This window comes from Streptomyces sp. JLBT605 (assembly GCF_058215555.1).
Window position 1 is genome coordinate 732,971 of record NZ_CM177087.1, and the last position, 54,289, is coordinate 787,259.

At 73.5% G+C, this 54,289-nt stretch carries 56 protein-coding genes (2 of these 56 cut by a window edge); 29 read left to right on the forward strand and 27 right to left on the reverse strand.

The window, feature by feature from the left end; genetic code table 11:
• Window positions 1–256: the 3' portion of a glycosyltransferase gene (locus tag AC4BDD_RS03415; protein ID WP_490689469.1), read on the forward strand. It extends 914 nt beyond the left edge of the window; the window shows 256 of its 1,170 coding nt (coding positions 915–1,170); its start codon lies beyond the left edge, outside the window; it ends in the stop codon at window positions 254–256.
• 93 nt (window positions 257–349) lie between these two features.
• On the opposite strand, the gene AC4BDD_RS03420 is transcribed toward AC4BDD_RS03415, so the two are convergent.
• On the reverse strand, window positions 350–1,687 hold the full coding sequence (locus AC4BDD_RS03420; protein WP_490689470.1) for a TerD family protein: 1,338 nt from the start codon (window positions 1,685–1,687) through the stop codon (window positions 350–352).
• 259 nt (window positions 1,688–1,946) lie between these two features.
• On the opposite strand from AC4BDD_RS03420, the gene AC4BDD_RS03425 reads away from it, so the two are divergent.
• Entirely contained in the window at window positions 1,947–2,444 is a 498-nt protein-coding gene (locus tag AC4BDD_RS03425; protein WP_490689471.1) for a DUF6643 family protein, read from the forward strand.
• 197 nt (window positions 2,445–2,641) lie between these two features.
• Window positions 2,642–3,469 carry an MOSC domain-containing protein gene (locus tag AC4BDD_RS03430; protein ID WP_490689472.1) on the forward strand — a complete coding sequence of 276 codons (828 nt, stop codon included), beginning with the start codon at window positions 2,642–2,644 and terminating at the stop codon, window positions 3,467–3,469.
• 68 nt (window positions 3,470–3,537) lie between these two features.
• On the opposite strand, the gene AC4BDD_RS03435 is transcribed toward AC4BDD_RS03430, so the two are convergent.
• Window positions 3,538–4,146 carry a TlpA family protein disulfide reductase gene (locus AC4BDD_RS03435; protein ID WP_490689473.1) on the reverse strand — a complete coding sequence of 203 codons (609 nt, stop codon included), beginning with the start codon at window positions 4,144–4,146 and terminating at the stop codon, window positions 3,538–3,540.
• Between the two features lie 157 nt (window positions 4,147–4,303).
• Window positions 4,304–4,753 carry a cyclic nucleotide-binding domain-containing protein gene (locus AC4BDD_RS03440; RefSeq protein ID WP_490689474.1) on the reverse strand — a complete coding sequence of 150 codons (450 nt, stop codon included), beginning with the start codon at window positions 4,751–4,753 and terminating at the stop codon, window positions 4,304–4,306.
• Between the two features lie 138 nt (window positions 4,754–4,891).
• Between AC4BDD_RS03440 and AC4BDD_RS03445 the strand changes: the two genes are divergently transcribed.
• A complete protein-coding gene (locus tag AC4BDD_RS03445) occupies window positions 4,892–7,270 on the forward strand; it encodes a phosphoketolase family protein (RefSeq protein WP_490689475.1) in 2,379 nt (792 codons plus the stop codon).
• 462 nt (window positions 7,271–7,732) lie between these two features.
• Window positions 7,733–8,155, forward strand: coding sequence for an ATP-binding protein (locus AC4BDD_RS03450; protein WP_490691639.1), 423 nt, complete (start codon window positions 7,733–7,735; stop codon window positions 8,153–8,155).
• Window positions 8,156–8,180: 25 nt separating this feature from the next.
• On the opposite strand, the gene AC4BDD_RS03455 is transcribed toward AC4BDD_RS03450, so the two are convergent.
• A complete protein-coding gene (locus tag AC4BDD_RS03455; RefSeq protein ID WP_490689476.1) occupies window positions 8,181–8,363 on the reverse strand; it encodes a DUF6126 family protein in 183 nt (60 codons plus the stop codon).
• Window positions 8,364–8,577: 214 nt separating this feature from the next.
• Here AC4BDD_RS03455 and AC4BDD_RS03460 point away from each other — a divergent pair, with 214 nt between their 5' ends.
• Both AC4BDD_RS03460 and AC4BDD_RS03465 read left to right on the forward strand, forming a co-directional pair.
• The gene (locus AC4BDD_RS03460; RefSeq protein WP_490689477.1) at window positions 8,578–9,222 is read left to right on the forward strand and encodes an Rv1733c family protein; all 645 of its coding nucleotides are present in this window, start codon (window positions 8,578–8,580) and stop codon (window positions 9,220–9,222) included.
• 112 nt (window positions 9,223–9,334) lie between these two features.
• The gene (locus AC4BDD_RS03465; protein ID WP_490689478.1) at window positions 9,335–11,764 is read left to right on the forward strand and encodes a right-handed parallel beta-helix repeat-containing protein; all 2,430 of its coding nucleotides are present in this window, start codon (window positions 9,335–9,337) and stop codon (window positions 11,762–11,764) included.
• Here AC4BDD_RS03465 and AC4BDD_RS03470 read toward each other — a convergent pair.
• Entirely contained in the window at window positions 11,734–13,974 is a 2,241-nt protein-coding gene (locus AC4BDD_RS03470; RefSeq protein ID WP_490691640.1) for a hypothetical protein, read from the reverse strand. The genes AC4BDD_RS03465 and AC4BDD_RS03470 overlap by 31 nt on opposite strands.
• Before the next feature lie 503 nt (window positions 13,975–14,477).
• Here AC4BDD_RS03470 and AC4BDD_RS03475 point away from each other — a divergent pair.
• Both AC4BDD_RS03475 and AC4BDD_RS03480 read left to right on the forward strand, forming a co-directional pair.
• A complete protein-coding gene (locus AC4BDD_RS03475) occupies window positions 14,478–15,323 on the forward strand; it encodes a DeoR/GlpR family DNA-binding transcription regulator (protein WP_490689479.1) in 846 nt (281 codons plus the stop codon).
• A gap of 70 nt (window positions 15,324–15,393) precedes the next feature.
• On the forward strand, window positions 15,394–15,876 hold the full coding sequence (locus AC4BDD_RS03480; RefSeq protein ID WP_490689480.1) for an SRPBCC family protein: 483 nt from the start codon (window positions 15,394–15,396) through the stop codon (window positions 15,874–15,876).
• Window positions 15,877–15,927: 51 nt separating this feature from the next.
• Here AC4BDD_RS03480 and cds1 read toward each other — a convergent pair whose 3' ends face one another.
• Entirely contained in the window at window positions 15,928–17,058 is a 1,131-nt protein-coding gene (cds1, locus tag AC4BDD_RS03485) for an L-cysteine desulfhydrase Cds1 (RefSeq protein ID WP_490689481.1), read from the reverse strand.
• 186 nt (window positions 17,059–17,244) lie between these two features.
• Here cds1 and AC4BDD_RS03490 point away from each other — a divergent pair, with 186 nt between their 5' ends.
• Together AC4BDD_RS03490 and AC4BDD_RS03495 are read left to right on the forward strand one after the other, a co-directional pair.
• Window positions 17,245–17,580, forward strand: a complete 336-nt coding sequence (locus AC4BDD_RS03490) for a hypothetical protein (RefSeq protein WP_490689482.1) — start codon at window positions 17,245–17,247, stop codon at window positions 17,578–17,580.
• A gap of 189 nt (window positions 17,581–17,769) precedes the next feature.
• Complete coding sequence (locus AC4BDD_RS03495; RefSeq protein WP_490689483.1) at window positions 17,770–18,327, forward strand: ATP-binding protein; 558 nt, start codon at window positions 17,770–17,772, stop codon at window positions 18,325–18,327.
• Window positions 18,328–18,859: 532 nt separating this feature from the next.
• Here AC4BDD_RS03495 and AC4BDD_RS03500 read toward each other — a convergent pair.
• On the reverse strand, window positions 18,860–19,156 hold the full coding sequence (locus AC4BDD_RS03500) for an SHOCT domain-containing protein (RefSeq protein ID WP_490689484.1): 297 nt from the start codon (window positions 19,154–19,156) through the stop codon (window positions 18,860–18,862).
• A 186-nt stretch (window positions 19,157–19,342) separates the two neighbouring features.
• On the opposite strand from AC4BDD_RS03500, the gene AC4BDD_RS03505 reads away from it, so the two are divergent.
• The 4 genes from AC4BDD_RS03505 (at window position 19,343) to AC4BDD_RS03520 (ending at window position 21,959) form a co-directional block, all read left to right on the forward strand.
• Window positions 19,343–19,930, forward strand: coding sequence for a TetR/AcrR family transcriptional regulator (locus AC4BDD_RS03505; RefSeq protein WP_490689485.1), 588 nt, complete (start codon window positions 19,343–19,345; stop codon window positions 19,928–19,930).
• A 69-nt stretch (window positions 19,931–19,999) separates the two neighbouring features.
• Complete coding sequence (locus AC4BDD_RS03510; RefSeq protein WP_490689486.1) at window positions 20,000–20,398, forward strand: (R)-mandelonitrile lyase; 399 nt, start codon at window positions 20,000–20,002, stop codon at window positions 20,396–20,398.
• Between the two features lie 56 nt (window positions 20,399–20,454).
• A complete protein-coding gene (locus tag AC4BDD_RS03515; RefSeq protein WP_490689487.1) occupies window positions 20,455–21,039 on the forward strand; it encodes a DUF4865 family protein in 585 nt (194 codons plus the stop codon).
• The gene (locus AC4BDD_RS03520; protein WP_490689488.1) at window positions 21,036–21,959 is read left to right on the forward strand and encodes a phosphotriesterase family protein; all 924 of its coding nucleotides are present in this window, start codon (window positions 21,036–21,038) and stop codon (window positions 21,957–21,959) included. The genes AC4BDD_RS03515 and AC4BDD_RS03520 overlap by 4 nt, the downstream gene beginning before the upstream one ends.
• Before the next feature lie 93 nt (window positions 21,960–22,052).
• Here AC4BDD_RS03520 and AC4BDD_RS03525 read toward each other — a convergent pair whose 3' ends face one another.
• Complete coding sequence (locus AC4BDD_RS03525; protein ID WP_490689489.1) at window positions 22,053–23,309, reverse strand: ROK family protein; 1,257 nt, start codon at window positions 23,307–23,309, stop codon at window positions 22,053–22,055.
• Between the two features lie 176 nt (window positions 23,310–23,485).
• On the opposite strand from AC4BDD_RS03525, the gene AC4BDD_RS03530 reads away from it, so the two are divergent.
• Window positions 23,486–23,743 (forward strand): DUF6332 family protein, encoded by a 258-nt coding sequence (locus tag AC4BDD_RS03530; protein ID WP_490689490.1) that lies wholly within the window; start codon window positions 23,486–23,488, stop codon window positions 23,741–23,743.
• Complete coding sequence (locus tag AC4BDD_RS03535; protein ID WP_490689491.1) at window positions 23,740–24,687, forward strand: DUF2797 domain-containing protein; 948 nt, start codon at window positions 23,740–23,742, stop codon at window positions 24,685–24,687. Before AC4BDD_RS03530 ends, AC4BDD_RS03535 begins: the two co-directional genes overlap by 4 nt.
• Window positions 24,688–24,841: 154 nt before the next feature.
• Here AC4BDD_RS03535 and AC4BDD_RS03540 read toward each other — a convergent pair whose 3' ends face one another.
• From AC4BDD_RS03540 to AC4BDD_RS03550, 3 genes are all read right to left on the reverse strand, one after another.
• Complete coding sequence (locus AC4BDD_RS03540) at window positions 24,842–25,504, reverse strand: response regulator (protein ID WP_490691641.1); 663 nt, start codon at window positions 25,502–25,504, stop codon at window positions 24,842–24,844.
• A gap of 56 nt (window positions 25,505–25,560) precedes the next feature.
• Window positions 25,561–26,880 carry a sensor histidine kinase gene (locus AC4BDD_RS03545; protein ID WP_490689492.1) on the reverse strand — a complete coding sequence of 440 codons (1,320 nt, stop codon included), beginning with the start codon at window positions 26,878–26,880 and terminating at the stop codon, window positions 25,561–25,563.
• A gap of 151 nt (window positions 26,881–27,031) precedes the next feature.
• A complete protein-coding gene (locus tag AC4BDD_RS03550) occupies window positions 27,032–28,261 on the reverse strand; it encodes a geranylgeranyl reductase family protein (protein WP_490689493.1) in 1,230 nt (409 codons plus the stop codon).
• A gap of 154 nt (window positions 28,262–28,415) precedes the next feature.
• Here AC4BDD_RS03550 and AC4BDD_RS03555 point away from each other — a divergent pair, with 154 nt between their 5' ends.
• Complete coding sequence (locus AC4BDD_RS03555; protein WP_490689494.1) at window positions 28,416–29,774, forward strand: dipeptidase; 1,359 nt, start codon at window positions 28,416–28,418, stop codon at window positions 29,772–29,774.
• 347 nt (window positions 29,775–30,121) lie between these two features.
• On the opposite strand, the gene AC4BDD_RS03560 is transcribed toward AC4BDD_RS03555, so the two are convergent.
• Both AC4BDD_RS03560 and AC4BDD_RS03565 read right to left on the reverse strand, forming a co-directional pair.
• Window positions 30,122–31,156 carry an NUDIX hydrolase gene (locus tag AC4BDD_RS03560; protein WP_490689495.1) on the reverse strand — a complete coding sequence of 345 codons (1,035 nt, stop codon included), beginning with the start codon at window positions 31,154–31,156 and terminating at the stop codon, window positions 30,122–30,124.
• A gap of 139 nt (window positions 31,157–31,295) precedes the next feature.
• Window positions 31,296–32,252, reverse strand: a complete 957-nt coding sequence (locus tag AC4BDD_RS03565) for an ROK family protein (RefSeq protein ID WP_490689496.1) — start codon at window positions 32,250–32,252, stop codon at window positions 31,296–31,298.
• 151 nt (window positions 32,253–32,403) lie between these two features.
• Here AC4BDD_RS03565 and AC4BDD_RS03570 point away from each other — a divergent pair, with 151 nt between their 5' ends.
• Window positions 32,404–33,450, forward strand: a complete 1,047-nt coding sequence (locus tag AC4BDD_RS03570; protein WP_490689497.1) for a LacI family DNA-binding transcriptional regulator — start codon at window positions 32,404–32,406, stop codon at window positions 33,448–33,450.
• A 38-nt stretch (window positions 33,451–33,488) separates the two neighbouring features.
• Here the strand turns inward: AC4BDD_RS03570 and AC4BDD_RS03575 are convergent, their stop codons facing one another.
• From AC4BDD_RS03575 to AC4BDD_RS03595, 5 genes are all read right to left on the reverse strand, one after another.
• On the reverse strand, window positions 33,489–34,787 hold the full coding sequence (locus AC4BDD_RS03575) for a DUF6986 family protein (RefSeq protein WP_490689498.1): 1,299 nt from the start codon (window positions 34,785–34,787) through the stop codon (window positions 33,489–33,491).
• Window positions 34,788–34,941: 154 nt separating this feature from the next.
• Complete coding sequence (locus tag AC4BDD_RS03580; RefSeq protein WP_490689499.1) at window positions 34,942–35,904, reverse strand: electron transfer flavoprotein subunit alpha/FixB family protein; 963 nt, start codon at window positions 35,902–35,904, stop codon at window positions 34,942–34,944.
• 49 nt (window positions 35,905–35,953) lie between these two features.
• Window positions 35,954–36,739, reverse strand: a complete 786-nt coding sequence (locus AC4BDD_RS03585; RefSeq protein WP_490689500.1) for an electron transfer flavoprotein subunit beta/FixA family protein — start codon at window positions 36,737–36,739, stop codon at window positions 35,954–35,956.
• 188 nt (window positions 36,740–36,927) lie between these two features.
• Window positions 36,928–37,434 carry a flavin reductase family protein gene (locus tag AC4BDD_RS03590; RefSeq protein WP_490689501.1) on the reverse strand — a complete coding sequence of 169 codons (507 nt, stop codon included), beginning with the start codon at window positions 37,432–37,434 and terminating at the stop codon, window positions 36,928–36,930.
• A gap of 255 nt (window positions 37,435–37,689) precedes the next feature.
• The gene (locus AC4BDD_RS03595) at window positions 37,690–38,031 is read right to left on the reverse strand and encodes a TlpA family protein disulfide reductase (protein ID WP_490689502.1); all 342 of its coding nucleotides are present in this window, start codon (window positions 38,029–38,031) and stop codon (window positions 37,690–37,692) included.
• 239 nt (window positions 38,032–38,270) lie between these two features.
• Here AC4BDD_RS03595 and AC4BDD_RS03600 point away from each other — a divergent pair, with 239 nt between their 5' ends.
• Window positions 38,271–39,002, forward strand: coding sequence for a lysophospholipid acyltransferase family protein (locus tag AC4BDD_RS03600; RefSeq protein ID WP_490689503.1), 732 nt, complete (start codon window positions 38,271–38,273; stop codon window positions 39,000–39,002).
• A gap of 11 nt (window positions 39,003–39,013) precedes the next feature.
• Here the strand turns inward: AC4BDD_RS03600 and AC4BDD_RS03605 are convergent, their stop codons facing one another.
• The 4 genes from AC4BDD_RS03605 to AC4BDD_RS03620 form a co-directional block, all read right to left on the reverse strand.
• Window positions 39,014–39,613, reverse strand: coding sequence for a transglutaminase-like domain-containing protein (locus tag AC4BDD_RS03605; protein ID WP_490689504.1), 600 nt, complete (start codon window positions 39,611–39,613; stop codon window positions 39,014–39,016).
• Window positions 39,614–39,682: 69 nt separating this feature from the next.
• Entirely contained in the window at window positions 39,683–40,774 is a 1,092-nt protein-coding gene (locus tag AC4BDD_RS03610) for a threonine aldolase family protein (protein ID WP_490689505.1), read from the reverse strand.
• Window positions 40,753–41,538: an SDR family NAD(P)-dependent oxidoreductase gene (locus tag AC4BDD_RS03615; protein ID WP_490689506.1), complete on the reverse strand. Its 786-nt coding sequence runs from the start codon at window positions 41,536–41,538 to the stop codon at window positions 40,753–40,755. The genes AC4BDD_RS03610 and AC4BDD_RS03615 overlap by 22 nt, the downstream gene beginning before the upstream one ends.
• A 26-nt stretch (window positions 41,539–41,564) precedes the next feature.
• Entirely contained in the window at window positions 41,565–42,962 is a 1,398-nt protein-coding gene (locus AC4BDD_RS03620; RefSeq protein WP_490689507.1) for a DUF6421 family protein, read from the reverse strand.
• 228 nt (window positions 42,963–43,190) lie between these two features.
• On the opposite strand from AC4BDD_RS03620, the gene AC4BDD_RS03625 reads away from it, so the two are divergent.
• Entirely contained in the window at window positions 43,191–43,874 is a 684-nt protein-coding gene (locus tag AC4BDD_RS03625) for a glycerophosphodiester phosphodiesterase (protein WP_490689508.1), read from the forward strand.
• A 120-nt stretch (window positions 43,875–43,994) separates the two neighbouring features.
• Here AC4BDD_RS03625 and AC4BDD_RS03630 read toward each other — a convergent pair whose 3' ends face one another.
• Complete coding sequence (locus AC4BDD_RS03630) at window positions 43,995–44,582, reverse strand: GNAT family N-acetyltransferase (RefSeq protein WP_490689509.1); 588 nt, start codon at window positions 44,580–44,582, stop codon at window positions 43,995–43,997.
• A gap of 198 nt (window positions 44,583–44,780) precedes the next feature.
• Here AC4BDD_RS03630 and AC4BDD_RS03635 point away from each other — a divergent pair, with 198 nt between their 5' ends.
• The 5 genes from AC4BDD_RS03635 (at window position 44,781) to AC4BDD_RS03655 (ending at window position 48,636) form a co-directional block, all read left to right on the forward strand.
• A complete protein-coding gene (locus AC4BDD_RS03635) occupies window positions 44,781–45,173 on the forward strand; it encodes a VOC family protein (protein ID WP_490689510.1) in 393 nt (130 codons plus the stop codon).
• A gap of 151 nt (window positions 45,174–45,324) precedes the next feature.
• Window positions 45,325–45,771, forward strand: a complete 447-nt coding sequence (locus tag AC4BDD_RS03640; RefSeq protein WP_490689511.1) for a VOC family protein — start codon at window positions 45,325–45,327, stop codon at window positions 45,769–45,771.
• Between the two features lie 176 nt (window positions 45,772–45,947).
• Entirely contained in the window at window positions 45,948–46,568 is a 621-nt protein-coding gene (locus AC4BDD_RS03645; protein WP_490689512.1) for a DUF5134 domain-containing protein, read from the forward strand.
• A gap of 274 nt (window positions 46,569–46,842) precedes the next feature.
• Complete coding sequence (locus AC4BDD_RS03650) at window positions 46,843–47,778, forward strand: M56 family metallopeptidase (protein ID WP_490689513.1); 936 nt, start codon at window positions 46,843–46,845, stop codon at window positions 47,776–47,778.
• Between the two features lie 180 nt (window positions 47,779–47,958).
• The gene (locus tag AC4BDD_RS03655; RefSeq protein WP_490689514.1) at window positions 47,959–48,636 is read left to right on the forward strand and encodes a phosphatase PAP2 family protein; all 678 of its coding nucleotides are present in this window, start codon (window positions 47,959–47,961) and stop codon (window positions 48,634–48,636) included.
• 58 nt (window positions 48,637–48,694) lie between these two features.
• Here AC4BDD_RS03655 and AC4BDD_RS03660 read toward each other — a convergent pair whose 3' ends face one another.
• On the reverse strand, window positions 48,695–49,279 hold the full coding sequence (locus AC4BDD_RS03660; protein ID WP_490689515.1) for a hemerythrin domain-containing protein: 585 nt from the start codon (window positions 49,277–49,279) through the stop codon (window positions 48,695–48,697).
• Between the two features lie 285 nt (window positions 49,280–49,564).
• Here AC4BDD_RS03660 and AC4BDD_RS03665 point away from each other — a divergent pair, with 285 nt between their 5' ends.
• A complete protein-coding gene (locus tag AC4BDD_RS03665) occupies window positions 49,565–49,792 on the forward strand; it encodes a hypothetical protein (protein ID WP_490689516.1) in 228 nt (75 codons plus the stop codon).
• 59 nt (window positions 49,793–49,851) lie between these two features.
• On the opposite strand, the gene AC4BDD_RS03670 is transcribed toward AC4BDD_RS03665, so the two are convergent.
• Window positions 49,852–50,394, reverse strand: a complete 543-nt coding sequence (locus AC4BDD_RS03670; protein WP_490689517.1) for a DUF2231 domain-containing protein — start codon at window positions 50,392–50,394, stop codon at window positions 49,852–49,854.
• A 373-nt stretch (window positions 50,395–50,767) separates the two neighbouring features.
• Window positions 50,768–51,019 carry an SCO4226 family nickel-binding protein gene (locus tag AC4BDD_RS03675; RefSeq protein WP_490689518.1) on the reverse strand — a complete coding sequence of 84 codons (252 nt, stop codon included), beginning with the start codon at window positions 51,017–51,019 and terminating at the stop codon, window positions 50,768–50,770.
• 326 nt (window positions 51,020–51,345) lie between these two features.
• Between AC4BDD_RS03675 and AC4BDD_RS03680 the strand changes: the two genes are divergently transcribed.
• Entirely contained in the window at window positions 51,346–51,978 is a 633-nt protein-coding gene (locus tag AC4BDD_RS03680) for a TetR/AcrR family transcriptional regulator (protein WP_490689519.1), read from the forward strand.
• 80 nt (window positions 51,979–52,058) lie between these two features.
• On the opposite strand, the gene AC4BDD_RS03685 is transcribed toward AC4BDD_RS03680, so the two are convergent.
• Window positions 52,059–53,540, reverse strand: coding sequence for an LVIVD repeat-containing protein (locus AC4BDD_RS03685; RefSeq protein ID WP_490689520.1), 1,482 nt, complete (start codon window positions 53,538–53,540; stop codon window positions 52,059–52,061).
• Between the two features lie 150 nt (window positions 53,541–53,690).
• Between AC4BDD_RS03685 and AC4BDD_RS03690 the strand changes: the two genes are divergently transcribed.
• A protein-coding gene (locus AC4BDD_RS03690) for a DUF305 domain-containing protein (protein ID WP_490689521.1) crosses the window boundary here: on the forward strand, window positions 53,691–54,289 show its 5' portion. The gene runs 112 nt beyond the window's last position; the window shows 599 of its 711 coding nt (coding positions 1–599); it begins with the start codon at window positions 53,691–53,693; the stop codon falls past the right edge of the window.

Sequence of the window (54,289 nt, forward strand, 5' to 3'; positions counted from 1 at the left end):
CGCCGCCGCCTGCACCGGCGCGATCACCGGGTGCGGGGAGCTGCTGGTGGTGGGCGGGGCGACCTGGGCGGTGATGGCGGGCACCTACGTCCCGATGCTGCGCTACTACCGGCAGACCCTGTGGCTGGCGCCGCTGCTGCCGCTGACCGCCGCGCTGTACCTGCTGATGACGGTCGACTCGGCGGTCCAGCACTACCGGGGCCGGGGCGCGGCCTGGAAGGGCCGCACCTACCGGCGTCCGACCGCCTCCCCCTGACCGGAGGCGGTCGGCCCGCGGAGGCTGTGCCGCAGCCGCCTCGCCGGGGCCGGGCGCGCCCGCCCCGGGCGAGGCCGGGCGCCCCGGCGTCGGCTACTTACGGCCCGGCGTCCAGTTCATGCCCCAGCCGTAGGCGTGGTCCAGGGTGCGCTGCGGGCTGACACCGCGCTGCGGCACCAGGTAGCGGGCCTCGCGCTGGACGATCAGGTCGCCACCGTTGTTCGTGATCAGGGCGAGCGCGCAGACCGGCGACGGCACGGTGCACTCGTCCAGCGAGAAGTCGACCGGTGCGCCGCTCTGCGGAGTGAGGGTGACCGTGGCGTTGAGGTTGGCGAAGCTGCGTGCGCCCTCGTAGATCGCGACGAACACCAGGATGCGGCGGAAGGCGTCCTTCTGGTCGAGGTTGATGGTGAGGTTCTCGCCCGTGGACCGGGCGCCGGTCCGGTCGTCCGCGTCCAGCTGGATGAACGGCGGCTGGTGGAGCGAGCCGAAGGCGTTGCCCAGGGCCTGCACCACGCCCTTGCGCCCGTCGGCCAGCTCGAAGAACGCGCCGAGGTCCAGGTCGAGGTCGCCGTGGAGGGCCAGCGCCTTGCCGAGCTTGTGGCTCCAGCCCTGGAACTGCTTGCGCACCTCCCAGTTGAGGTTGACCCGCATGACACCGGAGGTGCCGCCCTGCTTGGTGAGCGAGACGGTGGGCGCCTCCTTGGTCAGCGTCACCTTCGTCAGCCGCACCGGGGCGGCGGCGCCGGGTGCGGCCGGCGGGGGCGGCAGCGGGGCGGCGGCGCCGAACGGCGGCGGCGCGGTGGGCGCCGTCGGGGGTGCCATCGGGGGTGCCATCGGCGCGGGGGCGGGCGGGGCGGGCATCGCCGGGGCGGGCGGGGCGGCGGGCGCGGCCGCGGGGGCCTGCGGCTCGTCGACCGTGATCCCGAAGTCGGTGGCGAGACCGGCGAGGCCGCTGCCGTAGCCCTGTCCGACGGCCCGGAACTTCCAGGCTCCCTGCCGCCGGTACAGCTCGCCGAGGACGAACGCGGTCTCCACCGTCGCGTCCTCGCTGTCGAAGCGGGCGAGCTCGGTGCCGGCCGCCGCGTCCAGGACGCGGATGTGCAGGCCGGGGACCTGGCCGAAGTTGCCGCCGTCGGCCGAGGCGGCGAGCACCACCGTCTCGATCGCGGGCTCCACCCGTTCGAGATCGACGAAGAGCGTGTCGGTCACCGCGCCACCGGCGGGGTGCTTGCCGTCGTAGCGGACCGCTCCGGAGGAGTGCGTCGCCTGGTTGTAGAAGATGAAATCATCGTCGGAGCGGACTTTTCCGGCCATCAGCAGCAGCGCCGAGGCGTCCACATCCGGTACGCCCGGGCCGGTGCGCCAGCCGAGCTCGATCCGCACCGCCGAAGCCGGTACCTGAACATTGGCGCCCTTGCGCATCGCCATCCCTTCCCCCTGCCTTTCTCTTCCGTTCGCCCGCGTCCTGGCACGCGGAGGCTCCGGTCCAGGTCGGACCGGTCGCGGGCCCACTCAGTCAACCGCCGGTAACCCGCCGAGAACGTGCTCTTTACACGATCTCAACGCGCCTTGGCGACCGATTTTCCCAGGTTCGCTCGCATTGGCGATCGCCGGCCACCGAGAACCCATGAAACAACCCGCTTATCGGACTCCCCAACCGGCACATCGTGGGCTTAACTTATGGGCTATGACCTCCCCCCGCAGTACCTACGGCGGCGGCTACTACTCCTCGCCGTCCTTCCCGGACACTCCCATCTACGACAGCCTCGTCGCGGAGCGGGGGACACCGCAGATCGCGCCCATCCGGGTGCCCTCGCCCTACGACGCCAGCGGCCACTTCCCGGCCGCACTGCCCGCGGCGCTGCCGGCGCTGCCCGCGGCGCCGTCCCACCACACTCCGCCGCACGGCTATCCGACGCAGGGCGGAATGCCGCAGCCCACCGGTCTGCAGCATCCGCCCGCGCCGTACATCCCGCCGCAGGCGACGGCTCCGCGCGGTTACCCCGGCGGCCAGCCTCCCATGCAGCAGCAGCCGCGTCCGGCCGTCGGCGGCCCGACGGGGTACGAGGCGATGCGTCCGGCGATGCCCCGGCCCGCCGCGCCCCGCCCCGCCGCACCGCGACCGGCTCCCGGACAGTACGAGGACCCGTACGGGCGGCAGCAGTACCCGCAGCAGGGCTACTGACCGACGTCCCGCCGCGATGAGTTCGCCGGGGCCTCGTCCCCGGCTCGTTCATCCCGGCGCGTTCGTCGCCGCGTCGTGCGTCACCGAGTCGCTCGTCGCCGCGCCGGGCGCCACCGAGTCGTTCGTCACCCGGTGGCGCGTTCCCGACCGCGGGAGATGATCGTCCGGATGTTCGATCGCCGTGGCAGGATGTCCGTATGCCCGGTCCAGCTGTGGTCTCCGTCCATGTGTATCCCGTGAAGTCGATGGCCGGGCTGTCGCCCGCCGCGGCGGCGGTCGAGCCCTGGGGGCTGGCCGGGGACCGCAGGTGGATGGTGGTCGAGCCGGACGGACGGGCCGTCACCCAGCGGCAGCAGCCGCGGCTGGCGCTGGCCGGCGCCGAGCCGCTGCCGGACGGCGGCATCCGGCTGAACGCGCCCGGGCAGGAGCCGCTGACCGTCGCCGTGCCCGAGCGGGGGCGGGAGGCCGGGCCGGTCACGCTGTTCGGGAAGACCGTCGTCACGGTGCCCGCGGGGGGAGCCGCAGACGACTGGCTGAGTACGTATCTGGGCACCGCGGTGCGCCTGGTCCACCTGGACGACCCGGCGCGCCGCCGGCTCATCGACCAGGAGTACGCCGGGCCCGGCGAGACCGTCAGCCTGGCCGACGGCTTTCCGCTGCTGATCACCTCGGTCGCCTCGCTGTCCATGCTCAACTCGCTGATCGCGCGGGGCGACCACGCGGACGAGGGCCCGCTGCCGATGAACCGCTTCCGCCCCAACCTGGTGGTCGAGGGCAGCGCGCCCTGGGCCGAGGACGACTGGAAGCGGATCCGGATCGGCGAGGTGTCCTTCCGGGTGGCCAAGCCCTGCGGACGCTGTGTGGTGACCACGACCGACCAGCGGACCCTCGAGCGCGGCAAGGAGCCACTGCGGACGCTGGCCCGCCATCACCGGATGGGCGACAGCCTCGTCTTCGGCCAGAATCTGATCCCCGAGCAGCGCGGCACGGTACGCGCCGGGGACCGGCTGGAGGTGCTCGACTGACCGGCTGACGGCCGGTCGGCACGCCCGGCTGCGGGGCCAGGACGTCTCCGGTGGGTCTCCGCGGATCCCTAGGCGCGCTCCGCGATCAGCGGCTTCAGGGTCTCGCGCAGCTTGGCCTCGGTCAACGGCGTCAGCGCGCGGGCCGCGATGCGCCCCTTGCGGTCGATGAAGACCGTGGCGGGGATGGACTGCGGGTTGATGCTCCCCTTGGGGAAGCGGAGCGCGATCCTGCCCATCTGGTCGTGCAGGCTGGGGTACGGGACGCCGTACTCCTTCTCGAACTTCTCCGCGGCCTCCCGGCTGGCGTCCCGGCTGATGCCGACGAAGCGCACGCCCGCGCTCCGGGTGTCCTTCGCGACCTTGACGAGGTTGGCGGTCTCGGCGCGGCACGGTCCGCACTGGGACCCCCAGAGGTTGACCACCACGACCTTGCCCTTGTAGTCGGCGAAGTCGAGTCGGCCGCCGTCGAGGGTCTCCCCCGACAGGTCCGGGGCCGCGCGCCGCTCGCCCGCGGGCACCGTGCCGATCGCCCCGGAGCCGCGGAACCGGCCGCCCGCGTCGCCGCCGTCCGAGCCTGCCCCGCAGCCGCTCAAGCCCAGCAGAGCGGCGAGCGCGGCTCCGGCGGCGGTGGCGCGTACGGGCAGGGGGGCTCGGCGAGCACGACGGAGATCATCCATGTGCCCAGCTTCGCACGGGGGTTCGCCCGGCCGGAGGGGACCCCCGCCCACCCCACACCCGGCTCCCAGGCCCGCGTTCCGTGCCGGACGGCGGCCTCGTCCCCGGCGGGCGACCGGTGGCACCCCCGTCCCTGGGGGGCGACCTCCCCGGCGGCGGTCAGTGCGGCCCGCTGCCGCCGTAGGGCCCGTACATGTCCAGCAGCCGGGTGCGCGCGCTCTGCAGGCGCTGGCCCATCGCCTGGGCGCAGGCCAGCACCAGTTGGTAGCCCAGCGGGGTGTCCTCCTGGCACAGCCGCCGCACGGTGGCCGCGTCGAACTCGTGCGCCCGGACCGGGCTGAGCGCCTCCGCGCCCAGATGCCAGCCGACCGGCGGGAAGAGCCAGGACCAGCCGAGCAGTTCCCCGGGGCCGAGGGTCTCGATCACCGCCGCCCGCCGTCCGGGCACCTTCATATCGAGGGTCACCGACCCGGTGCGTACGATCCAGAACCGGTCGGCCCTGCCGCCTTCCTCGAAGATCCGGGTCCCGGAGGCGAAGGACACGTCGTGCGCGAGGGCCATCAGCCGCTCGCGATGCTCGCTCGACAGCCCGCTGAGAAGTCCGCTCATGACCTCACTGTGCCGCCTGACCGCCCGCCGCGCCCTTCGGCGGCGGCTGTGGCATGGTCGGACGCGGGGGCCGGCGCGGTCCTGCGCGGGCTCCCGGCCGATACGGGAGCACGGAGACGGGCGCATGGAGACAGGAGTATGGAGACGGGATCCACCCTCACCGACACCGCGGCGGAGCACCTCGACGCCCATTGGCGCGCGCTGAACTACCTGGCGGCCGGCCAGATCTATCTGCGCGGCAACGCACTGCTCACCGAGCCACTGCGGCCCGAGCACATCAAGCCGCGGCTGCTGGGCCACTGGGGCACCTGTCCCGGGCTGAACCTGGTCTACACACACCTCAATCGGGTGATCTCCGAGCGTGATCTGGACACGGTCTGCGTCTGGGGGCCGGGGCACGGCGGCCCGGCGGTGCTCGCCGGCGCCTGGCTGGAGGGGACGTTCGGCGAGCTGAACCCGGATCTCGGCCGGGACCTGGCGGGCATGAACCGCCTCTTCCGGCAGTTCTCCACACCGGGCGGGGTGCCCAGCCATGCCGCGCCGCAGGTGCCCGGCTCCTTCCACGAGGGCGGCGAGCTCGGCTACTCCCTCGCCCACGCCTACGGTGCGGCGCTGGACAACCCGGGGCTGCTGGTGGCGTGCGTGATCGGCGACGGCGAGGCGGAGACCGGGCCGCTGGCCGCTTCCTGGCACGCCGACAAGTTCCTGGATCCGGTCCACGACGGCGCGGTGCTGCCGATCCTGCACCTCAACGGATACAAGATCGCCAACCCTTCGGTGGCGGCCCGGCTGCCGGAGGACGAACTCGACTCCCTGCTGCGCGGTTTCGGCCACGAGCCGCTGTACGTCACCGGCACCCTGGACAGCGACCCGGCCCAGGTACACCGCGACATGGCCGCCATGCTGGACCTCGCGCTGGACCGGATCGCCGCCGCGCAGCGCGCGGCCCGGGAGGAGGGCGACCGGCGGCGGCCGCGCTGGCCGGTGATCGTCCTCCGTACGCCCAAGGGCTGGACCGGGCCGGGCGAGGTGGACGGCGCGCCGGTGGCGGGCACCTGGCGCTCCCACCAGGTGCCGCTGGCCGAGGTCCGGGAGAACGCCGACCACCTGAGCCAGCTGGACCGTTGGCTGCGCTCGTACCTGCCGCAGGAACTCTTCGACGAGCAGGGGCATCCGCGTGCGCCGGTGCTGGAGTGCGTGCCGGCCGGGGACCGCAGGCTGGGTTCCAACCCGCACGCCAACGGCGGCCGGCTGCTGCGCGAGCTGCCGCTGCCGGACCTGGGCCGCTTCGCGGTGCGGGTCGACGGGCCGGGAGCCGCGAGCCATGAGCCGACGCGGGTGCTGGGCGGGCTGCTGCGCCAGGTGATGGCGGACACCGCCGACCGCCGCGACTTCCGGGTGGTGGGCCCGGACGAGACCGCGTCCAACCGGCTCCAGGACCTGTACCAGGTGACGGAGAAGGTCTGGCAGGCCGAGCTGCGGGACACCGACGAGCACCTGGGGCCGCACGGGCGGGTGATGGAGGTGCTGTCGGAGCATCTGTGCCAGGGGTGGCTGGAGGGGTATGTGCTCACCGGGCGGCACGGGCTGTTCTCCTCGTACGAGGCGTTCGCGCACATCGTCGGCAGCATGGCCGCCCAGCATGTGAAGTGGCTCAGCACGGCCCGCACCATCCCGTGGCGGGCGCCGGTGGCCGGCTTCAACTACCTGCTGACCTCGCATGTCTGGCGCCAGGACCACAACGGCTTCTCGCACCAGGATCCCGGCTTCATCGACCAGATCCTCAACAAGAGCGCGGACGTGGTGCGGGTGTACCTGCCGCCGGACACCAACACCCTGCTGTGCGTCGCCGACCATGTGCTGCGCACCCGCGACGTACTCAATGTGGTGGTCGCCGGCAAGCAGCCGGCCTTCGACTGGCTCGGTCTGGAGGAGGCCCGCGGTCACTGTGCGCGCGGCGCCGGGATCTGGCCGTGGGCGGGGACCGAGCGGCCGGGAGCGGGCCCGCAGGTGGTGCTCGCCTGCGCCGGGGACGTGCCGACCCAGGAGACGCTGGCGGCGGCCTCGCTGCTCCGCCGCCACCTGCCGGAGCTGGCCGTACGGGTGGTGAACGTGGTCGACATGGCGCGGCTGCTGCCGCGCGAGGAGCATCCGCACGGGATGACCGAGAAGGAGTTCGACGCGCTGTTCACCCGCGACCGCCCGGTGATCTTCGCCTACCACGGCTATCCCTGGCTGATCCATCGGCTGACCTACCGGCGGGCGGCGCATCCGAACCTGCATGTGCGCGGCTACAAGGAGATGGGCACCACGACCACCCCCTTCGACATGGTGGTGAGCAATGACCTCGACCGGTACCGGCTGGTGATGGACGTCATCGACCGGGTGCCGGGGCTGGCGACGCGGGCCGCCGCGGTCCGCCAGGCCATGGCGGACGTGCGGTACCGGCACCACGACTGGATCCGGGAGCACGGCACGGATCTGCCGGAGGTGACGGAGTGGCGGTGGGCGGGCTGAGCCCAGAGCGCCGGCCGCGGCTGGGCTGGGCTGGGCTGGGCTGGGCTGGGCTGGGCTGGGCTGCGAAATGGTCGCGCTCTCATCCCGTTGTTCGACGGCGAAACGAAAGAATTCCATCGCCAAAATTCTCAGTCTGCTTACCCGCCGAGATCTCATTCGGCCATCAAGCGCATCCAATGGGACAAGTTCTGTCGCAAGCGCGGTCTGTGCGCCAACGGCTCGTAACCTCTGCTCTCTGACTCGGACCATCAGGGGCACCGTCGGCGGGGGCGAAGCACAGCCGGGTCGGGACGCGGCGGTGATGCACACCGCGGCCGACCAGGCGTGCGATCGGACGTTCCCCGACCCCGGCGACGAACGGATCGATCTCACGTGCGACGACGCTTTCCCATCCCTGACGCTCCGTCGACCCGGTCGGCGCGGTTCGCCGCGCCCCACCCCCACCGGGGGCCGGGCGCCGCGGTGGCCGGCGCCGGCCGCTCCGCCCCGGAGGAGAACGTCAAGCGGCTGCTGAAGCGCCGGTTCACCGCCCGGGAGCTGCCGGAGCTGCGGGTCCAGATCGAGCAGTGCGCCGCCTGGGCCGGGCTGCCGGAAGCCCGCCGCGGCGACTTCGTGCTGGCGGTCGACGAGATCGCCACCAACGCCGTCGAGCACGCGGGGGGCCGGGGCTCGCTGCTGCTCCGCCGCGTCGGCGACGAGCTGGAGTGCCGGATCAGCGACTCCGGCCCGGGCTTCTCCGAGGATGTGATCCCGCGGCTGCTGCCGGGGCTCGACGGGGCGACCAGCGGGCGCGGCCTGTGGCTGACCCAGCTGGTCACCGACCGGCTCGCGGTCAGCTCCGGGGCCCCCGGCGCGGTGGTGACGCTGGCCATGCGGCTGTCCTGAACCCCGCGCCCGGGTGCGCGGACCCCTACTTGGGCGCGTGCTCACCGAGGTAGAACAGCAGCCAGAGGAAGGCCGCGAAGAGATGCCCGGCGACGATGTAGATGAACACCCGGAACGCGACGGCGCGCTCCTTGTACTCCTCGGTGCCCGCGCCGCCGTGCGCGGCCGCGGCGGCGGCACGCGTCTGCTCGTCCGGGCCCTGTGTCATACCGGTGAGTGTACGCCCGCCGGGTGTCCCCTCCGGGCGCCCCCGGCGGCCTCGGCGGCACACGGCGGCGCACCGGGCACATGACCGAAGACCGCCGGCGGTCCCGCCTCCTTAGCGGGCGGCGAAAGCCGTGATATTGCTCTCTGTTCACCGGACCCGCGGATATACCGATTCCTACGCGGTATTCACGAACGGACAAGGGGGGTGCGGGACTGTGCGAGCAGCTCGGGGAGTGTGGCAGTGGCGGCGCAATCCGCTCCGCCGCGGTACCGACCTGGCCGAGGCATGGGCGGCGCTGGTCGCGGCCCTGCTCATCGTGTGCGCCGCGCCGCTGGTCGGCTGGGCGACCGGCGCCGCCACCCATGAGGCGCTGCTCGCTACCGTGCGCGCGCAGACGGAGCAGCGCCGCCCGGTCCTGGCGACCGTGGTCCGGGTGGACGCCCAGCCGCCCTTCGACACCGATCCCGAGACCTCCTCCGCCGGCGACGCCTACCGCCCGGTGGTCGCCGCGTGGCGCGGGCCGGACGGCAGCAGGCACACCGGCACCATCCGCGCCACCCGGCCCGTCTCCCCCAAGGACTCCGACAGGCTCCGTCCAGGGGGGACCCCCAGCCCCGGTGATCGCTTCCGGATCTGGACCGACCGGCTGGGCAAGCCGGTCCCCCGCCCGCTGGACCCGGCCACGGCCTCGGCGCACGCGGTGCTCGCCGGGGTGGCCGGCGGCATGGCGGCGGCCGGGCTGGTGGAGGCGGTCCGGCGGCTGATCGTATGGCGGCTGATGCACCGGCGGTACGCCCAGTGGGACACCGCGTGGGAACGTGCCGGGCAGGACTGGGGCAGAGCGGGCGCGGACAGCTGACCCGCCAACTCCCCCTCCTCCGCGCACGCTACGGTGGGGCCTTCACGCACGCGGCTCAGCGGCACGGTCGCCCGCGGTCGGCACACGTACGAGGTGGGGGCACAACAGCACCATGGCACAGGGCTCGGTGGTCCAGGTGACGCACAGCGGAACGTCGCGCTGGCGGCGGCGAACAGGTGAGTACGCCTCCCTCGCCGCGGCCCTGGAGGCCGCCGGGGAGGGCGACACCCTCTCCATCGCGCCCGGTACCTACCGGGAGAACCTCGTCATCGACCGGGCCGTGACCCTGCGCGGCCCCGAGGGCTCGCGCGGCGCGGTGCGGATCGCCCCGGCCGACGGGGTGGCGCTGGTCATCCGGGCCTCCGCGACCGTGCGCGACCTGCACATCGAGGCCCAGGACGCGACCTCGCCCGCGCTGCTGGTCGAGGACGGGACGCCGGAGATCAGCGATGTGCGGGTGGCGACCCGCTCGGCGGCGGGCGTGGAGGTCCGCGGCGGGGCCCGCCCGACGGTGCGCCGCTGCTCGGTGGACAATCCGGCCGGGGTCGGCTTCAGCGTGCTGGACGGCGCGGGCGGCGTCTTCGAGGAGTGCGAGGTGGTGGCCGCGGGCCAGGCCGGTATCGCGGTGCGCGGCGGCGCCCATCCGCGGCTGGACCGCTGCCGGATCCACCACACCTCGGGTACGGGGCTGGCGATCACCGGCGAGGGCAGCGCGGTGGAGGCCGTGGGCTGCGAGGTGTACGAGGTCAGGGGCGCGGGCGTGCAGGTCTCGGCGCGCGCCACCGGGCACCTCACCGACTGCCGGGTGCACCGCACCTCGGCCGACGGCGTCAACCTGGACACCGACGCGGTACTCACCCTCGCCGACTGCGACATCCATGACGTCCCGGAGAACGCGGTCGACCTGCGGTCGCGTTCGGTGCTGACGCTGACCCGCTCCACGGTGCGCCGGTTCGGCCGCAACGGCCTGTCGGTCTGGGACCCCGGCACCCGGGTGGACGCCAACCAGTGCGAGATCCATGACAGTACCGGCGACTATCCGGCGGTCTGGGTGAGCGACGGGGCCACCGCGGTGCTCGACGCCTGCCGGGTGCACGACGTGCCGGACGCCCTGTTCGTGCTGGACCGCGGCTCCCGGGCGGATGTGGTGGACAGCGACATCTCGCAGGTGCGGAACACGGCCGTGTCGGTGAGCGACGGCGCCACCGCCCAGCTGGACGACTGCAGGATCCGGGAGGCGTCGACCGGCGCCTGGTTCCGCGACCACGGCAGCGGCGGCACCCTGGCGGGGTGCACCATCGACTCCATCGCGACCGGAGTGATCGTCACCAAGGGCGCGGACCCCACGGTGGAGCGCACCACGGTCAGCGCGCCCACCGAGGCCGGCTTCTACGTCTCGGCCGAGGGCCGGGGCACCTTCCACGGCTGCCGGGTGACGGGCAGCAGCGGCTACGGCTTCCACATCATCGACGGCTGCCGGACGACGCTGACCCGCTGCCGCACCGAGCGCTGCGCGCGCGGCGGCTATGAGTTCGCCGAGCCGGGGCCGGTGAGCGAGGACTGCACCAGCGACGAGAGCGCGACGACGGCGCCCGAGCCGACGGCGCCGCGCGCCGCGGTGCAGGCCGCGGCCGGGTCGACCGGGCTGCTGAGCGGACCTCCGGCGCCGCGGGTGGCGCTGGACACCCCGGCGTCCGCGGCCGCCCCCGCCGCGGCGCCCGCTCCGCCGGCCCGGGAGGCCAAGGAGGTGCTGGGCGCGCTGGACGCGCTGGTCGGCCTGGACAGCGTCAAGCGGGAGGTGCGCGCCCTCACCGACATGATCGAGGTGGGCCGCCGGCGGCAGCGGGCGGGGCTGAAGGCCGCCTCGGTCCGCCGCCATCTGGTCTTCACCGGCTCGCCCGGCACTGGCAAGACCACCGTGGCCCGCCTCTACGGGGAGATCCTGCACTCGCTGGGGGTGCTGGAGCGCGGCCACCTGGTGGAGGTCTCCCGGGTGGACCTGGTGGGCGAGCACATCGGCTCCACCGCGATCCGCACCCAGGAGGCGTTCGACCGGGCGCGCGGCGGGGTGCTGTTCATCGACGAGGCGTACGCGCTCTCGCCGGAGGACGCCGGGCGGGACTTCGGCCGCGAGGCCATCGACACCCTGGTGAAGCTGATGGAGGACCACCGCGACGCGGTCGTCGTCATCGTCGCCGGATACACCGCGGAGATGGAGCGGTTCCTGTCGGTCAACCCGGGTGTGGCCTCGCGCTTCTCCCGCACCATCACCTTCGGCGACTACACGCCCGAGGAGCTGCTGCGGATCGTGGAGCAGCAGGCCGAGGAGCAGGAGTACCGGATCGGCCAGGGCGCGGTGGAAGCGCTGCTGAAGTACTTCACCGCGATACCCAGGGGCGCCGCCTTCGGCAACGGCCGCACCGCGCGCCAGACGTTCGAGGCCATGGTGGAGCGGCACGCCGGTCGGGTCGCCCAGCTGGCCGACCCGACCACCGAGGAGCTGACGCTGCTCTATCCGGAGGACCTGCCGCCGCTGCCCTGAGCGGGCACCGCGCAGCCGCCGCTGCCGGGCAGCCTGTCCAGCAGCGCGGCGCGCTCCCGGGTGAAGACCGGGTCGGCCTGGTAGTCGGAGTGGCCCAGGATGGGCGCGGGAAGGGGGTGTTCGGGGGTACGCCCGTAGGCCAGCGGGTCCTTCAGGGCGCCGCAGTCCACCTCGGGCCCGGCACCGTCCGGCAGCCGGATGGGTCCGCCGATCGGGTCGGTGTACCGCCACAGATTGCGCCAGCAGCGCACCTCGCGGTGGAGGGCGCGCAGCGGGCGGGGGCCGAAGTAGGCCGGGAACCACCGTCCGTACAGCCGCTCCAGCGGTGAGCCGTAGGTGAGCAGGGCGACCTGACGGCGGGTGCGGCGGTCCAGCTGCCAGACGGCGGCGGCCGCCAGCACGCTGCCTTGTGAGTGCCCGGAGATGACCAGCCGGCCGCCGGTCCGCTCGGTCCAGGTCTGCATCCGCCAGGTGAGGTCGGGGACGGCGCGCTCGGCGTAGCAGGGCGGCGCGAAGGGGTGGGCCGCGCGGGGCCAGAAGGTGCCGACGTCCCACAGGATGCCGATGGTGCGGCGGGCGGACGGGCTGCGGTAGGCGCGCCGGGCCCAGGTGACGAACGTCAGGAACGCCAGGCCCATCAGCCAGGAGCCGAGCGCCTGGGCGGTCTGCACCGTGGCGTCGAGCAGCTTGTTGGTCCCGTCGGCGGCCCGGCCGGGCACCTCGTGGGTGGTCCACGCCCCGGCCACCGCGCCCGCCCCCAGGAGCAGGGAGAACAGCGCCAGCGGGCCGATGATGCCCGGCAGGTCGTCGGTGATGCCGGCGCGGGCGATGGTGCCGGCGATGCGCCGGGTGCGCACCCCGTCGGGGCGCTCGCCGGGGTAGCCGTCGGGGACGGTGGAGATGAGCCGGGCGCGCACCCGCCACACCCGCCAGGCCATGACGGCGGCCAGGATGAGCAGCGCGATCAGCAGCAGGGGGACGGCCGCGGCCTCCCAGGACAGCAGGACCGGGGGCCCGGCCAGCGGCCCCTGGCCCATGCCCGGGGTGGCCGAGCCGTCCATCCAGTCGGCGACCCGCTGTGCGACGCCGCCGGAGAGCAGGGCCCCCAGCGCGCAGGCGAACATCGCGACGGCCGCGCCGCCGAGCCCGTACAGCGGGGTGCGCGGGGTGGGGGAGGCGCGGTGCAGCAGCAGGGCGCACACCGCGATGCCGGTCACCAGGGCGCCCTGGCCCAGGGCGAGGACGCCGAAGGTCTGGTCGCCCGCCAGCCGCCCCCGGGAGGTCCAGTCGGGCCGGTCCCAGCCCGCGTACAGCACGGAGAGGGCGAGCACGCCGAGTGCGGCGGCGGGCAGCGCGGTGATGGTGACGCGGTCCAGGCGGTCGTCCAGCCGGGTCTCGCTGCGCCCTCGGCGGCAGACCACCTGGATCACGATCAGTCCGCCCGCCACCAGCAGCCCGGTCAGCAGCCACCCGGACACCTCCAGCGCGGTACTGCCGCCCGCCGCGCGGTCGTGGCGGGCGGTGGCCCCGGTGACGGCGGCCGCGACGGTGAGGAAGCCGGCGGCGGTGTGGGCGGCGCGCAGCCGGGCGACCAGCCTGCGGCCGTACCAGAAACCGGGCAGCCGCAGCGCGGGGCGGTCACCGGCCTCCGGGTCGCTCCCGCCGGCCCGGGTGGGCGCCTGGGACTCGTACGCGCTCCAGGTGCGGTTGGACAGGTACCACAGCAGGCCGGTGAGGGCGGTGGGGAAGATCGCGGCGACCGCGAGCCGGCGGCCCGGCTGGCTCCACCAGCCGCCGTCCCCCGCCGACATGAAGGCCAGCCAGGAGCGGTGGTCGGCGCAGGCGGCGGCGCCTGCGCACTGCCAGGCGATCAGGTCCAGCGCCACCTCGCAGGCACCGGCGATCAGCAGCACGGTGAGGCTGAGGGCCACCAGCCGCACCAGCACACCGTAGACGCGCACGGTCCTGGTGCGGCGGCGGGCGCGCGGCCGCATCCAGTGGGCGAGATTGGCGATCATGAAGGGCAGCAGGAGCAGCCACAGGGCGCGGGCGCCGTTGCCCGAGGTGAGGTTGGACCAGCAGTACGCCTCGCGGACCGGCTGCTTCTGGTAGTCGTCCGGCCGGTCCTCGGCGTCCGCGTCCTCGATCCGCCGGTAGACCCCCGCGGTGTCGTCCCCGGTGACCCGGACGGTACGCGGGTCCGCCAGCATCCGTTCGGGGGTGGAGCCGCCGACCCCGTGCACCAGCAGCTCCAGCTCCAGCGGTTCCCGGTGGTGCGCCGGCTCGATGCTCCCCGCCGGCTGTTCCTGCGCCGGTGCCTTCCTCCCCGGCGCTCTCCTCCCCGATGCCGGCTGCCCCGCCGGCAGCACCTTCCGCGGTGCCCCCTCGTCCGGCGTGGCGCGCTCATGCGTGGTCGATGCCACCGTGTCCCCCCGATCCCCGGTGCAGTGCTCGCTCCTCCAGGATTCCCGTCGGGGCGCGGCGCGTCCCTCGCGACAGGCAGGCGAGGCGAAATCGTGATGCGGCGCCGACCGGGCCGCCTGTCACCGTCCCGTGGGAAGATGGGCACACCCCCCGCGGACGGCTGATCGATCCGGAACGAACAGCCCACGGCTGGAGTACTCCCCCGGGCTCCGTCCGGGGCCACCCCCACCTGGGGGCACCCCCGGGACGGAGTCCGGGGAGTGAGCCCTGGGGAGAACAAGGGAGAAGAGTGAGCGACAACCAGAACCTTCTCGCGGAGCAGCGGCGCGCCCTGATCCTCGATGAGGTGAGGCGGCGCGGCGGGGTGCGGGTCAATGAACTCACCCGCAAACTCAATGTCTCCGATATGACGGTCCGTCGCGATCTGGACGCCCTGGCCCGGCTGGGGGTGGTGGAGAAGGTGCACGGCGGCGCGGTGCCGGTGGCCGAGGCGAGCACCTACGAACCGGGGTTCGAGGCGAAGTCGACGCTGGAGCTGAGCGCGAAGGAGGACATCGCGCGGGCCGCGGCGCGGATGGCGGTGCCGGGCAGCGCGATCGCGCTGGCGGGCGGGACGACCGCGTTCGCGCTGGCCCAGCAGCTGGTGGATGTGCCGGATCTGACCGTGGTGACCAATTCGGTGCGGGTCGCCGATGTGTTCTACACGGCGCAGCGGACGGCGGCCGGCGGCAGTCCTGGCCTGCGTCCGGGGGCGGCCACGGTGGTGCTGACCGGTGGGGTGCGCACGCCGTCGGACACCCTGGTGGGTCCGGTCGCGGATGCCGCGATCCGCTTCCTCCACTTCGATGTGCTCTTCCTCGGGGTGCATGGCATATCGGTGGAGGCGGGGCTGTCCACGCCGAATCTGGCGGAGGCGGAGACCAATCGCCAGTTCGTGCGGTCGGCGCGGCGGGTCGTGGTGGTGGCGGATCACACCAAGTGGGGCACGGTGGGCTTGAGTTCGTTCGCCTCGCTGGACCAGGTGGACGCCCTGGTGACGGATGCCGGGCTGCCGGAGCGGGCGCGCGCCGAGATCGCCGAGCATCTGCCGGAGCTGATCGTCGCGGGGGAAGGGCCGGAGGCCGCGGACATCTGACGGCCCGCCGGCTGCTGACGGCCCGCCGGCTGCCGCAGACATCCCACCGGCCGCTGGCTAGGGTGTGTCCATGACACACCACTTACGTCCCGTCGGTCTCGATTTCCTGGACGCCGCCCCGCTGCGGCTGGAGTTCACCACCCGGGTGGCGGCATCGCCGGAGGCGGTCTTCGGGGTGCTCCGGGATGTCGGGAGCTGGCCGCGGTGGTTCGCCGCGGTCAGCCGGGCGCGGCCGCTGGACGGCGGCGAGCGGCGCGAGATCCGGCTGCGCGGCGGGGTGCGCTTCACCGAGACCATCGTGGCGGCCGTGCCGGCGACGGCCTATGCCTACCGGGTGGACACCACCAACGCGCCGGGGCCGCGCGCCCTGCTGGAGGAGTGGCGGCTGGCCCCGGCCGGCACCGGCACCCGGGTGCGGTACACCTTCGCGCTGGACGCGCCCGCCTGGGCGCGGGCGGCGGCGCGGCTGGGCCGGCCGGGCATCGGGCGCGCCTTCCGCCAGGCGATGCGCGCCCTGGACCGCGAGGCGGCCGCCGCCGGCCGGAACCCTTGAGGGCGCCGCCTGACGCACACCCTCGGCGCGGCGGCCGCCGCGCCGAACGGCTCAGTCAGGCCAGCGGCCGGTGGCGAGGAAGACGTCGATCGCGGCGGTGTACGGCGCGATGTCCAGCCCCTGCTCCGCCAGCCAGGCGTCGGAGTAGTACTTGTCGAGGTAGCGGTCGCCCGGGTCGCACAGCAGGGTGACCACACTGCCGGTGCGGGACTCGGCGACCATCTCGGCGACGATCCGCAGCGCGCTCCACAGCCCGGTGCCGGTCGAGCCGCCCGCCTTGCGGCCGATGGCCTGCTCCAGGGCGCGCACCGCGGCGACGCTCGCCGCGTCCGGCACCTTCATCATCCGGTCGATCGCGCCGGGCAGGAAGCTGGGCTCCATCCGCGGTCGGCCGATGCCCTCGATGCGCGAGCCGCGGTCGCTGGAGGCGTCCGGGTCGTGGTGCACCCAGCCGTCGAAGAAGCAGGAGTTCTCCGGGTCGGCGACGCAGACCCGGGTGTCGTAGCTCATGTAGTGGACGTAGCGGGCGATGGTCGCGGAGGTGCCGCCGGTGCCCGCGGTGGCCACCACCCAGGCCGGTTCCGGATACCGCTCCAGACGGAGCTGCTGGTAGATCGACTCGGCGATGTTGTTGTTGCCGCGCCAGTCGGTGGCCCGCTCGGCGTAGGTGAACTGGTCCATGTAGTGGCCCCCGGTCTGCGCGGCGAGCCTGGCCGACTCCTCGTACATGGTCCGCGGGTCGTCGACGAAGTGGCAGCGGCCGCCGTGGAATTCGATCAGGCGGCACTTCTCCCGGCTGGTCGTGCGCGGCATCACCGCGATGAACGGCACCCCGATGAGTTTGGCGAAATACGCCTCGGAGACGGCGGTCGAGCCGCTGGACGCCTCGATGACGGGCTTGCCGGGGCGGATCCAGCCGTTGCACAGGCCGTACAGGAACAGCGAGCGGGCCAGCCGGTGCTTGAGGCTGCCGGTGGGGTGGGTCGACTCGTCCTTCAGGTAAAGGTCGATCCCCCACTCCTCGGGCAGCGGGAAGCGGAGCAGATGGGTGTCGGCGGACCGGTTGGCGTCGGCCTGCACCTTGCGGACGGCTTCTTTCAGCCAGTCCCGGTAGGCGGTGTCGCTCCGGTCCACGTCGATGGTTCCGGTTACCGCCCGCTGAGTGGTGTCCGTGCCGTTCATGGTGCTGTTCCTTGCGCTGGTGCCCGCGACCCGGCTGGATGCCCGTGCCGCCGCCCGACTGGAGCAGCCGGACGTTTCGATCATATGTGGGCACTGGTGTCCAGCCCGTCTCCCGGGCAGACTGCGCAGCAGGGACACTGTGATAGCGGGGCGGAAGCCAGCTGAGTCACCGGGGAGGCGGTCGATATGGCCGATACCGAGTTCAATGCCCGTGGAGTGCGGATCGAGCGCTTTCTGCGCTCCGTCACCCACGCCGGGCAGGTGCTGATCAAGGACGGGCGGCTGGAGCTGCTGACCAGTAACGGGCGGGAGATCGACAGTGCCCCGGTGCAGTCGGTGCGGGCCACCAAGCCCTGGTTCGCCGACGAGGACCAGGCGCGGGCGACGGTCAACGGCACGCGCTACCGGCTCACTCTGGCGCAGCAGGACGCCGCGGCCACTCCGACGGCACCGTCCGGCGGTACGGCCAGCCGTTTCCTGGACGCGATACGGAGTGCGCGGGGGCGGAGTTCGAAGGACTGAGTGCACCCGAGTTGCGCATGCGGGCGGGTGGGTCGACCCTGGACGAGTATCAGTATCACTGAGGGTTAATCGGCGGTGACGCTGAGAACCGGCCCCTCCGGTCGTGGGCGGCAGCCACCACTGCCGGCCACGTTCGCCGCCCGCACCTGAATCAGGCTAGCCCTAACTCTTCTTCAGGGAGTCGCAGCCGTGATCAGTCGTCCAAGCAGGCATTGCACGGTGGAGCTGCAGGCTCTGCCCTCGCGGATCGGCCAGGTCCGCAGAATCGTATCGGCGCAGTTGCGCTACTGGCATCTCGATCCGCTCATCGAAGCGGCGGCGCTCGGCGTCACCGAGCTGCTGACCAACGTCCACCGGCACGCCGAGCCGGACAAGCAGTGCACGGTGGAGATCCAGCTCCTGCTGGACCGGCTGACGGTGTCGGTCCGGGACCGCGACGCGCGCCTGCCCCGCCTGTGCGAGGCGGACCCGGTCAGCACCCACGGCCGGGGGCTGACCCTGGTCGCGGCGGTCAGCGAGAGCTGGGGCATGCACGCGAGGGACGACGGCAGCGGGAAGGTCGTGTGGTTCACCCTCGCCGTGCCGCAGCCGGTCGCCGGCGGCGCGTCGCCGCTCGCGGCGCACGGCACGGCCCGGGCCGTCCCGACGGAGCGGTACAGCGCGCCGCCCGACCGCAAGGACCGCTCGCGTCCCCCCGCCGGGGCGTCGCGCGAGCGCGCCACCGCCCGCACCGCCGTGTCCGGCTGAATCGCCGCGCCCGGCCGAGACGGACGGGTCCGGCTGACCGGGGAGGGCACGCCGGACCACGCGGCACGCGGCACGCGGCACGCGGCACGCGGCACGCGGCACGCGGCACGCGGCACGCGGCACGCGGCACGCGGCACGCGGCACGCGGCACGCGGCACGCGGCACGCGGCACGCGGCACGCGGCACGCGGCACGCGGCACGCGGCACGCGGCACGCGGCACGCGGCACGCGGCACGCGGCACGCGGCACGCGGCACGCGGCACGCGGTGGGAACGCGCCCGAGCGGGCCGGGGTAACGCCGAAGGCCACGACCCGCTCCAGCGTGTCGCCCCCGCGCGCCCGGCCTGACGCCGCCGTCCACCTGGCGCGCCGTCACCGCCCGCCGCCCGCCGTGGGCGTGTCGTCCGCGGAGACGGCCAGGGCGGTGAAGCGGCCGGCCGGCGAGTCGACGCTCACCCCGTCCACGGCCGCACCCGGGTGTCCCCGGAACCGCGGATCGTCACGGCGTCCACCATTCGGGCTGCGGGGGCGGTCATGAGGTGCCCTCCGTGCGGATGCGGCCGAACTGCTCGTCAAGGACGGACAGTCGGCGCCAGTACTCGTCCTCGTCGATCTCGCCGGCGGCGAAGCGGCGGCCCAGCACCGCGATCGGCGACTGTGCGTCATGGGCCGATCCGCCGGACCGCTGCCAGGGTGGGCGCCCGCGCCACACGGTGCGCCGCAGCAGGAAGATCCCGCCGGCCACGACCACGGCCCAGATGAGCGGGAAGACCAGGACCCACGGGCCGGGGCCGTCGCCGTGGGCGAGAGCCTGCGCCAGGGTGTTCATCTCGGTTCAACTCCTCGGGTGCGAAGTGCTGCCTTCCCTTCGAGCGTGGCGGGGGCCACCTGAGAAGTCGTCGTACGCCCAGCGACACCTGGCGTACCGCCCGGGGAGTACGCCGCGCGGGATGCGGTGCTCCCGCCGTCGCCACCGCCCGGATTCCAAGATCGCTGGCATTCTGTACCTACTAGTATGTACAGTGCGCTCATGAGCACCCCTGAACGCTTGATCGAAAGCACCCAGGACCTGCTGTGGGAGCGGGGCTACGTCGGCACCAGCCCCAAGGCGATCCAGCAGCGCGCGGGCGCCGGGCAGGGCAGCATGTACCACCACTTCAGCGGCAAGCCCGATCTGGCACTGGCGGCCATCCGGCGGACCGCCGAGCAGATGCGCGCCGCCGCCGAGGCGGCCCTGGCCGGCCCCGGCACCGCGCCCGACCGGATCCGCGCCTATCTGCTGCGGGAGCGCGATGTGCTGCGCGGCTGTCCGATCGGGCGGCTGACCATGGACCCGGACGTCATCACCGATCCGGACCTGCGTCAGCCGGTCGAGGAGACGCTGGACTGGCTGCGCGGCCGGCTCGCCGGGATCGTCGCCGAGGGCCAGCGGCACGGTGAGCTGGACACGGCGCTCGACCCGGCCGAGATCGCGTCCACGGTCGTGGCGACCGTGCAGGGCGGCTACGTACTCGCCCGCGCGGCCGGGACGACGGATCCCTTCGACACCGCCGTGCGCGGGCTGATCAGCCTGCTCACCGCCCGCACCGGCACCGGCCGCTGACCCACCACCGACCCCTGGGCCGCGCGCCCGCGCCGGCGCGCCGCGGCCTGCAAGGAGGAGAGCGCAACCATGCGGATCACCAGGAACCGCCCCGACACCCTGCCCGGCCCCGCGGAGTGCTTCACCGGCGAGGTCTGGCTGGACGAGATCGCGACGCCCCCGGCCCCTTCCCGGCTGCGGATGTTCAGCGTCCACTTCGCTCCCGGCGCCCGCACCGCCTGGCACCGCCATCCGCACGGCCAGGTGCTGCACGTGACCGAGGGCGCCGGGCTGGTGCAGCGCGAGGGCGGCCCGGTCGAGGAGATCCGGGCCGGGGACACCGTGTGGATCGAGCCCGGCTCGCTGCACTGGCACGGCGCCGCACCGCGCACCTTCATGACCCATCTGGCGGTGGTCGAGGCCGCCGCGGACGGCACCACCGTCGAGTGGGCCGCGCAGGTCGACGACGCGACCTGCCCGGCCGCCTGACGGCCCGTCATCCAACGACCGAACACGTCCCAGCCCCCGCAGACAGGAGTGGCCAGATGCAGGCCCTGCAGTACCGGATCACACTGCCCGCCGACTACGACATGAGGATCATCCGGCACCGGGTGGAGTCCCGCGGCCATCTGCTGGACGACTTCCCCGGGCTCGGGCTCAAGGCGTACGCCATCCGCGAGCGCGGCGTGGACGGCTCGCCGGTCAACGCTTACGCGCCCTTCTACCTCTGGGCCGACCCCCAGGCCGTGAACCGCTTCCTGTGGGGCGCCGGGTTCCGGGGCGTCGTGGAGGACTTCGGCCGGCCCACCGTCGAGCACTGGCAGGGTCTGGCCTTCGAGCCGGGCCCGGCCCTGGGCCGCACCCCGCGCGCGGCGGTCCGCCGGACCGAGACGATACCGGCGGGGACCGACCCGGCCACGGCCGTCGAGCGGGCGCTGGAGGAGACCCGGGAGCGGGCCGGCACCGCCGGGGTGCACTGCACGGCGCTGGCGATCGACCCCCGGCACTGGGAGCTGATCCACTTCACCCTCTGGGAGGACGCCGCCCCCGAGGGCTCCGGAGACCGCTTCCGGGTGCTCCACCTGTCCGCGCCGCACCTCGCCGACCTTCCCGTCGGGCGGCACTGGTGACCCCGGACCGAGTCTCCGCCGTCCGGACGGTGCTCGGTGACATCGCGCCGGAGGAACTGGGCTTCTGCGACGCCCACGACCACCTCTTCCTGCGCAGCCCGCTGCTGCCCGGCCAGGAGCTGGACGACCCGGCCGCGGCCGAGGCCGAGCTGCGCGCCTTCCGGGCGGCGGGCGGCCGGTCGGTGATCCAGTGGACGCCGTACGGCATGGGGCGGGAGGCCGGGCGTCTTCCCGAGCTGGCCAGGGTCACCGGCGTCCATGTCGTCGCCGCCACCGGGCTGCACCAGGCGGTGCACTACGCGCCCAAGGTGCTCGACCGGATCCGGGACCGGCTGGCCGATGTGTTCACCCGGGAGCTGACCGAGGGCATCGGCGGCACCGGGCCCCGAGCCGGAATGATCAAGGTGGCCGGGGGCTTCCACGGCCTGGACGCGCACGCCCGGCAGACCATGACGGCGGCCGCGCTGGCCCACCACCGCACGGGTGCCCCGATCGGGGTGCACCTGGAGCTGGGCACCGGCGCCCTGGACGTCCTGGACCTGCTCTGCGGGGAGCTGGAGGTGCCGCCGGAGCGGGTGATCCTGGGCCACCTCAACCGGGCGCCCGACCTCGTGACGCACCGGCTGCTGGCCGAGGCGGGCGCGTACCTGGCGTTCGACGGCCCGTCCCGCGCCCACCACGCGACCGACTGGCGGCTGCCCGACGCGCTCGCGGCACTGGCGGACGCCGGGTTCGCCGACCGGCTGCTGCTGGGGGGCGACACCACGACCGCCGGGGCCCGCGCGGACTCCGGCGGCGGTCCCGGCATGCCGTATCTGCTGCGACGGCTGCGCCCCCGGCTGGCCCTGACACTGGGCGAGGAGTTGGTGGACCGGATGCTGACCGCCAATCCGGCCCGCGCCTTCGCGGTCGCGTGGTGAGCGCCTGCCGCCCGGCGGCGGGCGGCAGGCGGTAGCCGGCAGTTGGCGTGTGGCGGGTGGCAGGGCGCCCGGTGGCCGGGCCGGGCGCGGGCGTCAGGCCGTGGTCAGGGCCGCGAGCGGATCGTCGAGCACCGGCTGCCATGCCAGCTCGGCGGCGCCGACCAGGCTGTTGTGGTCCAGGGTGCAGGGCAGGATCGGCACTCCCCCGCTGCGGCCCCACAGGCTGCGCTCGGCGACCACCGCGCGCAGCCGCTCCGGGTCGGACTCCAGCAGTTCGCGGTGGAACCCGCCGAGGATGATGCGGTCCGGATTGAGGATGTTGACCAGCCCAGCGAGGCCGAGTCCGAGCCGGTCGGTCAGCAGATGCGCCGCGGCGCGCACCGGTGGCTCCGCGCTGTGGCCGCGGAGCAGGTCCTTGGCCTGCTGGAGGAGCGAGCCCTCGGGGCCGGGCGGGTGGCCGGCCGCGGTGAGGAACGCCAGCGGATCGGCCTCGATGTCCAGGCAGCCGCGGCTGCCGCAGTGGCAGGCCGCGCCCTCGGGGTTGACCGTCAGATGGCCGACCTCCAGGGCGAGTCCGGCGCTGCCGGTGTGCAGCCGCCCGTCGAGGACCAGCGCGCCGCCGACGCCGCGGTGGCCGGTCGCCACGCAGAGCAGGTGCTGGGCGCCGCGACCGGCGCCGTGGCGGTGCTCGGCGAGCGCGGCGAGGTTGACGTCGTTTCCGGCGAATCCGGCGTGCGGGATCCCGGCCCGCTCCAGGCTGCGGGTGAACAGCTCGCGCACCGGGGCTCCGGCCGGCCAGGCGAGGTGCAGCGGGTTGAGCGCGGTGCCCTCCGGCTCGGCCACCGCGGACGGCACGGCCAGGCCCGCGCCCACGCAAGCCCGGCCGGTCTCGCGCAGCAGCCCGGTGCCCGCCTCCACGACCGCGTCCAGGATGCGCGCGGGATCGGCGGGAACGGTCATGCAGCCGGGGGCGGTGGCCACGATCCGGCCGCCCAGTCCGACCAGGGCCGCGCGGAAGCCGTCCGCGTGCACCTGTGCGGCGAGCACCACGGGACCGCGCGGCGCGATGGCGAGCCGGTGCGAGGGGCGGCCCTGCCCGCCCGCGGCCGCAGTCGGCCGCGCGTCGACCTCGATGAGGCCCAGCGCCTCCAGCTCGGCGGCCACGGCACCGGCGGTCGCCCGGGTGACGCCGAGCTCAGCGGTGAGCACGGCGCGGGTGGGTGCGCGGCCGGTGTGTACGAGCTCCAGCGCCGGGCCCAGGGCGCCTCTGCCCCGTTCCAGCTTTGTCCGTGTCTGGGTCACAGTCCCATTCTCACTTTGTATCCTCGCTGAACAAAACCCGCCACCCATGATCCGCGATCTTCGCCTCGGGACGGCGGAAGCGCCACCGGGTTCCGCCGGGGGAATCCGGGCGCCGGGAGGCCCGGAGTACCGTGGTGGCACGCGTGCGAACGGGGATACGCGTGCCGGGAGTCGGCGTCGCCGGACCGGCCGGGGGACCACCGAGTGGGTAAGGACCGGGCAGGATGGCAGCAGCACGGGACCAGGCCGCGCGCGACGCGATGACCGTGGAGATCACCTTCGCCGTCGTCACCGGAGCGCTGCTGGCGGCGGCCGTCTTCGTCACCGTCGCGAGTCCGGCGCTCTTCGGTGACCTCGGCCCGGCCGCCACCGCGACCTGGCTGAAAGCGGGTGCCACCGCCGCGGCGGCCGGCTTCGCCATCCGGGTGGTGCGGGTGCTCCGCCGGTTCGCCCACGCCCAGGCGGCGCGACCGGGCGCATGACGGGACGCGGAGGCGGGGGCACGGCAGGGCCCGTGAGCGGGGGCGCGGCCGGTTGGCGGTGTGCGGGCGGGCGCTGGGGCCGCTCGGGGCCGGGGCTGGTCTGGCACCACCCGGTGCACGGCGAGCGGGTCTCCCCGCTGAGCCCGGACCGCGAGCTGGCCTTCACCACCGGGGCGCGGCGCGGCTGTACGGGCGTGCGCCGGGGCAAGCGGCATACGCCGTGCCCCGTCGGCGCCGAGGTCTCGGCGTCCGCGATCTCCGCGCAGTGTCCCGAGTGCGCCCGGCTGGACCGCTCGCACTCGGTGGCCGCCGACACCCTGGCTGACGATCCGCGCCCCTATGACGTCTATCTCGCCTGGTTCGCCCCCGGGCTGATCAAGGTCGGCATCACCGCGACCGAGCGGCAGGGCGCCCGCCTGCTGGAACAGGCCGCGCTCTCCTCCGCGTTGCTGGGGCGCGGGCCGCTGATGGCCGCGCGCCGGGCGGAGGCCGTGCTCGGCGCCGCGCTCGGTGTGCCGGACCGCTTTCCGTACGCCGCGAAGCGGGCCGCGCGCGAGGAACTCCCCTCCCCCGAGGCGCGCGCCGATGAGCTGGCAGCGCTCCACGCGCGGGCGCGGACGCTGCCCGGACTGCCGGAATCGCTGACCCCGCTGCCCTGGGCCCCGGTGCACCACGACTCGGCCTACCGGCTGGACCGGCTCCGGCGGGCCGGCCCGGTGCGGGGCCTGCTGCGGCTCACCGCCGGGTGCACGGTGGCGGGTTCGATCGTCTCGGTGGCCGGTCCCGATCTGTATCTGGCCACGGCCGACGGCCGGGTCCTGCTGCTGGATCTGCGGCAGCTGGCGGGCTGGCCGCTGTCGGCGGCGGCGCCGGAGGCCGTGACCACCGCGCCGGTCAGCCGGCCGCACGCCGCGGCGGAAGCGGAGCCGGAAGCGCTGTTCTGAGCGGTACCGGGCGTTCGGCCATCAGGGGCCTGCCGCGCCGGGCAGAGCCGATTCCGGCCGACCTGAGCCCGTCCCGGACGTTCTGGGCCGTTCCGGCCGGCCTGAGCCGTTCCGGCCCGCCTGAGCCGTTCCGGCCGGCCTGGCCGTACGCGGGTCAGCCGAGCCAGCCGGGGCGGACCAGGCCCGACTCGTAGGCCAGCACGACGAGTTGGGCGCGGTCGCGGGCACCGAGCTTGACCATGGTGCGGCTGACGTGCGTCTTGGCGGTGAGCGGGCTGACGACCAGCCGCCGGGCGATCTCCTCGTTGGACAACCCGATGCCGACCAGCGCCATCACCTCCCGCTCCCGCTCGGTCAGCGCGGCCAGCCGGGCATCGTCCGCGGGCTCCTTGGAGCGGGCGGCGAACTCGGCGATCAGGCGGCGGGTGACGCCCGGTGAGAGGAGCGCGTCGCCGGCCACCACGGCCCGTACCGCGCGCAGCAGTTCCTCCGGCTCGGTGTCCTTGACCAGGAATCCGGAGGCGCCGGAGCGGATCGCCTCGAAAACGTATTCGTCGAGCTCGAAGGTGGTGAGCATGACGACCCGGACCTCTGCGAGCCCCGGGTCCCCGGTGATGCGGCGGGTGGCGGCCAGCCCGTCGAGCCGCGGCATCCGGATGTCCATGAGCACCACGTCGGGGTGGAGCGCGGCCACCTGATCGAGCGCCTGCTGCCCGTCGGCGGCCTCGGCGACCACCTCGATGTCGGGCTGGGCGTCGAGCAGCGCACGGAAACCGGCCCGGACCAGGACCTGGTCGTCGGCGAGCAGTACGCGGATCGCGCCTTCTTCCGCGCCGGTTCGCAAGGTCTGGTCTGTCGCCGAGGTCTTGTCGGTCACGGGTTCTCCTCCGGTGTCTGCCCGTCCCTTTCCCCTGGGGGCTCCCCCGGAGGCTCCCCCGGGGGCTTCCCCGGGTCAGCGGTGGCGTGCGGGATCCGGGCGCGGACCCGGAATCCGCCGTCGGGGCGGGGGCCGGCCTCCACCGTCCCGCCGAGCGCCGCCGCCCGCTCCCGCATGCCGATCAGGCCGTTGCCGCCGGCGGTGGTGGTGTCGCCGGTCGCCGGGCCGTCGTCGTCGACGGTCACCTCGAACTCGCGCTCCGCGTGGCGCAGCCGCACCCGCGCGGTGCGCGAGCCGGAATGGCGCACGATGTTCGTCAGCGCCTCCTGGACGATGCGGAAGGCGGCCAGATCGACGCCCGGGGGCAGGGCGGTGGGGGTGCCCTCCCGGGTGACCTCCACGGTCAGCCCGGCGCCCGACGCCTGCTCGGTCAGCTCGGCCAGCCGGTCGAGGCCGGGCGCGGGCGTGCGCGGCGCGTCCCCCGGTGCGCGCAGCGCGCTGAGCACCTGGCGCACTTCGCCGAGCGCCTCCTTGCTGGCGGATCTGATGGTGGTGAGCGCGGTACGGGCCTGCTCCGGATCCTGGTCGAGCAGTGCCAGACCCACGCCCGCCTGGATGTTGATGACCGAGATGCTGTGGGCGAGGACGTCGTGCAGCTCGCGGGCGATGCGCAGCCGTTCCGCGTCGGCCCGCCGCTGCTCGGCCGCGGCTTGTTCGGCCCGCTCCCGGGCCCACTGCTCGCGGCGGGCCCGGACCAGCTCGCCGCCGGCCACGACCGCGATCACCCAGGCGGCGACCACGAGTTCCTCCGCCCAGGGGGCGGCCTGGTCCCCGCCCGGCGGCAGCCACCGGTACAGCCAGTGTGCGAGCAGCAGATGCCCGGCCCACATCGTGCCGATGGCGGCCCACGCGGCGTACCGCCGCCCGGCGACCACGGCCGCGAAGCAGCCGACCACCACGCTGATCAGGATCGGCCCGTAGGGGTAGCCCGCGCCGAGGTAGAGCAGGGTGCCGGCGACGGTGGCGAAGGCGGTGAAGACCGGGTGACGGTGGCGCAGCACGAGCAGCGCGGGGATGAGGACGAGCAGCAGCACCCCGAACGGGTCCAGGTCCACCCGGTCCGGCTGGTTCTCGTCGGCGAAGCGGGTGCCGGCCACGGTGAGGGCCACCAGGGCGAGGGTGGTCCGCCAGGGCAGCCGGGCCCGTCCGGCCGGCGCCTTGGCGCCGAGCCACGGCGGCGCCCACGGACGCGGACCGAGTGCCAGTCGCCACCGCCCCGGTCCGTCGTCCCGCCGCCACGTCGGTCCCTCGCTCATACCGGCCACGCTAGCCCCGGGCGGGGACGGCGGCGTCCGCCCGGCGCGGGCGGAGGCCGTACTCCCCCGGGAGTAGACCCGGCACATCCACCACGGCGTGACCCCGCGACGGGCCGTTCGGCGAGCGCGGTCGCCGACCCGCCGGACGCCCCTAGCCGCGGTCCATCGCCGTCAGCGCGCGGCGCGCGGTCGGGTGGGTGCGCACGATCTCGGCCAGGCTGGTCGTGCCCCGGGTGATCTTCGTGAACGCGCGCCAGGCCGGCCGGAAGCCGGTGAGCGCCGCGTGGAACATCCCCGGGCGGCGCGCGAAGGCGCCGTACATGCGGCGCCCGACGCCCATCTCCACACCGAGCCCGGCCTTGATCGCGAAGGCGTAGTTCAGCGCCTGGCGGCGGGCGTCGACGGCGTCGTGCGCCTCCGCGATCCGCACCGCCCACTCGCCCGCGAGCCGCCCCGAGCGCAGCGCGAAGGAGATCCCCTCCCGCGTCCACGGCTCCAGCAGTCCCGCGGCGTCCCCGCACACCAGCACCCGGCCCCGGGAGAGCGGCGAGTCGTCCGCGCGGCACCGGGTCAGATGCCCGGAGGAGATGCTCGGCTCGAATCCGGCCAGGCCGAGCCGGGCGATGAAGTCCTCCAGGTAGCGCTTGGTGGAGGCGCCCTCGCCGCGGGCCGAGATCACGCCGACGGTCAGCGAGTCGCCCTTGGGGAAGACCCAGCCGTAACTGCCGGGAATCGGCCCCCAGTCGATGAGCACCCGCCCCGCCCAGTCCTCCGCCACGGTCGGCGGAACCGGGATCTCCGCCTCCAGACCGAGGTCCACCTGGTCCAGCTTGACCCCGACATGGGCTCCTATCCGGCTGGCGCTGCCGTCCGCGCCGACCACGGCGCGGGCCAGCACCGTCTCCCCGTCCGCGAGCACCACCGCGACGGTGCGCCGGTCGGGGACGGACGGGCCGTGCTGCTCCACCCGGGAGACGGCGGTGCCGGTGCGGATCCGGGCGCCCGCCTGCTCGGCCGCATCGACCAGGGCCGCGTCGAACTCGGGGCGGTTGATCAGGCCGAACAGCGGCTGCTTGGAACGCCGGGTGCGGGACAGCTTGCCGTTGAGCGAGAAGGTCACGGCGTGCACCCGCTCGCGCAGCGGGAGTTCGAATCCGGGCGGCAGCGCTTCCCGGGACGGACCGATGATGCCGCCACCGCAGGTCTTGTACCGGGGCAGTTCGGCCTTCTCCAGCAACAGCACCCGGCGCCCCGCGCAGGCCGCGGCATACGCGGCGGACGCACCCGCCGGGCCCGCGCCCACCACCACGACGTCCCACACCGCATGGTCCTCGCGCTCTTCCGGAGAGGTATCGTTCCCGGCTGCGCTGTCGCTGCTCACGTGTGCTTCCGCTCCCACTCGACCGAACTGGACTGCCTGATCCGGCTACCGTCGCATCCTACGGCGCACGGGTCCGCGGACTCCCTGTGGGATGATCGACGGCACACCAAGTCGTACATACGTGCCCAACGTCGTGCACCCGAGGAGCGTTCCCATGAATCTCGCGGAGTCCGTCGCCGCGCTCATCCCCCGCGCCCGCACCGAGCTCGCCGAGTTCGTCGCGTTCCGGTCGGTCGCGGACGAGGCGCAGTTCCCCCGGAGCGAGTGCGAGGGCGCGGCCCGCTGGGCCGCCGAAGCGCTGCGCGCCGAGGGCTTCGAGGACGTCGCGCTCCTCGACACACCGGACGGCACGCAGTCGGTGTACGGATACCTGCCGGGCCCCGCGGGCGCCCCGACGGTCCTGCTCTACGCCCACTACGACGTGCAGCCTCCGCTGGACGAGTCGGCGTGGCTCTCCCCGCCCTTCGAGCTGACCGAGCGCGACGGCCGCTGGTACGGGCGTGGCGCCGCGGACTGCAAGGGCGGCCTGATCATGCACCTCACCGCGCTGCGCGCGCTCAAGGAGCACGGCGGCGTACCCGTCGGCGTGAAGGTGATCGTGGAGGGCTCGGAGGAGCAGGGCACCGGCGGTCTCGAGCGGTACGCCGAGGCACACCCGGAGCTGCTGGCCGCCGACGCCGTCGTCATCGGCGACTGCGGGAACTTCCGGGTCGGGCTGCCGACCGTCACCGCCTCCCTGCGCGGGATGACGATGCTGCGCATCCAGGTGGACACCCTGGAAGGCAATCTGCACTCCGGCCAGTTCGGCGGCGCGGCCCCGGACGCGCTCGCCGCGCTGATCCGCATCCTGGACTCGCTGCGCGCCGAGGACGGCTCCACCACGGTCGACGGGCTGGCCTCGGCGGCGAGCTGGCAGGGTCTGCAGTATCCGGAGGAGGAATTCCGCCGGGACGCCAAGGTCCTCGACGGGGTCGAACTGATCGGCTCCGGCACGGTCGCCGACCGGATCTGGGCCCGCCCGGCGGTGACCGTGATCGGCATCGACTGCCCCCCGGTGATCGGCGCCACGCCGTCCGTCCAGGCCACCGCGCGGGCCCAGGTGAGCCTGCGGGTGCCGCCGGGCACGGACGCCACCGAGGCGACCAAGCTGCTCTCCGCGCACCTGGAGCACGCCGCCCCGTGGGGCGCCCGGGTCCGGGTCGAGCAGGTCGGGCAGGGCCAGCCGTTCCAGGCGGACACCTCCAGCCCGGCGTACGCCGCGATGGGCGAGGCGATGCGTGAGGCGTACGACGGCGTGGAGATGGCCACCGCCGGGCAGGGCGGCTCCATCCCGCTGTGCAACACCCTGGCCGCGCTCTACCCGGAGGCGGAGATCCTGCTGATCGGGCTGAGCGAGCCGGAGGCGCAGATCCACGCGGTCAACGAGAGCGTCTCGCCGGAGGAGCTGGAGCGGCTCTCGCTGACCGAGGCCCTCTTCCTCCGCAAGTACGCGGCCGCCGCGCAGCAGGGCTGACCCCGGCCGGGACGGCCCGGGCGTCGGCGGCGTCCGCGCCCGGCCGCAGCCGGCACGGCGAGTCCCGGACGCCCGGGCGAGGCGGCAGGACCGGCCGGCGCAGGACCGGCCGGGGCGCCAGCGACGCCCACGCCCGGCCCCAGCCGGCCGAACGGCGGCGCCCCGGCCCGGCCCGCCGCCGTACCGGAGGCGGACCGGGTCAGGACCGGGCCGAGTCATGACCGAGCCAGGTCCGGCTGGATCATGGCCGGGGGCGCGTGGCGGCGCGTTCCGGCGGGCCGGGGTTGCACGCCGCCGCGGGACGGCACCGAACGGCGTGTGCCCCAGCCGGGCCGGGAGACGAGCGGTCAGCCGACCGGTTCGCCGGCTTCGAGGTTGATGGGGCGCCCCTGCGCGCGGGCCCGCAGCGCCCAGCTGAGTCTGCGCAGCCGGACCGGCGGCAGCAGCGCGGCCGCCTCCTCCTCGGTGACGAAACGCCAGCCGCGCAGCTCGTCGCTGGGCAGCAGCAGGTCCCGGGCGGCCTCGCCGGTGAGCCTGCCGCCGTCGAACAGGAAGCGCTGGCCGCCCAGGCCGGGCGGCCGGGGCGGCTCCCAGTCGACGACCAGCAGCCGCAGCGGGCCCTCCAGCCGCACCCCCAGCTCCTCTGCGACCTCGCGGATCCCGGCCCGGGTGGGCGGTTCGCCGGCCTCCACGATCCCGCCGGGGAACTCCCAGCCGGGCTTGTAGGTGGGGTCGACCAGCAGCACCCGGTCGTGTTCGTCGAAGAGCAGCACCCCGGCCGCGACGGTCTGCGCCGTGGGCTCGGGGGTCTGCACGATCGGGCAGGCACCCGCCCCCTGGCGCACCGCGTCGGCGATCCGCTCGGCGGTGCCGGCCGGGGTGAGGTGCGAGGTGTCGACCACGTGCGCGTCGGTGGTCAGCCAACGCAGCGCGGTCCGGTACGGGGCGAGGTGCCGGCGGCGCCAGTGGCGGACCGACTCACTCGCCTCCGGGTTCCCCGGCACCTCCTCGCTCTGGTCTATCCGCCGGCGAAGGATCGTTTCGTCGGAGTGCAGCAGGACATGCCGCACCGGTATGCGGCGGGCCGCGAAACCACCGAAGATCTCGTCCCGGTACTCCTGCCGCAGCAGCGTCATGGGCGTCACCAGCGGGCCGCCCGTCTCCGTGTGCAGCGCCGCGCCGGTCTCCACCACCAGCCGCCGCCAGGACGGCAGGTCCTGATAGTCCGTCACCTCCGCCAGACGCTTGCGCGGCAGCATCATGCGCAGCCCGTCGCCGACCAGTTCCGGGTCGTAGAGCGTGCTGCCGGGGAGCAGCTCGACCAGAATGCGAGCCGCTGTGGTCTTCCCCGCGCCGAACGCACCGTTCAGCCAGACGATCACGCTTCCCCCTCTTCCGTAGCGCCCTGAGAGTTGCCCGCATCACCCTGCCACGGAAACGCCCGGCGGCACGCCAGGACGGACAGCGCCGGACCGTCAGGGGATGTCCGGCGCGACGCCGCGAAGACCCGTCGGCCACCCTCTAGCGCACGTCGGCGAACCCCTCGATCCGGGCCTGCGACGCGGCCGCGGCCGCCGCTCCGATCAACCCGGCGTCGGTGCCCATGCGGGCGGGCACGACGGTGAGGTCCCGGACGAAGGAGAGGGTGGCGTAGTCGCCCAACGCCTGCCGCAGCGGGGCGAAGAGCACCTCTCCGGCGCCCGCCACCCCGCCGCCGACCACCGCCACCTCGATCTCGACCAGGCTCGCGGTCGCGGCGATCCCGGCCGCCAGCGCCCGCGCGGCCCGCTCGAAGGAGGCGCGGGCCACCGGGTCGCCCGCCTGGGCCGAGGCGGCGACGGCGGCCGCGGAGACGTCGCCGTCCGGGCCCGGGCGCCAGCCCCGCTCCAGGGCGCGGCGGGCGATGTGCGGGCCGCTGGCGATGCGTTCGACGCAGCCGCGCCCGCCGCACGGGCAGGGGTCGCCGTCCAGCTCCACGCTGATGTGGCCGATGTGCCCGGCGTTGCCGGTGGGCCCCGGGTGCAGCCTTCCGTCCAGCACCAGCCCGCCGCCGACGCCGGTGGACACCACCATGCACAGCGCGTCGGCGCGGCCGCGCGCCGCGCCCTGCCAGTGCTCGGCCGCCGCCATCGCCACGCCGTCCCCCACCAGGGTGACCGGGAGGTCTCCGGTGGTCTCGCGGACGCGGTCGACCAGCGGGAAGTCGCGCCAGCCGGGGATGTTGACCGGGCTGACGGTGCCCACGGAGGCGTCGACCGGGCCGGCGCTGCCGATGCCGACGGCCGCCACCCTCGTCCAGTACGGGGTGCCGGCCAGCTCCGCCAGCACCGCGGCGACCTCGCGCATCACCGTGGCGCCGTCCTCCCGCGCGGGGGTGGCGCGCCGGGCCCGTACGACGGGCTTTCCCTCACCGTCCACCAGGGCACCCGCGATCTTGGTGCCGCCGATGTCGAGCGCGGCGATGAGGTCACGTGGCATACGAGTCGACTCTCCTGGTAGGCGTGGGTCCGGTGGGTTCACCCGGACAGTCTCGCCGCCTCTGACAACGTTGTCCAGGGGCTATGCTCGTCACCCCTGTTCCTACCCCGGAATTGCCCGCCCGACCAGCGAGAGACAGGACCAGCGCACCGTGGCCGAGACCGCCGCCAGCACCACCCCTCGCCGGTACGGCACCCGCCCCACCATGAAGGACGTCGCCGCCCGCGCCGGGGTCGGCCTGAAGACGGTCTCCCGCGTGGTCAACGGCGAGCCCGGGGTCACCCCGGACACCGAGCGGCGCGTCCAGGAGGCGATCACCGCGCTCGGCTTCCGGCGCAACGACAGCGCCCGGATCCTCCGCAAGGGCCGCACCGCCAGCATCGGGCTGGTCCTGGAGGATCTCGCGGACCCCTTCTACGGGCCGCTCAGCCGCGCCGTGGAGGAGGTCGCCCGAGCGCACGGCGCGCTGCTGATCAACGGCTCCAGCGCGGAAGACCCGCAGCGGGAGCAGGAGTTGGCGCTGGCGCTGTGCGCGCGCCGGGTGGACGGCCTGGTCATCATCCCGGCCGGTGACGACCACCGCTATCTGGAGCCGGAGCTCGCGGCCGGGGTCGCCACCGTCTTCGTCGACCGTCCGGCGGCACGGATCGACGCCGACACGGTGCTCTCCGACAACCACGGCGGCTCCCGCACGGCCGTGGCCCATCTGATCGCCCATGGCCACCGCCGCATCGGCTTCATCGGCGACCAGCCGGGCATCCACACCGCGGCCGAGCGGCTGCGCGGCTACCGGGCCGCGATGGCCGAGGCGGGGCTGCCGGTCGACCCGTCCTGGGTCTCGCTCGGGCCGACCGACCCGGAGCGGGTGCGTGCCGCCGCGACCTCGATGCTCGACGCGCCCGGCCCGGTCACGGCGCTCTTCGCCGGGAACAACCGGGTCACCGTGACCGTGGTCCGGGTCCTCGCCGCCCGCCCCGGTGCCACCGCCCTGGTCGGCTTCGACGACTTCGAGCTGGCCGATCTGCTCTCCCCGGCCGTGACCGTGGTCGCCCAGGACGCGGCCCAACTCGGACGTACCGCGGCCGAGATGCTGTTCCGCAGGCTGGACGGCGGGGCGGCGGAGCCGCGCCGGGTGGAGCTGCCCACCCGGCTGATCCCCCGGGGCTCCGGCGAGATCCCGCCGCCGGACGCCGCCTGAGGCGACCGGGGGCAGGGCCCGGGGCCGCAGGCCGGTGCTCAGCCGGCCGAGCCGGCCGGGGCACGGCCGGAGAGCGCGTCGAGCCGGGCCCGGTCGAGGCCGGTGAGCCGCTCGACCTCGTCGGCGTCCACGGCGCCGCAGTCCAGGCCGCGCAGCAGATAGCCGCTGAGCGCCTTGGCGGTGGCGGGCTCGTCCATCACCGCGCCGCCCGCGCGGTTCACATACGCGGCCAGCCGCGCCGCGGCCTGCTCCAGGCCCTCCCGGTAGAAGGCGTAGACGGCGGCGTAGCGGGTCGGCAGGTGGCCGGGGTGCATGTCCCAGCCCTGGTAGTACGCGCGGGCGAGGGAGCGGCGGACCAGCCCGTGGTGGAGCCGCCAGGCGTCGTGCACCTGCCCGGTGGGGCCCACCGGCAGGACGTTGGTGGAGCCGTCGGAGAGCCGGACGCCCGTCCCTGCGGCGGCGACCTGCATCACGGCCTTGGCGTGGTCGGCGGCCGGGTGGTCCATGGACTGGTAGGCGGCGCTGACGCCGCAGGAGGCGCTGTAGTCGAAGGTGCCGTAGTGCAGGGAGGTGGCGCGGCCCTCGGCGGCGTCGATCATGCGGGCCACGGTGGCCCGCCCGTCCGGCCCGAGGATGGACTGGGTGGTCTCGATCTGGATCTCGAAGCCGATCCGGCCCGCCGCCAGACCGCGCGCCTTCTCGAACTCCTCGCACAGCCGGGCCATCGCGGTGACCTGCTCGGCGTAGGTCACCTTGGGCAGGGTGAGGACCAGGCCGGCCGGCAGTCCGCCCGCCTCCATCAGACCGGTGAGGAAGATGTCCAGGGTGCGGATGCCCCGGTCCCGGACGGCCGCCTCCATGCACTTCATCCGGATGCCCATGTACGGGGCGGCGTTCGCCGGGGTCCCCCGGTCGTATGCCTCGGCGACGAGCCGGGCGGCGCGCGCGGCGGCGGCGTCCTCCTCGGCGTCGGGGCGCGGGCCGTAGCCGTCCTCGAAGTCGATCCGCAGGTCCTCGATGGGCTCGCGCTCCAGCTTGGCCCGCACCCGGTCGTGGACGGGGCCGGCCAGCTCGTCGGGGAGCCCGAGCACGGCGGCGAGGGCGGCGGCGTCCGGGGCGTGCTCGTCCAGCGCGGCCAGCGCCCGGTCGCCCCAGTCGCGGATGGTGGAGGCGGTGAAGGCGTCGGCGGGCACGTAGACGGTGTGGACCGGTTGCCGGGTGCCGGGGTCGCCCGGGTAGCGGCGGGCGAGTTCGGCGTCCACGGCGGCGAGGGAGGCCGCGATGTCTTCGGTCACCGCGCCCGCGAGGCTCGTCGTCACCGTCTCCTGCTGCCCCATACCCACACCCTTCTTCTTTTCCGCTGGACGGAATCAACAATCCGTAGAGCGAAGCTATCCGGGCCGCAGTTCGCAGGTCAACACCCCTTGGGACACGCAAACGGCCCCCGCGCGCTCCAAGCGCTCGGGGGCCGTCCGGGGTGCCGGTGGGGGCTCAGCCCTTGCGGGCCTTGACCTCCTCGGTCAGCTGCGGCACGACGTCGAACAGGTCGCCGACCACGCCGTAGTCGACCAGGTCGAAGATCGGGGCCTCGGAGTCCTTGTTGATGGCCACGATGGTCTTCGAGGTCTGCATGCCGGCCCGGTGCTGGATCGCGCCGGAGATGCCCGCCGCGATGTACAGCTGCGGCGAGACCGACTTGCCGGTCTGACCGACCTGGCTGGTGTGCGGGTACCAGCCGGCGTCGACGGCGGCACGCGAGGCACCGACGGCCGCGCCGAGGGAGTCCGCGAGCGCCTCGATGACCGGGAAGTTCTCCGCGCCGTTGACGCCACGGCCACCGGAGACCACGATCGCGGCCTCGGTCAGCTCCGGGCGGCCGGTCGACTCACGCGGGGTGCGGGAGACGACCTTGGTGCCGGTGGCCAGCTCGCCGAAGGACACCGACAGCTGCTCGACGGCGCCGGCCGCCGGAGCGGCCTCGACGGCGGCCGAGTTGGGCTTGACGGTGATGACCGGCGTGCCGCCGGTGACCCGCGACTTGGTGGTGAACGAGGCGGCGAAGACCGACTGGGTCGCCACCGGGCCCTCGTCGCCGGCCTCCAGGTCGACGGCGTCGGTGATGATGCCGGAGCCGATGCGGACCGCGAGGCGGGCCGCGATCTCCTTGCCCTCGGCGGAGGACGGGAAGAGCACGGCGGCCGGGGAGACGGCCTCGTAGGCGGCCTGTACGGCGTCGACCTTCGGGACGACGAGGTACTCGGCGAACTCGGGGGCGTCGGCGGTGAGGACCTTGACGGCACCGTGCTCGGCGAGGACCGGGGCGGCGGTGTCGGCACCGGCGCCGAGGTGGACCGCGACCGGCTCGCCGATCCGGCGGGCCAGGGTCAGCAGCTCGAGGGTGGGCTTGCGGACGGCGCCGTCCACATGGTCGACGTAGACGAGGACTTCAGCCATGGTTCTGCTCTCCTGCGGGAAGAATGAGGGCGGTTGAGGATGCGGGGGCTCAGATGAACTTCTGGCCCGCGAGGAACTCAGCGAGCTGCTTGCCGCCCTCGCCCTCGTCCTTGACGATCGTGCCGGCCGTGCGGGCCGGGCGCTCCGCGGCTTCCTCGACCTTGGTCCAGGCGCCCTCGAGGCCGACCTCGTCCGCCTCGATCTCCAGCTCCTCCAGGTCCCAGGACTCCACCGGCTTCTTCTTGGCGGCCATGATGCCCTTGAAGGACGGGTAGCGGGCCTCGCCGGACTGGTCGGTCACCGAGACCACGGCCGGCAGCGACGCCTCGAGCTGCTCGCTGGCGGTGTCGCCGTCGCGGCGGCCGGTCACCTTGCCGTCCTCCACGGAGACCTCGGAGAGCAGGGTGGCCTGCGGGACGCCCAGACGCTCGGCGAGGAGCGCCGGGAGCACGCCCATGGTGCCGTCGGTGGAGGCCATGCCGCAGACGACCAGGTCGTAGCCGATCTTCTCGATGGCCTTGGCGAGGACCAGCGAGGTGCCCAGCGCGTCGGTGCCGTGCAGGTCGTCGTCCTCGACGTGGACGGCCTTGTCGGCGCCCATGGACAGCGCCTTGCGCAGCGCGTCCTTGGCGTCCTCCGGACCGACGGTCAGCACGGTGATCTCCGCGTCGTCCGCCTCGTCGGCGATCTGCAGTGCCTGCTCGACCGCGTACTCGTCGAGCTCCGAGAGCAGGCCGTCCACGTCGTCGCGGTCGACGGTCAGGTCCTCGGCGAAGTGCCGGTCGCCGGTGGCGTCGGGCACGTACTTCACACAGACAACGATCCTCAAGCTCACGCCGGCTCTCCTACTGCATCGTCTCTTTGAGCTGCCTTGTGTGGGCAGCATAGGCGCCTGGTGGGCCGGATCCCGGCCGGGGCGTCCCACTCACCGAACGAAATATTACTCGTCAGTACACCCAGGGCTTTCCCTGGAGGCAAGTGTCCTGAACTGTGACCTTCCCAACGGCGATCCGCAGGCACATCTCAGTCCCGGAGCGCGTTGAAGCGGCCCTGGTGGTAGAGGAGCGGACGGCCCGCGCCGGAGGCGTCGCCGGCCACCGGCTGCGCGATGACGACCCGGTGGTCGCCGGCCGGCACCCGGGCCACCACCTCACACACCAGCCAGGCCAGTACGCCGTCGAGCACCGGCACCCCGTGCGGGCCGGTGCTCCAGCTGGTGGGCGCGGCGAAGCGGTCGGCGCGGCTGCGCGCGAAGGTGGCGGCCAGCTCGCGCTGGTGCTCGCCGAGGATGTGCACGCCGACGTGCGCGGCGTCGGAGAGCACCGGCCAGCTGGAGGAGCCGGTCCCCACGCCGAAGGAGAGCAGCGGCGGTTCGGCGGCGACCGAGGTCAGGGAGGTGGCGGTGAACCCCACCGGCCGGGCGCCCGCCGCGGTGATCACCGCGACCCCCGCGGCGTGCCGGCGGAAGACGGAGCGGAGGAGCTCGGGGGCGGCGACGCCGGGCGTGCCGAGGGAGGGCGGGGCCGTCATGGACGTGTCCTTCTGCTGGGGGTGCGAGCCGTGGGCTGTGGGAGGGAGGCCGTTCACGGGCTCGGACAGCGCGCGCTCGCGGTCCGCAGCAGATCCACGTGCGCGCGTCCGTGGGAAGGAAGGGGAGCACGCCGCATAGCGTCAGATTGACGATTCGTGGTGCACAGCGTCAAGCCCGTCCGACGGGATGGGAGATCGATCACGGCCGGAGCCGGGGCCGGAGCTGGGGCCGGACGCCGGAGCCGGACGGTGGAGTCAGACGGCGGCGCCGAGGGCGGCGATCACGTCCGCCTTGCGCGGCTGCCCGGCCGCGCGGCGCACCACCCGACCCGCCGCGTCCAGGACGAGCACGGTGGGGGTGCGGGTGACGCGCAGCTCGCGGACCAGCTCCAGCCGGGCCTCGGCGTCGATCTCCACGTGCGCCACGCCGTCCACCATGGCGGCGACGTCTGCCAGGGTCCGGCGGGTGGCGCGGCACGGCTGGCAGAAGGCGGTGGAGAACTGCACCAAGGTGGCCCGCTCCCCCAGCTCCGCGCCCAGCCCGGCGGCGGTGAGCCGCGCGCCCCCGCCTCCGGGGAGCCCTGCTCCGCTCGTCACCCGGTCCTCCTGCCTGTGTGCCATCGGCGTCCTGCTCCGATGTAGCGTTCCCGGGGCCGGGAAGCATTCCCGAAAGCCGGCCCCCACGGGGCACGACGTGACGAGAATCTCCTGGCCAGGGGGGTCCACGTGGTAGCAGACCGGCCCGACATGGGGCACGATCTCCCGAAAGCCCCAACCTACGGCCGCGTAACTTCCACCGGGAGAGCCCTCCCCAGGAACTGATGAAGGGTCCCCCTATGGCTGAACTCGTCTACCCGCCGGTGATCGGTGTCGCCCGGACCATGTTCAAGGCGCTGGATCTGCGCTTCGACATCAAGGGCACCGAGAACATCCCGCGGCAGGGTGGGGCGGTTCTGGTCAGCAATCACATCGGTTATCTGGACTTCGTCTTCTGCGGCCTGACCGCGCGTCCCGCCAAGCGGCTGGTGCGCTTCATGGCGAAGGAGTCGGTGTTCCGGCACCGGGTGTCGGGGCCGCTGATGCGGGCGATGAAGCACATCCCCGTGGACCGGGCGGCCGGCATGGAGGCGTACCGGCACGCGCTCAAGGCGCTGCGCTCGGGGGAGATCGTCGGCGTCTTCCCGGAGGCGACCATCTCGCAGTCCTTCACGCTGAAGGGCTTCAAGTCCGGGGCCGCCCGGCTGGCCCAGGAGTCGGGCGTGCCGCTGCTGCCGGTGGCACTGTGGGGCACTCAGCGGCTGTGGACCAAGGGCCACAAGCGGGACATGGGACGCAACCACTTCCCGATCACCGTGCGGGTGGGCGAGCCGGTGGAGGCCGACCCGGCCGAGCACCCGGACAAGATCACCGACCGGCTGCGGAACCGGGTGCAGGAGCTGCTGGAGGCCGCGCAGCGTGCGTATCCGGTGCACCCCAAGGGCCCGGAGGACACCTGGTGGGTGCCGGCGCACCTGGGAGGCACCGCTCCGACGCCGGAGGAGGCGGCCGCGCTGGAGCGCCGTCGCTGAACCCGGCGGCTTTACGGAAGCGCGGTGGGCAGGATCCGCCACAGGTGCGGCCGGTCCACCGCGGTCCGCAGCGCACCGAGCACGGCCGGCGGCGGGGTGGCGTAGAGCGCCGGATAGTCCGTCTCCCCGCACTCCGGGCGCACCGCCCAGGCCAACTGCTCGCTGTCCAGACGGAACCGTGCGTGCGCCCCGGGTATGCCGCCACGCGGGTCCTGCCGCACCCAGGTGGGGCAGCCCGGCAGCCGGAGCGCGATGAGCCCGTGGACCGCCGGATTGCCGCCGTCGTCGTCTGCCAGCCGCTGGTAGCACAGCCCGGCGGGTATGCCCGCAGCACGCAGCAGAGCGGTCAGCGCGTGGGCCTTGGCATAGCAGATGCCGGTGCGATGGGCGAGGACGTCGGAGGCGCGCCAGGTGACGCGCGGATCCCCGGTGTCGTGGGAGTGCGGAATGGTGTCGCGGACGAACTCGAAGGCGGCACGGGCGTATGACGCGTCGTCGGGCGCGGCGGTGCGCAGCCGGGCGGTGGTCTCGCGCACCAGCGGATGCCCGTGGTCGATGACCTCGTCGGCGGCGAGGTAGGCCGGATCAGCGGCCTCAGGGATCAGCTGCATGACGAAAGCATAGGTATGCGCCCGACCGAGTGTCCATACATTTCCGGTCGGGCGCATACCCTGCGAGCGTCAGCGCTTGCCCATCTCCTCGGCGATCGCCTCGGTGAACCCGTCCACATCGTCCGGGGTGGTGTCGTACGAGCACATCCAGCGGACCAGGCCGGCCGCCTCGTCCCAGAAGTAGAAGCGGTAGCGCTTCTGGAGGCGCTCGGCGACGTCGTGCGGCAGGGTGGCGAAGACCGCGTTGGACTCGACCGCGTAACGGATCTCGACGCCGTCGATGGCCCGGACACCGGCCGCCAGCCGCTTGGCCATCGCGTTGGCGTGGCGGGCGTTGCGCAGCCACAGGTCCTTGGCGAGCAGCGCCTCCAACTGCACGGAGACGAAGCGCATCTTGGACGGCAGCTGCATGGAGAGCTTGCGGACGTGCTTCATGGCGCGCGCCGCGTCCGGGTTGACGACGACGACGGCCTCGCCGAAGAGCATGCCGTTCTTGGTACCGCCGTAGGACAGGATGTCCACGCCCGCGACATTGGTGAAGGTGCGCATCGGGACGTCCAGGGTGGCCGCCGCGTTGGCGATCCGCGCGCCGTCCAGGTGGACCTTCATGCCGAGCCCGTGCGCGTGTTCGCAGATGGCCCGGATCTCGTCGGGGGTGTAGCAGGTGCCCAGCTCGGTGGTCTGGGCGATGGAGACCACCTGCGGCATGGCGCGGTGCTCGTCCTCCCAGCCCCACGCCTCGCGGTCGATGAGCTCGGGGGTGAGCTTGCCGTCCTCGGTCGGGATGGTGAGCAGCTTCAGCCCGCCGACCCGCTCCGGGGCACCGCACTCGTCGACGTTGATGTGCGCGCTCTTGGCGCAGATCACCGCGCCCCACCGGTCGGTGATCGCCTGGAGGGCGACCACGTTGGCACCGGTGCCGTTGAAGACGGGGTACGCCTGGGCGTACGGGCCGAAGTGACTGCGCATCACATCCTGCAGGTGTGCGCTGTAGTCGTCCTCGCCGTAGGCGATCTGGTGACCGCCGTTGGCGAGGGCTATCGCGGCCAGGATCTCCGGGTGGGCACCGGCGTAGTTGTCACTGGCGAAGCCGCGGAGTTCGGGGTCGTGACGGCGGCGGGCATCGGTGTGCCCGGCCTTCACGGCTTGGGAGTCAGCCACAGACGGGTTCCGTTCACTTCCTGTGCGGGCCGGTCCCAGACTCCGGTGATGGCCTCGGCCAGCTCCTTGACGTCCGTGAAGCCCGCGAACTTGGCATTCGGGCGCTCCTGGCGCATGGCGTCGTGCACCAGCGCCTTGATCACCAGGATGGCAGCCGCCGCGGACGGTCCGTTCTCGCCCCCCAGCTTCTTGAAGGAGTCGGCGAGTGCGAGGGTCCACGCCTCGGCCGCGGCCTTGGCGGCCGAGTAGGCGGCGTTCCCGGCGGTGGGCTGGGAGGCTCCGGCCGCGCTGATCAGGACGTAGCGGCCCTTGCCGCTGCGCATCAGCCCGTCGTGGAAGGCCAGCGAGGTGTGCTGGACGGTCTTGATCAGCAGGTTGTGCAGGGTGTCCCAGTCGGCCAGCGGGGTGTCGGCGAAGGTCTTGCCGCCGCGCCAGCCGCCGACCAGGTGGACCAGGCCGTCGATCCGGCCGAATTCCTTCTCGGTGCGGTCCGCCCAGGCACGGGTGGCGTCCAGGTCGAGGAGGTCGACGGTCTCGCCGGTGACGGTGGCCCCGCCGTGCGCGTACCGGGCCGCGTCGACGGCCTCGGCCAGCCGGGCCGGGTCGGCGTCGGCGGCCACCACGGTCGCCCCGGCCTCGGCCAGGCGCAGCAGGGTCGCGCGGCCCGCCGGGCCGGCGGCACCGGCCACGGCCACGACGGCGCCGTCGAGCGGCCCCTTGCCGTTCGGCTCGTTGGGGGTCGGGCTTGAAGTGGGAGTGGTCATGCTGGTCGCCTCCTGGTCCCCGGCGCTCACGCGGCGGCTCGTCCGTCGCTGTCTGCGGTGATGCCCTTGGTCGATGCGATCACATCGCGCAGCTTCTTGGCGAGCGCCTCATAGAACATGCTGAGCGGAAACTCATCCGGAAGCACGTCGTCCACCAGCTTGCGCGGCGGCAGCGAGAGGTCCAGCGCGTCCGGTCCCTTGGCCCAGGTCGAGCCCGGGTGCGGGGCGAGGTAGGTGGAGACCAGCTCGTACGCCTTGAACCAGTGGACGAGCTTGGGGCGGTCGATGCCCTCGCGGTAGAGGGTCTCGATCTCCGCGCAGAGCTGGTTGGTGATCTGCGGCGCGCGGTCCCAGTCGATGTGCAGGGTGTTGTCCGTCCACCGCACCACGTCGTGCTTGTGCAGGTAGGCGAAGAGCAGCTGGCCGCCGAGGCCGTCGTAGTTGCGGTTCCGGTCGCCGGTGAGCGGGAAGCGGAACATCCGGTCGAAGATCACGGTGTACTGCACGTCACGGGCCTGGGCGAAGCCCTCGGCCTCCAGCTTCACGGCCTCCTTGAAGGCGGTGAGGTCGCAGCGCAGCTCCTCCAGGCCGTACATCCAGAACGGCTGGCGCTGCTTGATCATGAACGGGTCGAACGGCAGGTCGCCGTGGCTGTGGGTGCGGTCGTGGACCATGTCCCACAGGACGAACGCCTGCTCACAGCGGTGCTGGTCGTCCAGCAGGTGCTTGATGTCCTCGGGGAGGTCGATGCCCAGCACGTCCACGGCGGCCTCGCTGACCCGGCGGAAGCGCGCGGCCTCGCGGTCGCAGAAGATGCCTCCCCAGGTGAAGCGCTCGGGGGCCTCGCGGACCGCGATGGTCTCGGGGAAGAGGACGGCGGAGTTGGTGTCGTAACCGGCCGTGAAGTCCTCGAAGGTGATGCCGAGGAAGAGGGGGTTGTCGAAGCGGGTGCGCTCCAGCTCGGACAGCCACTCGGGCCACACCATGCGCAGCACGACCGCCTCGAAGTTGCGGTCCAGGTTGCCGTTCTGCGTGTACATGGGGAAGACCACGAGGTGCTGCCGGCCGTGGACCCGCTCCCGGGCGGGCTGGAAGGCGAGCAGCGAGTCGAGGAAGTCCGGTACGCCGAAACCGTCGTCGGCCCAGCGGCGCAGGTCGCCGACGAGCGCGGCGTGGTAAGCGGCGTTGTGCGGGAGCAGCGGGGCCAGCTCCTCGATCGCACCGGCCATGCGCTCGACCACCGCGCGGGCGGCGTCACGCGAAGGGGCGCCATCGGCGTCGAAGTCGATCGAACCGTCCTTCGACTGCCAGGGCCGGATCTCCTCCACGGCGGCCTTGAGCACGGGCCAAGCAGGGTGCTCCACCACGCGATCGGCGGGCAGAACGCCTGCGTCTGTCGACTCGGGCGCAAGAATTTCCGTCATGTCACAACCTCCACAGGAGAACCTCGCGTAAAGACACCGTATCCATTGGTGCTTCTTTCAATCAAGTGGAGCAGCCGGAAAATATCCTGCTCAGCCACGCTCCAGCAGCCGTTTTTCCTGTCATTCCTCGGCACTGCCACGTCTCGCGTCCTCCCCCGCCGGACACCCGCCGACCGCTAGGCTGTCGGCCGCCGAACGGAGCCGCCGCCGAGAGAAGCGGAGAGCGCGTTGACCTTTCTCACCATCGGACACCGCGGAGTGATGGGCGTGGAGCCGGAGAACACCTTGCGGTCGTTCATCCGCGCCGAGCGCGAGGGCATGGACGTCATCGAACTGGATCTCCACCTGAGCAAGGACGGCGCCTTGGTGGTGATGCACGACGCCGAGGTGGACCGCACGACCGACGGCTCAGGCGCGATCGGCGATCACACGCTGGCCGAGCTGCGCGAGCTGGACGCCGGACTGGGCGAGCGGATCCCGGTCTTCGAGGAGGTCCTGGAGGCGGTGCGGGCACCTCTCCAGGCAGAGATCAAGGACAAGGCGGCCGCCCAGGCGCTCGCCGCGGTGATGGTGCGCCGCAACCTGCTGGACCGGGTGGAGGTGCTGTCCTTCCACGACGAGGCGCTCGCCGAGATCCGCGGTCTGCTGCCCACGGTGCGCACCGCGCTGGTCGCCAGCCGCTACAAGTTGGACGTGGTCGACCGGGCGCAGGCGGTCGGCGCCGGGAGGCTGGTGCTCAACATCCGCCGCTGCACCCTGGAGCTGGTGGAGCGGGCGCACGCCGCCGGGCTGCGGGTCATCGGCTGGACGGTGAACACCCCGGACCACCTGAAGCTCGCCCGCGGACTCGGCCTGGACGGCGGCACCACGGACTATCCCGAGATCCGGCGCGCCGTCCGCTTCACGGCCTGAGCCGGCCTCCCCGGGGACCGGCCGGCCGGGTAATCCGCCGCCCCGCCCGCCCGCGTCGCGAGGCGGGCGGGTGGGCGGTGGGCGAGCCGGGAGAGACGGGCCGGTCGGCGGGCGGAGCCTTCAGGCCAGCGGCTTGACCAGCAGCTCGAACTGCAGGTCCGCGCGGCGCGGAACGCCGAAGCGCTCGTCGCCGTACGGGAACGGAGTCATCCGCCCGGTGCGGGCGTAGCCGCGCCGCTCGTACCACGCGATCAGCTCCGCGCGCGCCGATATGACCGTCATCTGCATCTCGCGGGCACCCCACTCCGCGGCCACGAAGCGCTCGGCCTCGGCGATGATCACCTTGCCGAGGCCGGCGCCCTGGAGCGCGGGCCGCACCGCGAACATGCCGAAGTACGCCGTGGTCTCCCCCGCCTGCCCTTCGCGGCGTTCCAGCTGGCAGCAGGCGACGATCTCACCGCCCCGCTCGACGACCAGCATCCGGCCGGCGGGGTCGTTCACCACCGCCGCGACCCCTTCCGGATCGGTGCGCTGCCCGTCCAGCAGATCCGCCTCGGTCGTCCATCCCACCCTGCTGGCGTCTCCCCGGTAGGCCGACTCGACGAGCGCGACGAGCTGCGGGACGTCGGCCTCCACGGCCGTCCGGAAGGTGATCTCCCGGACGGTGACCTCGGGGGTGGGACGGGTGGGGGTCTCGGCGGTGTCCATGGCGTCCGGGGGTCCTTCCGTTGCGATCCGCGTGCGCGGGCGATGTCCTGCCTGGGGTGGTGCCGTGCTCGTCTGCCGTGCTCGGTGACTCGGTCCCGCACTCCGCGATCGAGGGGCGCGGCAGCTGTCGACCTTAACGCGAGCCGGCGCCGCCGTGGCGGGCCGCCCGCGGAGGGCTGCCTGCGTAGGGTCGCGGGCATGGTGCACGTACTGAGCAGCCGGGTGCTGCTGCGGCCCACCGACCCGGAGCGGTCACGGGCCTTCTACGGCGAGGCGCTCGGCCTCGCGGTCTACCGGGAGTTCGGCACGGGACCGGAGCGCGGCACGGTCTACTTCCTCGGCGGCGGCTTCCTGGAGCTCTCCGGCCGGTCACCGGAACCGCCCGCGCCCGGCCTGGAGCTCTGGCTCCAGGTCGCCGACGTGGGCGCGGCGCACCTCGAGCTGGCGGGCCGCGGGGTGACGGTGCTGCGGCCCCCGCTGCGGGAACCCTGGGGGCTGGAGGAGATGTGGATCGCGGATCCGGACGGGGTGCGGATCTGCGTGGTGGAGGTACCGGCTGACCATCCGCTGCGCTACCGGCCCGGAATCTAGGGTGTCCGGTGCGTCTGCGCGGCGTCGCGGCGACCCACCGGGCGCCACCGCCTAGGTCCATGGCCCGAGGCCGACCCGCATCCACCGCCCGATGCCGACCCGGGTCCATGGCCCGATGCCGGCCTGCCCGACGGCCTGCCAGCATCCCCGCATGACACGCACGACTCCCGCCTGGCCCGCTCATCTGGACGTCGGCGCGGTCCGGTTCGCCCGGCCGACGGCCCGCTACGACGACCTTCTCCTCTTCTACCGGGACGCGCTCGGGCTTCCGGTGATCGGCCAGTGGCGCGGCCACTCCGGCTACGACGGGCTGCTGTTCGGGCTGCCCGGCACCCCGGTGCACATGGAGATCACCCAGCACGGCAGCCCGCCGAGGATCCCCGAGCCGCACCCGGAGAACCAGCTCGTCCTCTACCTGCGGGGGCCCGAGGCCGTGGCGGTGGCGGTGCGCCGGCTCGCCGAACACGGCCACCAGCCGGTGCCCGCGGCCAATCCCTACTGGCCCGAGCACGGCGCGGTGGTCTTCGAGGACCCGGACGGCTGGCTCGTGGTCCTCGCCCCGTGGGTCTTCGGCGAGGAGCCACCGCCCGCGCGCTGACCCACCGGCGCACCGCGCTCCGACACCGGACCCTGACGCACCGCGCTCCGACACCGGACTCTGACGTACCGCACTCCGGGACGGGGCATGCTCTGGGCGTGCCTCCCCGGCCCGCGGAGCGGGTGGCGGTGGTGGCCTTCAGCCGCAGCTGACGGAGTGCCTTGGGGAGGTGCGCCGTGCACGGACCACCGCTCGCCGGCTGGCTGCTGGTGGCGCTGGGCGCCGCCACCGGGGCTTACGGCCTGTTCAGGTTGCGCCACGCGCCGCCCGGGCAGCGGTGCGCCGCGGGTTCCGAGGCGCTGATGGGGTGGGGCATGGCGGCCATGGCCGTGCCCGCCGACACGTGGGACCCGTCCCCCTGGGGGCCGCCGCTGTACGCCGTGGTGTTCGGCGTGGCGGCACTGGCGGCGCTGTCGCCGGTGCGCGCGGGCGGCCGGGTCCGGAGCCATCCGCACCATGCCGTCGAGGCGTTGACCATGGCGTACATGGCGGTGGCGATGGTGGGTCACGGGCCCGGAGGCCACCCCGGGCACCCGGGCGGAGCCGGCGCCGCCGACCGGCCGGGGCAGGCGGCCCACTCGGCGGGCCCCGAGATGTCCGGCGGCCCGCCGCTGCTGACCGGCCTGCTCCTCCTCTACTTCGCGGCGTACGCCATCCGCTGCGGGCTCCGGTTGCTGCCGGTGGCGCCGACGGCCGCCGGGGGCGGGCCGGCCGGCTGGTCGCGACGGCCCGAGCTGGTGGACGCCTGCCGGCTGGCGACGGCGACCGGCATGTGCGCCATGCTCCTCACCCTCTGAGGCGTCCGGCCCCTCGGCGGAGCGGGCGACCCGGGGCCGGAATCCGGGCCCGCAGGCCATGAATCCGCGGGCGCGCTGCCCGGCTCCGAAAGCTCCGCGCCCGGTCCGGGCTTCCACGGATTCCGGGCCGGCACCGTGATCCGGCCAAGCGGCGACACGATCCGGCCGTGGCCCTGCCGCAGTGCCCTGATCCCGGGCCATGGAACCCGTGGTATACGTCACTTCACCGGCACGACCGTACCGGCGGTTGGGCCCCGCTCATAGGCTGATCGCCATGATGGTCCCGCTCGCGCTGCTGGTCCTCGGCGCTCTGGTCGCGGCAATGGCGCCGCGCGTGCTGACCCGCTCCGACTGGCCCGACCGCGAACCCGTACTCGCCCTGTGGGTATGGCAGTGCGTGGTGGTCGCGGTGTTGATGTGCTGCGGACTCGCCATGGCGCTCAGCGCGGCGGCGGCCTCCGACGCGGTGCGCGGCAATGTCTTCGCGCCGGCGCCGCCGGGCGTGGTGGAGTCGTACGCGCTGAGCGGCTACGGCCTGTGGCCCGCCTCGATCGCGGTCGCCCTGGCCTGCGGTGCCGGCTGGACCGCGGTGATGCTCACCCGGGAGATCTTCGGAGCGCGCGCCCGGCGCCGGAGGCAGCGCGCGGAGCTGCTGGTGCGCTCCCCGCTCCTGCCCGGCGAGGAGCCTCGCGGGGACCGTCTGGTCGTCCTGGAGGGCGACAAGCCCGACGCCTGGTGGCTGCCCGGGCCCACGCCCCGGCTGGTCATCACCACGGCGGCCCTGCGCCGTCTGAAGGGGCGTCAGCTGGACGCGGTCCTCGCCCATGAGCAGGGTCACGCCCGCGCCCGCCACGACTGGCTGCTGCACTGCGCCGCCGCGCTGGCCACCGGCTTTCCCCAGGTGCCGGTCTTCGCCGCCTTCCGCGACCAGGTGCACCGGCTGGTCGAGCTGGCCGCCGACGACGCCGCCTCGCGCCGCTTCGGACGGCTCACCACGGCTCTCGCCCTGGTCGAACTGAACGAGGAACGCGGGGTGTTCGGGCCCTGCCCGGCCCAGCTCGCCGAGGTCCCGCAGCGCGTGGACCGACTGCTCGCCCCGGCGTCCCGGCTCCCGGTGTGCCGCCGGCGCCGGATGACGGCCGCGGCGGCGCTGGTCCCCGTGATCCCGGTGCTGGTGGCCTTCGTGCCCGCCCTGCGCGCCCTCGGCTAGCCGCCCCCGCTCCCCGGCCTCCGCGACTCCCTGGCTGCCCGTTTCCACCGGCTGCCCGCTTCCCCTGTCTGCCCATTCCGCCGACTGCCCGTTTTCCACCGGCTGCCCGATCCGGGGAACGGCCGGGCGACCGCGTGGCGCGCGCTTGGTCCCCTGCCGTCCATCCGGGATCATCGGTCCATGCAGGCGCCCCCCACCCGTGCCCTCGCCGCCGCCCTGGTACTGACCGGGCTCTTCGTCCTGCTGCTCGCCCTGGTCGCGGCCGACTGGGCCCCTCTGGAGTCCTTCGACCGCGACACCTCCGAGGAGCTGCACGACTGGGCGGTGGCACACCACAGCTGGACGGACGCCAACCGGGTGCTCACCGACCGGGTATGGAACCCGATGACGATGCGGGCGGTGCTCGCGGTGGCCGTGGGGTGGCTGCTGTGGCGCCGGGAGTGGCGGCTCGCGCTGTGGGTGGTGCTCGCCTCGGCGCTGAGCACCCTGCTCCAGCAGTTCGTCAAGGCGACGGTCCGGCGGGAGCGACCGCACTGGCCGGACCCGGTGGACGCGGGCAACTACTTCGCCTTCCCCTCCGGCCACGCCCTCACCGCGACCGTCACCTGCGGGCTGCTGCTGTGGCTGCTGGCCCGGCACGGCGTACGCGGCGCGCCGATGGTGCCGGCGGCCGCGGTCGCCGTCCTCTCGGTGCTGGGTGTGGGCTTCACCCGGGTCTACCTGGGGGTCCACTGGGCCAGCGATGTGCTGGGCGGCTGGCTGCTCGGCGCCGCGCTGGTGGCCGCCGCGGTGGCCACCTACCCGATGGCCGGCGGCAAGTTCGGTACGAAGCGGGACGGGACGCCCGACGCCCTTTGAGCGTCCTCGCCTGGCAACGCGGCCGTGGGCGGTCCCGAGACCGGCCGGTGGTCCCAGATCAGCTGCCGGGCGTGCCCTTCAGCGCGTCCTTGGTGCGGTCCACCAAGGACGCGAACGGTCCGATCGTCCACTGGGCCACCGGGGATCCGGCCACGCCCGGATGCGGATGGGTGGGAGCGAGCTTCTCGGCCCTCCTCAGCCTGGAGCCCATGGTCCTTCGCCGGTCCTCCGTGCACTCGCGGATGACGAACGGGAACTCCTCCCGCTCCTCGTGCTCCGCGTGGTCGATGACGGCCCGCTCGAACTTGGCGAACTCGGCGTCGAACTCGGCGCCGGAGACGTCCATCTTCTCCAGGTCCGCGAGGACCCGGTTGGCCACTTCCTCCTCCTGGTTGCGGGCGTCCGCCTCGCCCTTTCCGGCCACCTCCTTGGCGACCGGCCGGAGGATCATCTCCTCCGCGGTCTCGTGCACCGCCAGCAGCGCCCTCAACTCGTCGAAGGCCTGCTGTTTGTGATCGCCGACGGCTGTCTTCACATCCGAGAACAGGTCGCGGATACGGGCGTGCTGCTCAAGCAGGATGCCCACGACGTCGCCGTCCGGAAGCCTCGCCGCCTGGACCCGTGCTTGCTGTGCGCTGCCCATGGATACTGCCTCCCTTTCGAAGAGTTCGTCTCCCGCTCCGTCCGGCGCTCGGCGGAGCGGGAGAGGCCTGTGGTGCGCATAACCCAGGCAGGCGGGCACAAACACAGCGAATACCGCATCAATCGGCTGGGCAGATGGCCGGGACCCGGGGGCTGTTCTCGCCCGTCCGGGTGACCGCCGCGCGGCCGGGCCTGATGCCCTGGCTCGCAGGGAAGTGAACCGGCAGGACGGCAGAACCGGCAGGACGGGCGGGCCCGGCAGGACCGGCGGATTGGAGCAGAAACCGTGGACACGGTCTTCGACGACTTCCTGAAGATGCTGAGCCCGGACAACAGGGCATGGGTGCGGAGCCAGTCCGCCCAGCAGCAGTCGGATCTGGCCAACACCTGGGCCGCGGAAGTCCGCGCCACGGAGGTGGGTGTCACCAACCCGGCCGTGGAAAAGGTGGAGGGCCCCCTCAGCACGACACCGGAGGAGATCGCCAACACGATCGTGGGCGAGGCACGCGGGTAGGGCGCCGCCGTTCGCGGTCACCCTCCGTCCGTCGCGGATACCGGGCCGTCACCGAGCCGTCACGCGGCGCGCGAGCCGCGGCCACGGCCGGGCCCGCGGTGCAGCGGAATCGGCTGGGCGCTCTGCACCGCCGGCTCGTCGCGTTCCTGCGTGGCGGTGAGCTGGACGCCGACGTGGAAGTTCTGCACCAGCGTCCATCCCAGGAAGCCGGCTCCCAGGGTGCAGGCGAGGCCGATCGCGGAGAGGACGATTCCGGGGGTCGCTCCCGTCGCGGGTCCGTCCCAGTGCGTGGCGTAGCGGCCGAGGCTGGCGCCGAAGAGACCGAGTGCGGCGACATTGAGCCCCGCGTGGGCCATGCCGACGGTCTTCGCCTCGGATTTGCGCGGGATGCCGAAGGCCCAGTCGATGAAGCCGGGCAGGGCCGCCAGGAGCGCGCCTCCGACGCCGGCGATGTTGAGGGCGATGGCCCAGTTGAGCCAGAACTGCTGGCCGTTGGCTCCGTAGACGGCGAAGCCGACGAGCGTCCCGGTGTATCCGGCCACCGGATAGGCGATGAGCATCGGATGGACCGGGTGCCCGGCCAGGGTGACCTTGCTGTACATGGCGCCTCCCGTGACGGTGGCTCCTGCTGATGGGCGGGGCGACTGTGCGCGGCGCCCGCTCCGGCGTCCTGCCTCGGGCTTTGGCGTCCTGCCTCGGGCTTTGGTACCGCCGCCCCGCACCGGAATCGGGGCGGCGGAGCTGTGATCGACCGTCGCTCGGGTGCCCGCGATCTGGTGGCCGAAACCGCTCAGTTGCTCCCAAAGCCCCCTTCACTTGCCCCGACGAAGCCTCCGGGTCGCCCCCTCCTGGCGCCGATGTCACAGGGCGGGTGTTCACTCCGGCGCACGACAGCGCGGCGGGGCCTTGCCGTATCGGGTACGGCAAGGCCCCGCAAGGCCGACTGGTGGTGCCGGTGCTTCCCCTCGGCCGGGGTCAGGACACCGTCAGGGGTACCGGATGGATCTCGGACGCCGGGTGCCCGGTGCGCTCGTGAATGCGCTGGACGGCATCCGGCGACGGTGCCTCGGAGAGGCAGTAGACCGTCCCGGACTGGGGGTCGGCCCAGGCCTGCTTGAAGTGCACGCCCTCCTCGGCTTCGATCGCCAGGTCCGCCCGGTGGGCGGCCGACAGCTCATCCTTGGTGATGCCCTTCATGCCGTGGTGGACATCCATATACGTGGCCACTGCGTACACCTCCTCGGTGTCTCGCTGTGCTCCTTCCCTTCCATGGTCCGCCTTCCGCGGAGGCCCGGCGATCGGGCGGATCCCCCGGGGACGGCTCGGCGTAACGGCGCGGCACGGCCCACACGCCGCGCGGGGCGGGAGGACGGACGGCGGGAAGGTGGGGCCCGGGAGGCGGGGGCCGGATCGAAGACCGTCGATCTCGGACGATCCCCTGTTTCGCCCGAGATCGACGGGTTCGCCGATCTCCGCGGCGTTCGGCGGCGAGCGGACAATCGGCGATGCGCTGAGTATATTGGCTAGCAGCCAGTCAACGCAGGAGTTACAGGATGTCCCCCCGCAGCGCATCGGTCAATGAGGAGCTGCGCCGGCGGTCCCAGGCTCGTCTGCTGGAAGCGACGGTCGAGCTGGTGGGCGAGCGCGGCTACGAGGCGACCACCCTCGCCGACATCGCCGACCGCGCGGGCACCGCGCGTGGCCTGGTCTCCTACTACTTCCCCGGCAAGCGCCAGCTGTTCCAGTCGGCCGTGCACCGGCTGATGCACCAGGAGCTCGCGGCCGCCCTGGAGCGGGAGCCCGTCAGCACCGACGGGCGGGAGCTCCTGGCCCGGGCCATCGACGCGATCCTGGGCCTGGCCCGGGACCGGCCGCGGCTGATGCGCACCCATATGGCGGGGATCCTCACCGCCGAGGGGTTCGTCCAGTGTTCCGAGCAGCAGGAGCTCGCCCGGTTGCTGCGCGGGGCGGTCGCCGCCTACGGCTCCGAGGACCCGGACGCGGACTACGTCCTGCTGCGCGCGCTGCTGATGGGCGCGGTGGTCGCGATCCTGCTCCCGGGGGCGCCGATGCCGCCGGAGCGGCTGCGCGCGGAGCTCTTCCACCGGTACGGACTGGACTGGCAGCAGGGCGCCCCGCCGGATGGCGAACCATCCGGCGGGGCGCCCTCGGCCTTGGACGGCTGACCCCGCCCGGTGCCGGAGTCAGCCGGTGGTCAGCGGCTCACCGCCGCCTTGCCGTCGCCAGTTGTCCGACGCGGCCGGTCTCAGCGGTAGTCGGGCTGGCTCTGGACGTTGAGCTCGCGCAGCCGGACCCACTTGGCGCCGTCGGTGCGCTTGTCGTCGATCCGCAGGACGTCGAAGCCCTTGGCGATGTCGTTCGAGTAGATGTGGCCGTTGTAGTAGTACGCGGACCAGGAGCCGCCGCCCACGAGGGTGTCGGTGGAGATCGGGCCGCGCTCGAAGTAGCCGATCTCCTCGGGGTGGCTGGAGTCGGTGAAGTCCCAGATCGAGACACCGCCCTGGTACCACGCCTGGACCATGATGTCGCGGCCCCTGACCGGGATCAGCGAGCCGTTGTGGGCGACGCAGTTCTCGGTGTCGGCCTGGTGGCGCGGGATCTTGTAGTAGCTCCGGAAGACCAGCTTGCGCTTGTCGCCCTTGCCGACGATGTCGTAGATGCCGTCCGCGCCGCGGTCCGGGCCGATCGCGGCGTTGCAGGTGGCGGCGCCACCGCCGCCGAGCTCATCGGTGAAGACCACCTTGTTGCCACGCTCGTTGAAGGTGGCGGAGTGCCAGAAGGAGAAGTTCCGCAGGTCCTCGACCCGGTCGATGACCTTGGGCTTGGCCGGGTCGGCGATGTCCAGCAGGATGCCGTCGCCCATGCAGGCACCGGCGGCCAGCTTCAGCTCGGGGAAGCTGGTGATGTCGTGGCAGCCGGAGGTGGGGATCATGTCCGGCTTGGTGGCGTCACCCGGGTTGCCGCCGTCCGGGAAGAGCACCGGGAAGTCGATGACCGCGGCGTCCTGCGGGGCCTTCCGCGGCACCTTGACGATGGAGATGCCGTCGTGCGGCGGCTGGCAGTCGGGGAAGTTCGCGTTCGGCGAGTAGGAGGAGACGTAGACGTAGACGTTCTTGCGGTCCGGCACCAGGGTGTGGGTGTGCGAACCGCAGGCGGTCTCGACCGCGGCGACGTACCGCGGGTTCCGCTTGTCCGTGATGTCGAAGACCTTGATGCCCTCCCACGACGACTTCTCGCTGGCGGGCTGCGTGGTGCTGTTGCAGGAGTCGTCGCTGCGCGAGGAGTCGGTGGACAGGAAGAGCAGGTTCCCGGAGACCGAGACGTCGTTCTGCGAACCGGGGCAGAGGACCTGGCTGACCGTCTGCGGGGTCTTCGGGTCGCTGATGTCGTAGATGACGAAGCCGTCGTAGTTGCCCGCGAAGGCGTACCGGCCCTGGAAGGCGAGGTCGGAGTTGGTACCCTTCAGCGCCTGCTTGGGGATGTTGGTCAGATGAGTGACGTTGTCACTGTGGACCACCTGATCGACACCGGGTATCTCGCCGTCCTCGATGGCGGCGCGGATCTCGGCGGCCTGCTGCCGGGACACGCGCTCGGACTTCGGCCCGCTGCCGGGGTCGGGCGACGCGGCGGCCGGGCCGGCCACCAGCAGGGAGGCCACGAGGCCGAACGCGGCGGCGGCCGCACCGAGATATCTGTGTCGCGCCGATGGTCTGTGCCACGACTTCACTGCGTACTCCCTAGTTTCCATTCGGAGTTGGACCGTTCACGGCCCCCGGCAGTATCGCCCCGCGCATGTCCACATCAACAGATGGCAACACAGATGTAATGAATTCCTTCGATCGCGATCAGTCCCGAACGTGCTACTACGGTCCCTGAGATGAGCCACCCGCCGGATCTTCCCCACCCCCTGGAGGTCACAGTGTCCAACCGTCGTATGACGGCACGCTCGGGTGCGTCCGCGCTGGCCGCGGCGCTGGCGGTGCTGGCCCTGGCGCTGACCGGATGCGAGTCGGGCAGTGACTCCGGCGCGGAGGGGAAGGACGGCAAGCCGGGAGTGATCGCGCCGGGCAGACCGGGCGAGGCCGCAAGGACCCTCTCGGCCGAGGAGGCGGCGAAGGCGGGCGAGGACGACACCCCCAACACGGCCGACTTCCGCTACATACGGATGATGATCACGCACCACCAGCAGGCTCTGGTGATGTCCGAACTCGCCCCCGAGCGGGCCGGATCGGGCAGCGTGAAGCGGCTCGCCGAGCGCATCGCGGCAGGCCAGGGGCCGGAGATCGAGGCGATGCGCGGCTGGCTGACGCAAGCCGGCGGCGACCGGGACGGGAGCGGGCACGACGCCCATGAGCACGACGCGATGCCCGGCATGGCCACCGAGAAGCAGCTGGCCCAACTGCGCGCCGCCCGCGGCAAGGAGTTCGACCAGCTGTTCCTCAAGCTGATGATCACACACCACACCGGCGCGGTGAC

Excerpts from the sequence above, each read along its gene's own strand:
- AC4BDD_RS03670 (WP_490689517.1), bottom strand. The coding sequence starts at position 50,394 with ATGTACAGCAAGGTCACCCTGGCCGGGCACCCGGTCCATCCGATGCTC.
- AC4BDD_RS03465 (WP_490689478.1), top strand. The coding sequence starts at position 9,335 with ATGGCACAGGGCTCGGTGGTCCAGGTGACGCACAGCGGAACGTCGCGC.
- AC4BDD_RS03445 (WP_490689475.1), top strand. The coding sequence starts at position 4,892 with ATGGAGACGGGATCCACCCTCACCGACACCGCGGCGGAGCACCTCGAC.
- AC4BDD_RS03545 (WP_490689492.1), bottom strand. The coding sequence starts at position 26,880 with ATGAGCGAGGGACCGACGTGGCGGCGGGACGACGGACCGGGGCGGTGG.
- AC4BDD_RS03615 (WP_490689506.1), bottom strand. The coding sequence starts at position 41,538 with ATGACCACTCCCACTTCAAGCCCGACCCCCAACGAGCCGAACGGCAAG.
- AC4BDD_RS03430 (WP_490689472.1), top strand. The coding sequence starts at position 2,642 with ATGCCCGGTCCAGCTGTGGTCTCCGTCCATGTGTATCCCGTGAAGTCG.
- AC4BDD_RS03555 (WP_490689494.1), top strand. The coding sequence starts at position 28,416 with ATGAATCTCGCGGAGTCCGTCGCCGCGCTCATCCCCCGCGCCCGCACC.
- AC4BDD_RS03635 (WP_490689510.1), top strand. The coding sequence starts at position 44,781 with ATGGTGCACGTACTGAGCAGCCGGGTGCTGCTGCGGCCCACCGACCCG.
- AC4BDD_RS03680 (WP_490689519.1), top strand. The coding sequence starts at position 51,346 with ATGTCCCCCCGCAGCGCATCGGTCAATGAGGAGCTGCGCCGGCGGTCC.
- AC4BDD_RS03630 (WP_490689509.1), bottom strand. The coding sequence starts at position 44,582 with ATGGACACCGCCGAGACCCCCACCCGTCCCACCCCCGAGGTCACCGTC.
- AC4BDD_RS03600 (WP_490689503.1), top strand. The coding sequence starts at position 38,271 with ATGGCTGAACTCGTCTACCCGCCGGTGATCGGTGTCGCCCGGACCATG.
- cds1 (WP_490689481.1), bottom strand. The coding sequence starts at position 17,058 with ATGAACGGCACGGACACCACTCAGCGGGCGGTAACCGGAACCATCGAC.
- AC4BDD_RS03435 (WP_490689473.1), bottom strand. The coding sequence starts at position 4,146 with ATGGATGATCTCCGTCGTGCTCGCCGAGCCCCCCTGCCCGTACGCGCC.
- AC4BDD_RS03515 (WP_490689487.1), top strand. The coding sequence starts at position 20,455 with ATGCAGGCCCTGCAGTACCGGATCACACTGCCCGCCGACTACGACATG.
- AC4BDD_RS03490 (WP_490689482.1), top strand. The coding sequence starts at position 17,245 with ATGGCCGATACCGAGTTCAATGCCCGTGGAGTGCGGATCGAGCGCTTT.
- AC4BDD_RS03590 (WP_490689501.1), bottom strand. The coding sequence starts at position 37,434 with ATGACGGCCCCGCCCTCCCTCGGCACGCCCGGCGTCGCCGCCCCCGAG.
- AC4BDD_RS03640 (WP_490689511.1), top strand. The coding sequence starts at position 45,325 with ATGACACGCACGACTCCCGCCTGGCCCGCTCATCTGGACGTCGGCGCG.
- AC4BDD_RS03505 (WP_490689485.1), top strand. The coding sequence starts at position 19,343 with ATGTACAGTGCGCTCATGAGCACCCCTGAACGCTTGATCGAAAGCACC.
- AC4BDD_RS03510 (WP_490689486.1), top strand. The coding sequence starts at position 20,000 with ATGCGGATCACCAGGAACCGCCCCGACACCCTGCCCGGCCCCGCGGAG.
- AC4BDD_RS03565 (WP_490689496.1), bottom strand. The coding sequence starts at position 32,252 with ATGCCACGTGACCTCATCGCCGCGCTCGACATCGGCGGCACCAAGATC.
- AC4BDD_RS03575 (WP_490689498.1), bottom strand. The coding sequence starts at position 34,787 with ATGGGGCAGCAGGAGACGGTGACGACGAGCCTCGCGGGCGCGGTGACC.
- AC4BDD_RS03535 (WP_490689491.1), top strand. The coding sequence starts at position 23,740 with ATGACGGGACGCGGAGGCGGGGGCACGGCAGGGCCCGTGAGCGGGGGC.
- AC4BDD_RS03655 (WP_490689514.1), top strand. The coding sequence starts at position 47,959 with ATGCAGGCGCCCCCCACCCGTGCCCTCGCCGCCGCCCTGGTACTGACC.
- AC4BDD_RS03480 (WP_490689480.1), top strand. The coding sequence starts at position 15,394 with ATGACACACCACTTACGTCCCGTCGGTCTCGATTTCCTGGACGCCGCC.
- AC4BDD_RS03620 (WP_490689507.1), bottom strand. The coding sequence starts at position 42,962 with ATGACGGAAATTCTTGCGCCCGAGTCGACAGACGCAGGCGTTCTGCCC.
- AC4BDD_RS03455 (WP_490689476.1), bottom strand. The coding sequence starts at position 8,363 with ATGACACAGGGCCCGGACGAGCAGACGCGTGCCGCCGCCGCGGCCGCG.
- AC4BDD_RS03580 (WP_490689499.1), bottom strand. The coding sequence starts at position 35,904 with ATGGCTGAAGTCCTCGTCTACGTCGACCATGTGGACGGCGCCGTCCGC.
- AC4BDD_RS03470 (WP_490691640.1), bottom strand. The coding sequence starts at position 13,974 with ATGCTGGCGGACCCGCGTACCGTCCGGGTCACCGGGGACGACACCGCG.
- AC4BDD_RS03500 (WP_490689484.1), bottom strand. The coding sequence starts at position 19,156 with ATGAACACCCTGGCGCAGGCTCTCGCCCACGGCGACGGCCCCGGCCCG.
- AC4BDD_RS03530 (WP_490689490.1), top strand. The coding sequence starts at position 23,486 with ATGGCAGCAGCACGGGACCAGGCCGCGCGCGACGCGATGACCGTGGAG.
- AC4BDD_RS03420 (WP_490689470.1), bottom strand. The coding sequence starts at position 1,687 with ATGGCGATGCGCAAGGGCGCCAATGTTCAGGTACCGGCTTCGGCGGTG.
- AC4BDD_RS03425 (WP_490689471.1), top strand. The coding sequence starts at position 1,947 with ATGACCTCCCCCCGCAGTACCTACGGCGGCGGCTACTACTCCTCGCCG.
- AC4BDD_RS03440 (WP_490689474.1), bottom strand. The coding sequence starts at position 4,753 with ATGAGCGGACTTCTCAGCGGGCTGTCGAGCGAGCATCGCGAGCGGCTG.
- AC4BDD_RS03660 (WP_490689515.1), bottom strand. The coding sequence starts at position 49,279 with ATGGGCAGCGCACAGCAAGCACGGGTCCAGGCGGCGAGGCTTCCGGAC.
- AC4BDD_RS03650 (WP_490689513.1), top strand. The coding sequence starts at position 46,843 with ATGATGGTCCCGCTCGCGCTGCTGGTCCTCGGCGCTCTGGTCGCGGCA.
- AC4BDD_RS03525 (WP_490689489.1), bottom strand. The coding sequence starts at position 23,309 with ATGGGTGGCGGGTTTTGTTCAGCGAGGATACAAAGTGAGAATGGGACT.
- AC4BDD_RS03605 (WP_490689504.1), bottom strand. The coding sequence starts at position 39,613 with ATGCAGCTGATCCCTGAGGCCGCTGATCCGGCCTACCTCGCCGCCGAC.